This is a genomic window from Pantoea sp. AN62, from assembly GCF_050432985.1.
GTDB lineage: Bacteria > Pseudomonadota > Gammaproteobacteria > Enterobacterales > Enterobacteriaceae > Pantoea > Pantoea brenneri.
In genome coordinates this window covers 115,343-173,013 of record NZ_JBNPYB010000014.1, presented here as the reverse complement: position 1 = coordinate 173,013, position 57,671 = coordinate 115,343, and the positions used below count along the sequence as shown (strand labels likewise).

At 57.8% G+C, this 57,671-nt stretch carries 47 protein-coding genes and 1 riboswitch (1 of these 48 cut by a window edge); of the genes, 19 read left to right on the top strand and 28 right to left on the bottom strand.

Going from position 1 to position 57,671, the window contains the following annotated elements; genetic code table 11:
- Positions 1–1,633, top strand: partial view of a PTS fructose transporter subunit IIBC gene (gene fruA / locus FHW04_RS17465; protein ID WP_031377222.1) — the 3' portion only. 71 nt of this gene lie to the left of the window's left edge; 1,633 of the gene's 1,704 nt are visible here — the last part of the coding sequence; its start codon lies off the left edge, out of view; it ends in the stop codon at positions 1,631–1,633.
- A gap of 785 nt (positions 1,634–2,418) precedes the next feature.
- Here the strand turns inward: fruA and nfo are convergent.
- Both nfo and FHW04_RS17455 read right to left on the bottom strand, forming a co-directional pair.
- Positions 2,419–3,264 carry a deoxyribonuclease IV gene (gene nfo, locus FHW04_RS17460; protein ID WP_089561719.1) on the bottom strand — a complete coding sequence of 282 codons (846 nt, stop codon included), beginning with the start codon at positions 3,262–3,264 and terminating at the stop codon, positions 2,419–2,421.
- 54 nt (positions 3,265–3,318) lie between these two features.
- Complete coding sequence (locus FHW04_RS17455; protein ID WP_089561766.1) at positions 3,319–4,374, bottom strand: YeiH family protein; 1,056 nt, start codon at positions 4,372–4,374, stop codon at positions 3,319–3,321.
- 106 nt (positions 4,375–4,480) lie between these two features.
- On the opposite strand from FHW04_RS17455, the gene FHW04_RS17450 reads away from it, so the two are divergent.
- The 5 genes from FHW04_RS17450 to FHW04_RS17430 all read left to right on the top strand — a co-directional run bounded on the left by FHW04_RS17450 (position 4,481) and on the right by FHW04_RS17430 (position 9,535).
- On the top strand, positions 4,481–4,846 hold the full coding sequence (locus tag FHW04_RS17450) for a YkvA family protein (RefSeq protein WP_069728973.1): 366 nt from the start codon (positions 4,481–4,483) through the stop codon (positions 4,844–4,846).
- Positions 4,847–4,864: 18 nt separating this feature from the next.
- Entirely contained in the window at positions 4,865–5,731 is an 867-nt protein-coding gene (gene yieE, locus FHW04_RS17445; RefSeq protein ID WP_031377120.1) for a DNA-binding transcriptional regulator YeiE, read from the top strand.
- Between the two features lie 117 nt (positions 5,732–5,848).
- Entirely contained in the window at positions 5,849–7,315 is a 1,467-nt protein-coding gene (locus tag FHW04_RS17440; protein ID WP_031377121.1) for an amino acid permease, read from the top strand.
- Positions 7,316–7,670: 355 nt separating this feature from the next.
- The gene (locus FHW04_RS17435) at positions 7,671–8,747 is read left to right on the top strand and encodes a FecCD family ABC transporter permease (protein ID WP_031377122.1); all 1,077 of its coding nucleotides are present in this window, start codon (positions 7,671–7,673) and stop codon (positions 8,745–8,747) included.
- Entirely contained in the window at positions 8,747–9,535 is a 789-nt protein-coding gene (locus FHW04_RS17430; protein ID WP_089561720.1) for an ABC transporter ATP-binding protein, read from the top strand. The genes FHW04_RS17435 and FHW04_RS17430 overlap by 1 nt, the downstream gene beginning before the upstream one ends.
- A 73-nt stretch (positions 9,536–9,608) precedes the next feature.
- Here the strand turns inward: FHW04_RS17430 and fghA are convergent, their stop codons facing one another.
- The 3 genes from fghA to ptrR form a co-directional block, all read right to left on the bottom strand.
- Positions 9,609–10,454 carry an S-formylglutathione hydrolase gene (fghA, locus tag FHW04_RS17425; protein ID WP_031377124.1) on the bottom strand — a complete coding sequence of 282 codons (846 nt, stop codon included), beginning with the start codon at positions 10,452–10,454 and terminating at the stop codon, positions 9,609–9,611.
- 12 nt (positions 10,455–10,466) lie between these two features.
- Positions 10,467–11,591, bottom strand: a complete 1,125-nt coding sequence (locus FHW04_RS17420; RefSeq protein ID WP_089561721.1) for an S-(hydroxymethyl)glutathione dehydrogenase/class III alcohol dehydrogenase — start codon at positions 11,589–11,591, stop codon at positions 10,467–10,469.
- A 349-nt stretch (positions 11,592–11,940) separates the two neighbouring features.
- Entirely contained in the window at positions 11,941–12,852 is a 912-nt protein-coding gene (ptrR, locus tag FHW04_RS17415; protein ID WP_089561722.1) for a putrescine utilization regulator PtrR, read from the bottom strand.
- A gap of 117 nt (positions 12,853–12,969) precedes the next feature.
- Here ptrR and FHW04_RS17410 point away from each other — a divergent pair, with 117 nt between their 5' ends.
- The 7 genes from FHW04_RS17410 to mglC all read left to right on the top strand — a co-directional run bounded on the left by FHW04_RS17410 (position 12,970) and on the right by mglC (position 21,222).
- Positions 12,970–14,097: a YbfB/YjiJ family MFS transporter gene (locus tag FHW04_RS17410; protein WP_069728971.1), complete on the top strand. Its 1,128-nt coding sequence runs from the start codon at positions 12,970–12,972 to the stop codon at positions 14,095–14,097.
- Between the two features lie 125 nt (positions 14,098–14,222).
- On the top strand, positions 14,223–14,888 hold the full coding sequence (gene folE / locus FHW04_RS17405; protein ID WP_031377128.1) for a GTP cyclohydrolase I FolE: 666 nt from the start codon (positions 14,223–14,225) through the stop codon (positions 14,886–14,888).
- Between the two features lie 50 nt (positions 14,889–14,938).
- Positions 14,939–16,099: a DUF418 domain-containing protein YeiB gene (yeiB, locus tag FHW04_RS17400; RefSeq protein WP_031377129.1), complete on the top strand. Its 1,161-nt coding sequence runs from the start codon at positions 14,939–14,941 to the stop codon at positions 16,097–16,099.
- A 147-nt stretch (positions 16,100–16,246) separates the two neighbouring features.
- On the top strand, positions 16,247–17,287 hold the full coding sequence (gene galS, locus FHW04_RS17395) for an HTH-type transcriptional regulator GalS (protein ID WP_046288200.1): 1,041 nt from the start codon (positions 16,247–16,249) through the stop codon (positions 17,285–17,287).
- A gap of 320 nt (positions 17,288–17,607) precedes the next feature.
- Entirely contained in the window at positions 17,608–18,603 is a 996-nt protein-coding gene (gene mglB / locus FHW04_RS17390) for a galactose/glucose ABC transporter substrate-binding protein MglB (RefSeq protein ID WP_179420055.1), read from the top strand.
- Positions 18,604–18,671: 68 nt separating this feature from the next.
- Positions 18,672–20,192, top strand: a complete 1,521-nt coding sequence (gene mglA, locus FHW04_RS17385; protein WP_046288201.1) for a galactose/methyl galactoside ABC transporter ATP-binding protein MglA — start codon at positions 18,672–18,674, stop codon at positions 20,190–20,192.
- A 19-nt stretch (positions 20,193–20,211) separates the two neighbouring features.
- Positions 20,212–21,222 (top strand): galactose/methyl galactoside ABC transporter permease MglC, encoded by a 1,011-nt coding sequence (gene mglC / locus FHW04_RS17380; RefSeq protein WP_031377131.1) that lies wholly within the window; start codon positions 20,212–20,214, stop codon positions 21,220–21,222.
- Between the two features lie 298 nt (positions 21,223–21,520).
- Here the strand turns inward: mglC and sanA are convergent, their stop codons facing one another.
- From sanA to metG, 6 genes are all read right to left on the bottom strand, one after another.
- On the bottom strand, positions 21,521–22,240 hold the full coding sequence (gene sanA, locus FHW04_RS17375) for an outer membrane permeability protein SanA (RefSeq protein ID WP_031377132.1): 720 nt from the start codon (positions 22,238–22,240) through the stop codon (positions 21,521–21,523).
- A gap of 134 nt (positions 22,241–22,374) precedes the next feature.
- Entirely contained in the window at positions 22,375–24,072 is a 1,698-nt protein-coding gene (locus tag FHW04_RS17370; RefSeq protein WP_031377133.1) for an NAD-dependent malic enzyme, read from the bottom strand.
- 269 nt (positions 24,073–24,341) lie between these two features.
- Complete coding sequence (cdd, locus tag FHW04_RS17365) at positions 24,342–25,232, bottom strand: cytidine deaminase (protein WP_069728970.1); 891 nt, start codon at positions 25,230–25,232, stop codon at positions 24,342–24,344.
- A 120-nt stretch (positions 25,233–25,352) separates the two neighbouring features.
- Positions 25,353–26,045, bottom strand: coding sequence for a CidB/LrgB family autolysis modulator (locus FHW04_RS17360; protein ID WP_031377135.1), 693 nt, complete (start codon positions 26,043–26,045; stop codon positions 25,353–25,355).
- Positions 26,038–26,430 carry a CidA/LrgA family protein gene (locus FHW04_RS17355; RefSeq protein ID WP_031377136.1) on the bottom strand — a complete coding sequence of 131 codons (393 nt, stop codon included), beginning with the start codon at positions 26,428–26,430 and terminating at the stop codon, positions 26,038–26,040. The genes FHW04_RS17360 and FHW04_RS17355 overlap by 8 nt, the downstream gene beginning before the upstream one ends.
- A 228-nt stretch (positions 26,431–26,658) precedes the next feature.
- Positions 26,659–28,692 (bottom strand): methionine--tRNA ligase, encoded by a 2,034-nt coding sequence (gene metG, locus FHW04_RS17350; RefSeq protein ID WP_031377137.1) that lies wholly within the window; start codon positions 28,690–28,692, stop codon positions 26,659–26,661.
- Between the two features lie 177 nt (positions 28,693–28,869).
- On the opposite strand from metG, the gene apbC reads away from it, so the two are divergent.
- Positions 28,870–29,982 carry an iron-sulfur cluster carrier protein ApbC gene (apbC, locus tag FHW04_RS17345; RefSeq protein WP_089561723.1) on the top strand — a complete coding sequence of 371 codons (1,113 nt, stop codon included), beginning with the start codon at positions 28,870–28,872 and terminating at the stop codon, positions 29,980–29,982.
- On the opposite strand, the gene FHW04_RS17340 is transcribed toward apbC, so the two are convergent.
- Positions 29,979–30,434: a GNAT family N-acetyltransferase gene (locus tag FHW04_RS17340; RefSeq protein ID WP_031377138.1), complete on the bottom strand. Its 456-nt coding sequence runs from the start codon at positions 30,432–30,434 to the stop codon at positions 29,979–29,981. The two genes, apbC and FHW04_RS17340, sit on opposite strands and share 4 nt — an antisense overlap.
- A gap of 237 nt (positions 30,435–30,671) precedes the next feature.
- On the opposite strand from FHW04_RS17340, the gene ahpC reads away from it, so the two are divergent.
- Positions 30,672–31,235 carry an alkyl hydroperoxide reductase subunit C gene (ahpC, locus tag FHW04_RS17335; RefSeq protein ID WP_010617942.1) on the top strand — a complete coding sequence of 188 codons (564 nt, stop codon included), beginning with the start codon at positions 30,672–30,674 and terminating at the stop codon, positions 31,233–31,235.
- 71 nt (positions 31,236–31,306) lie between these two features.
- Complete coding sequence (gene ahpF / locus FHW04_RS17330; protein ID WP_031377139.1) at positions 31,307–32,875, top strand: alkyl hydroperoxide reductase subunit F; 1,569 nt, start codon at positions 31,307–31,309, stop codon at positions 32,873–32,875.
- Between the two features lie 52 nt (positions 32,876–32,927).
- Here ahpF and FHW04_RS17325 read toward each other — a convergent pair whose 3' ends face one another.
- Complete coding sequence (locus tag FHW04_RS17325; RefSeq protein ID WP_089561724.1) at positions 32,928–33,887, bottom strand: AEC family transporter; 960 nt, start codon at positions 33,885–33,887, stop codon at positions 32,928–32,930.
- 98 nt (positions 33,888–33,985) lie between these two features.
- Positions 33,986–34,183 carry a hypothetical protein gene (locus FHW04_RS17320; protein WP_089561725.1) on the bottom strand — a complete coding sequence of 66 codons (198 nt, stop codon included), beginning with the start codon at positions 34,181–34,183 and terminating at the stop codon, positions 33,986–33,988.
- A gap of 322 nt (positions 34,184–34,505) precedes the next feature.
- Positions 34,506–34,606: riboswitch (TPP riboswitch) on the top strand.
- 34 nt (positions 34,607–34,640) lie between these two features.
- On the opposite strand from FHW04_RS17320, the gene thiM reads away from it, so the two are divergent.
- Entirely contained in the window at positions 34,641–35,438 is a 798-nt protein-coding gene (gene thiM, locus FHW04_RS17315) for a hydroxyethylthiazole kinase (protein WP_089561768.1), read from the top strand.
- Positions 35,425–36,225 carry a bifunctional hydroxymethylpyrimidine kinase/phosphomethylpyrimidine kinase gene (gene thiD, locus FHW04_RS17310; RefSeq protein ID WP_089561726.1) on the top strand — a complete coding sequence of 267 codons (801 nt, stop codon included), beginning with the start codon at positions 35,425–35,427 and terminating at the stop codon, positions 36,223–36,225. Before thiM ends, thiD begins: the two co-directional genes overlap by 14 nt.
- Positions 36,226–36,276: 51 nt before the next feature.
- On the opposite strand, the gene FHW04_RS17305 is transcribed toward thiD, so the two are convergent.
- From FHW04_RS17305 to FHW04_RS17245, 13 genes are all read right to left on the bottom strand, one after another.
- A complete protein-coding gene (locus FHW04_RS17305) occupies positions 36,277–36,963 on the bottom strand; it encodes a GntR family transcriptional regulator (RefSeq protein WP_031377179.1) in 687 nt (228 codons plus the stop codon).
- Between the two features lie 100 nt (positions 36,964–37,063).
- On the bottom strand, positions 37,064–38,527 hold the full coding sequence (locus FHW04_RS17300; protein ID WP_089561727.1) for a mannitol dehydrogenase family protein: 1,464 nt from the start codon (positions 38,525–38,527) through the stop codon (positions 37,064–37,066).
- A gap of 67 nt (positions 38,528–38,594) precedes the next feature.
- Positions 38,595–39,878: an MFS transporter gene (locus FHW04_RS17295; RefSeq protein ID WP_031377177.1), complete on the bottom strand. Its 1,284-nt coding sequence runs from the start codon at positions 39,876–39,878 to the stop codon at positions 38,595–38,597.
- Between the two features lie 80 nt (positions 39,879–39,958).
- Entirely contained in the window at positions 39,959–40,969 is a 1,011-nt protein-coding gene (locus FHW04_RS17290) for a Zn-dependent oxidoreductase (protein WP_089561728.1), read from the bottom strand.
- A gap of 10 nt (positions 40,970–40,979) precedes the next feature.
- Complete coding sequence (gene manD, locus FHW04_RS17285; protein ID WP_031377175.1) at positions 40,980–42,194, bottom strand: D-mannonate dehydratase ManD; 1,215 nt, start codon at positions 42,192–42,194, stop codon at positions 40,980–40,982.
- A gap of 146 nt (positions 42,195–42,340) precedes the next feature.
- Positions 42,341–43,240, bottom strand: coding sequence for a lipid kinase YegS (gene yegS, locus FHW04_RS17280; protein WP_089561729.1), 900 nt, complete (start codon positions 43,238–43,240; stop codon positions 42,341–42,343).
- Between the two features lie 221 nt (positions 43,241–43,461).
- Positions 43,462–44,844 carry a tRNA 5-hydroxyuridine modification protein YegQ gene (yegQ, locus tag FHW04_RS17275; protein ID WP_179420056.1) on the bottom strand — a complete coding sequence of 461 codons (1,383 nt, stop codon included), beginning with the start codon at positions 44,842–44,844 and terminating at the stop codon, positions 43,462–43,464.
- A 126-nt stretch (positions 44,845–44,970) separates the two neighbouring features.
- Complete coding sequence (gene baeR / locus FHW04_RS17270) at positions 44,971–45,678, bottom strand: two-component system response regulator BaeR (RefSeq protein ID WP_031377173.1); 708 nt, start codon at positions 45,676–45,678, stop codon at positions 44,971–44,973.
- A 6-nt stretch (positions 45,679–45,684) separates the two neighbouring features.
- Positions 45,685–47,073, bottom strand: a complete 1,389-nt coding sequence (baeS, locus tag FHW04_RS17265) for a two-component system sensor histidine kinase BaeS (RefSeq protein ID WP_069728967.1) — start codon at positions 47,071–47,073, stop codon at positions 45,685–45,687.
- On the bottom strand, positions 47,070–48,476 hold the full coding sequence (locus FHW04_RS17260; RefSeq protein ID WP_031377172.1) for an MFS transporter: 1,407 nt from the start codon (positions 48,474–48,476) through the stop codon (positions 47,070–47,072). Before FHW04_RS17260 ends, baeS begins: the two co-directional genes overlap by 4 nt.
- 67 nt (positions 48,477–48,543) lie before the next feature.
- Positions 48,544–51,618 carry a multidrug efflux RND transporter permease subunit MdtC gene (gene mdtC, locus FHW04_RS17255; protein ID WP_094106146.1) on the bottom strand — a complete coding sequence of 1,025 codons (3,075 nt, stop codon included), beginning with the start codon at positions 51,616–51,618 and terminating at the stop codon, positions 48,544–48,546.
- Positions 51,615–54,737: an MdtB/MuxB family multidrug efflux RND transporter permease subunit gene (locus FHW04_RS17250; protein ID WP_089561731.1), complete on the bottom strand. Its 3,123-nt coding sequence runs from the start codon at positions 54,735–54,737 to the stop codon at positions 51,615–51,617. The genes mdtC and FHW04_RS17250 overlap by 4 nt, the downstream gene beginning before the upstream one ends.
- Entirely contained in the window at positions 54,737–55,972 is a 1,236-nt protein-coding gene (locus tag FHW04_RS17245; RefSeq protein WP_069728965.1) for an MdtA/MuxA family multidrug efflux RND transporter periplasmic adaptor subunit, read from the bottom strand. Before FHW04_RS17245 ends, FHW04_RS17250 begins: the two co-directional genes overlap by 1 nt.
- 240 nt (positions 55,973–56,212) lie before the next feature.
- Between FHW04_RS17245 and FHW04_RS17240 the strand changes: the two genes are divergently transcribed.
- Positions 56,213–57,172 carry an aldo/keto reductase gene (locus tag FHW04_RS17240; protein WP_089561732.1) on the top strand — a complete coding sequence of 320 codons (960 nt, stop codon included), beginning with the start codon at positions 56,213–56,215 and terminating at the stop codon, positions 57,170–57,172.
- A 235-nt stretch (positions 57,173–57,407) separates the two neighbouring features.
- Here FHW04_RS17240 and FHW04_RS17235 read toward each other — a convergent pair whose 3' ends face one another.
- Entirely contained in the window at positions 57,408–57,590 is a 183-nt protein-coding gene (locus FHW04_RS17235; RefSeq protein ID WP_371601028.1) for a tyrosine-type recombinase/integrase, read from the bottom strand.
- Between the last annotated feature and the right edge of the window lie 81 nt (positions 57,591–57,671).

Here is a 57,671-nt window from a genome sequence, read left to right as displayed (position 1 = left end):
TGCCGCCGCTGCGGCGGCTGGCCTGACGCTGACTGATCATCCCGCCGAGGCCGAGCAGGTCATCGTGCTGGGGAAAAACGTACCGGACGACGCGGCGCTGAATGGCAAACCGCTGTGGCAGGGCGATGTTCAGCTGGCGATCCGTGAGCCAGAAACCTTCCTCAACCGCGCCAAAGCCGAGGCTAAACCGTGGCAGGCCGCCGTGCCGGTTGCGGCACCAGCAGGTGCGCCTGCGGCAGCTCAGGCTGGCGCGCAGAAACGTGTGGTTGCGGTTACCGCCTGTCCGACCGGCGTGGCGCATACCTTTATGGCCGCAGAGGCGATTCAGGCTGAAGCGACCCGTCGCGGCTGGTGGGTAAAAGTTGAAACCCGCGGTTCTGTCGGTGCCGGTAACGCCATCACCCCTGAAGAAGTGGCAGCTGCCGATCTGGTGATCGTGGCGGCTGATATCGAAGTCGACCTGGCGAAATTCGCCGGTAAGCCGATGTACCGCACCTCAACCGGCCTGGCGCTGAAGAAAACCGCTCAGGAGCTGGATAAAGCGGTTGCCGAAGCGAAACCGTATAAAGCAGCGGGTGGACAGAGCAGCGACAACCAGAATGAGAAGAAAGAGGGCGCAGGCGCTTATCGTCACCTGCTGACCGGTGTTTCTTACATGCTGCCGATGGTGGTAGCGGGCGGTCTGAGTATCGCGCTCTCCTTTGCCTTTGGTATCACCGCATTTAAAGAGCAGGGCACGCTGGCTGCCGCGCTGATGCAAATCGGGGGTGGCAGCGCCTTTGCGCTGATGGTGCCGGTACTGGCGGGCTTTATCGCCTTCTCGATTGCTGACCGTCCGGGTCTGACCCCAGGCCTGATTGGCGGCATGATCGCCACCAGCATTAACGCCGGTTTCCTCGGCGGGATCATCGCTGGTTTCATCGCCGGTTATGCTGCGAAGCTGATCAGCGGCAAAGTGAAACTGCCGCAGAGTATGGAAGCGCTGAAGCCGATACTGATCATTCCGCTGTTTGCCAGTTTGATCACCGGCCTGCTGATGATTTATGTAGTGGGTAAACCGGTTGCCGGCATCATGAACGGTCTGACGCACTGGCTGGCGAACATGGGTACCGCTAATGCGGTGCTGCTGGGCGCGATTCTGGGCGGCATGATGTGTACCGATATGGGCGGCCCGGTCAATAAGGTGGCTTACGCATTCGGTGTCGGTTTGCTGAGTTCACAGACTTATGCGCCGATGGCGGCGATTATGGCGGCCGGTATGGTGCCGCCGCTGGCGATGGGTCTGGCGACGCTGGTTGCCCGTCGTAAATTCAACAAAGGTCAGCAGGAAGGGGGCAAAGCGGCGCTGGTACTGGGCCTGTGCTTCATCTCTGAAGGTGCGATTCCGTTCGCGGCCCGTGACCCGATGCGCGTTCTGCCTTGCTGCATCATCGGCGGCGCGACCACCGGCGCTATCTCAATGGCGGTGGGGGCCAAACTGATGGCACCACACGGTGGACTGTTTGTCCTGCTGATCCCGGGTGCGATTACGCCGGTGGTCGGTTATCTGGTGGCGATTGTGGTCGGTACGGCGATTGCCGGTCTGAGCTATGCGGTACTGAAACGTCCGGAAGAGCAGCTGGCGAAAGCCTGATTTGCTGACGTTAAATAAACAGGGAGCCATCTGGCTCCCTGTTTGCTTTTTCAGACGGTGAATAATGTTAAAGCGATGGATGAATACGCCTGGAGTAAAGCGTTGCGCCGCCGGGATAAAACGCCGGGAGCGTTTTTTGAACAACGTAAAGCGTTGGCCCGGATACTGGCCTGGTTCAGGCAGTATAGCGTCGCATAGCAATAAGCAAAAAAGGGGCGCCTGCGCGACTGATGTTCGGCAATTAAGGTTAAATTTGCAAAGGCTGTCGCGGTCAAACGTGGCAGCTTTTTTTCTACGCGAGCATGCCGGAGTGCGGGCCTGAGCACCTCTGCTACTGCCGGGCAGTCCTCGCGCCGCTGCGCGGTACCTTCGGCTTTGACGTCGTGCCGACGAACCGTTCGGGGATCGGCCTTCCCTGGCCGGCCCCGAACTCTCCACGCTTCCCGGCGTGGAGTTCTGGCCCGGCGTCACGCCTCAGCGCTGCGGATAGCCCTTTCAGCAGCAGGGCGCTCAGGCCTCTACTCTCGTGCCCTTTTAAGCAGGCTGGGTTCGGGCAGGGGCAGACAATCCGCAGCGCTGAACAGAATGAGTCGGCCAGGAGAGCCCGCAGGACGCGGGCGAAAGGCGGGGCGGCACAGGATGTGCCATCCCCGGCGGTCCGTCAGGCAGAGGAATGAAGTGAATGGACCGCGCAGAGGCGCGAGGACCGCCAGCCCCTGCCTGCACCAGACTGCGTTATCACCGGTCCCTTAACCGATCGGCATTAAGCCAGCAGGCTCCCTTTTTTATCCCTGCTGTTCTGACTTCAGCCAGGCAATCTCATCTTTCCAGATATCCGGGTTGATGGTTTCGAGAATCAACGGAATCCCGTCAAAACGCGCATCCTTCATCATCCAGCTAAATACGGTTTTGCCGATGTTGCCTTCACCAAGGCTGTGATGGCGGTCGACACGGCTGCCAAAAGTGCTTTTCGCATCGTTGAGGTGCATGCCGCGCAGATAGCGAAAGCCGACAATGCGCTCCAATTCAGCAAAGGTGGCGACGCAGTCCGCTTCGGTACGCAGATCATAGCCGCCGGCAAAGGCGTGGCAGGTATCCAGACAGACGCCGACGCGGCTCTTATCCTCAACCTGGTCGATAATTTCCGCCAGATGCTCAAAGCGGAAACCGAGGTTGCTACCCTGACCAGCGGTATTTTCAATCACCGCTGTGACGTTACGGCTCTGGTCGAGGGCGATATTGATCGATTCGGCGATGCGTTTCAGGCAGGCCTGCTCATCGATCTGATGCAGGTGGCTGCCCGGATGGAAGTTCAGCAGCGTCAGGCCGAGCTGATCGGCGCGTTGCAGCTCATCAATAAAGGCGGCACGGGATTTTTCCAGCGCCTCGGCCACCGGGTGGCCGAGGTTGATCAGAAAACTGTCGTGCGGCAGGATCTGCTGCGAGCTGAAGTGATATTTCTCGCAGGCGGCGCGAAAGGCATCAATCACCTCAGTGGAAAGCGGGGCGGCTTTCCACTGCCGTTGATTTTTAGTAAACAAGGCGAAGGCGGTGGCGTCTATTTCATGGGCGCGAATGACTGCCTGATCCACACCACCTGCCGCACTGACGTGTGCGCCGATATATTTCATGCCGTTCTCCTGAAGGGGCTATGCACTGACGAGCAGGCATGATACCCGATGCGGTTAGCCCATGAAATGTTGCACCAGCAGATTGATGGCACCGCCACCGACGATCAGCCAGACAGCGACCATGGCACCCAGCAGCAGCGGTTTCACGCCCGCTTCACGTAACGCGCTGAAACGGGTAGTTAATCCCAGCGCAGCCATCGCCATCGCCAGCAGCAAGCCAGCCAGTTGATTCAGCATCGCTACCAGGCCAGCGGGGAGCAGGTGCACCGAGTTAAACAGCGCGACGGCAATGAACAGCAGCGCGAACCACGGGAAGGTCACCGGACGCGATGCGGTCGCCGCCGGGCTCTGGCGGCGCAGCACGCCACTGAGACACAGCAGGAACGGGGCCAGCATCATCACCCGCAGCATTTTGGCAATCACCGCGCTGTTCTCGGCATCCGGACCGATACTGTGTCCGGCCGCGACCACCTGAGCCACTTCATGAATGGTCGAGCCGGTAAATACGCCGAACTGCGCCTGATCAACACCAGGCAGCAGGCTATGCACCAGCGGCCACAGCAGCGGATAGCTAAAAATCGCCAGGGTACCAAACAGCACTACCGTCGCGATGGCGACCGCGACTTTTGACGGTGCCGCTTTGACCACCGGTTCGGTCGCCAGTACCGCCGCCGCGCCACAGATGCTGCTACCGGCACCAATCAGCCAGACGGTATCGCGATCCAGCTTCAGCAGGCGCATCCCCAGCAGGCAGGTAATAAAGAAGGTGCTGCTCAGGGTCAGCGCATCAATCAGGATACCGCTGACGCCGACGTCAGCAATCTGTTGCAGCGTAATGCGGAAGCCGAACAGAATTACCCCCAGCCGCAGCAGTTTCTGCTTGGCCAGCACCACCCCGGTGTCACAGCGTGCGGCCAGCGGCGCGTAGACGCTGTTGCCGATGATGATGCCCAGCACAATTGCCAGCGTCAGCGATCCCAGCCCCCACGAGGCAATCGCCGGCTGGCCAGCCAGCCAGCTGGCCGCAGCGGCAATCAGCGCGGTCAGTAGCAAACCAGGCAGCCAGCGCGGAATCGGATTGTGGGTTTTAGTCATGCTCAGATCAGCCATAGTGGTCCCTCCCTCTGATTGAGACCCGATCATGGCGCTGACTGGCTTAAAAGTGAAATTGATAATATATTTATAATTGACCAGAATAAACGATAAGGCGGCAATCATGCTATTTTCGCGTCTGCGCCGATGGGCGACGCTGATCAAACGGGACGTGGTGGTGCTGTGGTTTGCCTTTCGCGATCCGCGTACCCCGTGGTGGAACAAACTGGCGATGCTGGGACTGGTTGCCTATGGCATCAGCCCGATCGATCTTATTCCGGATGTGATCCCGTTTGTCGGATTACTGGATGATGCGGTGATTATTCCCTCCGGGGTAATGATTCTGCTGCGCCTGCTGCCGCGTGAGGTGCGTATCAGCAGCAGCCAGCGGGCGCAAACCCAGCGTTCGCGCGGCAAAAAGATTGCTGGCGGGATTGCGCTGATTGCGCTGATCTGGCTGGCGGTGGTGATCTATCTCATCAGGCAATAAATGACTTAAGGAGTGCCGATGCACATTACGTTGCGGCAGATAGAAGTGTTCACGGAAGTGTTAAAAAGCGGATCGACCACCCAGGCATCGCAACTGCTGGCGCTATCGCAGTCGGCGGTCAGCGCCGCGCTGGCCGATCTGGAAAACCAGCTCGGGGTACAGCTGTTTGATCGGGTAGGCAAGCGGCTGGTGCTGAATGAGCATGGGCGATTGCTCTATCCGCGCGCGGTGGGTCTGCTGGAGCAGGCGGGTGAAATTGAGCAGCTGTTCAAAGAGGACAACGGGGCGATTCGCATCTTTGCCAGCAGCACCATCGGCAACTATCTGCTGCCCGGCATGATGGCGGCCTACCGGCGTGATTTTCCCGGTTTGCCGCTGGAGCTGAGCGTTGGCAACAGTCAGGATGTGATCAATGCGGTATCCGATTTCCGGGTTGATGTCGGGCTGATTGAAGGGCCCTGCCACATGACCGAACTGGTGAGCGAACCGTGGCTGGAGGATGAGCTGGTGGTGTTTGCCGCACCGGATGCGGCGATTCTGCAACAGCCGGTGACGCTGGAAACGCTGGCGGCAGCGCCGTGGATCCTGCGTGAACGCGGCTCCGGCACCCGTGAAATTGTGGATTATCTGCTGCTGTCGCATCTGCCGACCTTTCAGCTGGGCATGGAGCTGGGCAACTCCGAGGCGATCAAACATGCGGTGCGCCACGGAATGGGCATCAGCTGCCTGTCACGACGGGTGATTAGCGATCTGCTGGACGCCGGCACGCTGGTCGAACTGGCGCTGCCGCTGCCGCGTCTGACCCGCACTCTGTACCGCATTCACCACCGGCAAAAACATATCTCGAAGGCACTGACACGTTTTTTATCCTATTGTCGCGAGTGATTACTAATAATTCTGGCGCGATCATGAACGTAACTTATAACAGCGCGGCATTCGCTATACAGCGCAGGCTTAGCTGCTACAATCGCGCCTCATTTTTACCCAGCGTAGCGTTTACACATGCATAATGACTCAAATACAACACAACAACCTGCGTTACGACGTGCGTTAAAAGCGCGTCATCTGACGATGATCGCCATTGGCGGTTCAATCGGTACCGGCCTGTTTGTCGCGTCCGGCGCGACCATTGCTCAGGCAGGTCCTGGCGGCGCGCTGCTCTCCTATATCCTGATCGGACTGATGGTCTATTTTCTGATGACCAGCCTCGGTGAACTGGCGGCATTTATGCCGGTATCAGGTTCGTTCGCCACCTACGGCGCAAAGTACGTTGAAGAGGGCTTTGGTTTCGCGCTCGGCTGGAACTACTGGTACAACTGGGCGGTGACCATTGCGGTTGACCTGGTCGCCTCGCAACTGGTGATGAACTACTGGTTCCCCGACACGCCTGGCTGGATCTGGAGTGCGCTGTTCCTCTGCCTGATGTTCCTGATGAACTACATCTCGGTGAAGGGCTTTGGCGAGGCGGAATACTGGTTCTCGCTGATCAAAGTAGCGACCGTGATCATCTTTATCGTGGTGGGCGTGCTGATGATCACCGGCATCATGCGCGGTGCAGAGCACGCAGGCTGGCAGAACTGGCAGGTCGGTGACGCACCGTTTGCCGGCGGCTTTGCGGCGATGATTGGCGTGGCGATGATTGTCGGATTCTCCTTCCAGGGCACCGAGCTGATCGGTATCGCGGCGGGCGAATCTGAAGATCCGGCCAAAAACATCCCGCGGGCGGTGCGGCAGATTTTCTGGCGTATCCTGCTGTTCTATGTGTTCGCCATTCTGATTATCAGCCTGATCCTGCCGTATACCGATCCGCAGCTGCTGCACAATGATATCAACGATATCAGCGTCAGCCCGTTCACTCTGGTGTTCCGTAATGCCGGTCTGCTGTCGGCGGCGGCGGTGATGAATGCGGTGATCCTGACGGCGGTGCTGTCAGCCGGTAACTCCGGCATGTATGCCTCCACCCGCATGCTCTACAACCTGGCGAGCGAAGGCAAAGCGCCGCGGATTTTTGCCCGGCTGTCAAAAGGCGGCGTGCCGCGCAATGCACTGTGGGCCACCACCGTGGTGGCGGGGCTGTGCTTCCTGACCTCAAAATTTGGCAACCAGGAAGTGTATCTCTGGCTGCTGAACACCTCGGGCATGACCGGCTTTATCGCCTGGCTCGGTATTGCCATCAGCCATTACCGCTTCCGTCGCGGCTATGTGGCGCAAGGGCATGACGTGAACGCGCTGCCTTACCGTTCCGGCTTCTTCCCGCTGGGTCCGATCTTCGCCTTTGTGCTCTGCCTGATCATTACCCTCGGTCAGAACTACCAGGCGTTCCTCAATGACCGCATCGACTGGTACGGCGTGGCGGCGACCTACATCGGTATTCCGCTGTTCCTGATTATCTGGTTCGGTTACAAGCTGACGCGCGGCAGCCGTTTTGTGAAGTACAGCGAAATGGAATTCCCGATCCATAAAGATTAATGCTGCGCTGAAGCGTGGTGCCTTCCGTCGTTTTGGATGACCGCAGTAAAACGTAAAGCGACGGGAGCATACGCCTGTAGCAAAGCAGCGCGGGCCAGGGACAAAAACGCAACGCGTTGGCCCGGCTACCGGCGCACCTCAGGGATGAGGTGCGTAATCGCGCGCGCTGAGCCTGCCACGGATGGCGCTTTTGCGTCTTTGCGAAAGGCGTATTTTCCCTGAGTCAGTATCCTGCCTGTTAGCGCGCTTTTTTCTGCTTTTTTCACGCCTCGCTTATTCTCACGAATTGATAATTATTATCACCTGCACTATTGTGGCTGCGTTTTCTGACCGGATAGTCACAACAGGGTTAAACATGACGACAGAATCTTCGCTGCTGACAGGCACTGAATCGCCTGAACACAGCGTGCAAAACTATCATCAGGTACTGCGGCGTCGCATGATGTGGATTGGCGTGCTGCTGCTGGCGATTCTCGCCTCTCTGATCCTCGACTTCACCCTCGGTCCGGCGGGCCTGTCACTGCAAACGCTGTGGAACACCCTGCTTAGCCCGGAGAGCGTCGATGCCGGAACCCGGGTTATCGTCTGGGACATTCGTCTGCCGTATGCGCTGATGGCGATCGTGGTCGGCCTGTCACTCGGCCTGGCAGGGGCAGAAATGCAGACCATCCTGAATAACCCGCTTGCCAGCCCGTTTACCCTTGGCGTCTCGTCTGCGGCAGCCTTTGGCGCCGCGCTGGCAATCATTCTCGGCATCGGCATTCCCGGCGTCCCGGATCAGTGGCTGATTTCCGCCAACGCCTTCGTGTTTGCGCTGTTTGCCGCCCTGATGCTGGATGCGGTGACCCGCTGGACGCAGGTGTCGTCAGCCGGTGTGGTGCTGTTCGGTATCGCGCTGGTATTCACCTTTAATGCGCTGGTCTCGATGATGCAGTTTATCGCCAGCGAAGATACGCTGCAGGGTCTGGTGTTCTGGACCATGGGCAGCCTGGCGCGTGCCTCGTGGGAGAAACTGGGCGTGCTGACCGTGGCGCTGGCCATCCTGCTGCCGTTTTCGCTGCTGAGCAGCTGGAAGCTGACGGCGCTGCGCTTAGGCGAAGACCGCGCGGTGAGCTTTGGCATTGACGTGCGCCGCCTGCGGCTGGCGACCTTATTGCGCATCAGTATTCTCTCTGCGCTGGCGGTGGCCTTTGTCGGCCCGATCGGCTTTATTGGCCTGGTGGCACCGCATATCGCCCGTATGATGTTCGGTGAGGATCACCGCTTTTATCTGCCGGCCAGTGCGCTGGTGGGGGCGCTGGTGCTGTCGCTGGCGTCAGTCGCCTCGAAGAACCTGATCCCCGGCGTGATCATTCCGGTCGGCATTGTCACTTCGCTGATTGGCGTGCCGTTCTTCCTGAGTATTATTTTGCGTCATCGGGGGACAGTCTGATGCAACAGGGTCTGACCTTACGCGGTTTTAGCGCCGGTTATCCTAAACACAAGGTGATTGAAAACCTGAATATCGCGCCGCTGCCGCGCGGTGAGATTACCGTGCTGCTCGGGCCAAACGGCTGCGGCAAATCGACCCTGCTGCGGGCGCTGGCCGGCCTGAATAAAGGCCGTGGCGAAATGTGGCTCAACGGCGAAAACCTGATGACCCAGCCGTTTGCACAGCGGGCAAAGCATGTGGTCTATCTGCCGCAGTCGCTGCCGGCCGGGGTGCATCTGCACGTGCTGGAGTCGATTATTGTGGCGCAACGCGCCTCCGGTGGCCTGCACAGCGCTAACAGCGAAGCGGAAGTGATGCATCTGCTGCAACAGCTGGGGATTGCCCATCTGGCGATGCGCTACCTCGATCAGCTGTCGGGCGGGCAGAAGCAGCTGGTCGGGCTGGCGCAGTCACTGATCCGTCGCCCCTCGCTACTGCTGCTGGATGAACCGCTTAGCGCGCTCGATCTGAATTACCAGTTCCACGTGATGGATCTGGTGCGGCGCGAAACCGCACTGCGCAACATGGTCACGGTGGTGGTGGTGCACGACATCAATATCGCGCTGCGTCACGCTCAGCATGCGTTAATGCTGAAACAGGGCAGCCTGGTCGCCGAAGGTCAGCCGGATCGGGTGATTACAGCGGCCACGCTGGCTCAGGTGTATGGCGTTGAAGGACGGATTGAGCACTGTAGTCGCGGAATGCCGCAGGTGATGATCGACGGACTGGTGCACGACGCGCTGGTGTAATCAGGTGCGAGAGGGCGGTCAGCAGCAAGGGAGAAGCACCTCATCCTCCCGGCGCGGGAAGATGAGGTGAAGATTAGCGAGCCAGCAGATGCTGCGCGTGGAAGCGCAGGTGATCTTCAACAAAACTGGCGATAAAGAAGTAGCTGTGATCGTAACCCGGCTGAATACGCAGGGTCAGCGGGAAGCCCGTCTCCTGCGCCACCGACTCCAGCCGCTCCGGCTGCAGCTGATCGGCTAAGAACTGATCGCTGTCGCCCTGATCGATCAGCATCGGCAGCCGATGCGAGACCTGCGCCATCAGCTGACAGCTGTCATATTCACGCCAGGCGGCGCGATCGTCGCCCAGATAAGCCTGAAACGCTTTCTGTCCCCACGGCACATCCATCGGATTCACAATCGGCGCAAAGGCGGATGCCGAGGCAAAGCGGCCGCCCAGACGCAGCGCCAGCATCAGCGCGCCATGTCCACCCATCGAATGACCCATAATCGACTGACGCTCGCTGACCTTGAAGTTATCAGCGATCAGCGTCGGCAGCTCACTGCTCAGATAATCGAACATGCGAAAATGGCTGGCCCACGGTTGCTGTGTGGCGTTGAGATAAAAGCCCGCGCCCTGACCGAGATCGTAGCCCTCATCATTCGCCACCCGATCGCCGCGCGGGCTGGTATCCGGCATGATCAGCACCAGGCCCAGTTCGGCGGCAACCCGCTGCGCCCCGGCTTTGGTGGTGAAGTTCTCATCATTGCAGGTCAGCCCTGCCAGAAACCAGACCACCGGCGGTGGCGCATCGCCGTGCGGGGTCGGCAGATAGATGCTGAACGTCATCGGGCAGTTCAGCACCGCCGACTGATGACGCCAGCGCTGCTGCCAGCCGCCAAAAATGCGATGTTCTTCCAGAAGCTCCAGAGTGGATGCCATAACGCCTCCTGATTACTTGTTAAAGTGCACTACCGAGCGGATCGATTTTCCTTCGTGCATCAAATCAAAGGCGTCGTTAATCTGTTCCAGCGGCATGGTGTGGGTGATGAAATCATTCAGCGCAAACTTGCCGTCGAGATAATCCTGCACGATGCCGGGCAGCTGTGAACGGCCTTTAACGCCGCCAAACGCCGAACCGCGCCAGACGCGACCGGTCACCAGCTGGAAAGGACGGGTCGAGATCTCTTCGCCCGCGCCGGCCACGCCGATAATCACGGATTCGCCCCAGCCCTTGTGGCAACACTCCAGCGCGGAGCGCATCACGTTGACGTTACCGATACATTCAAACGAATAATCGACGCCGCCATCGGTCAGCTCGACGATCACTTCCTGAATCGGCTTATCGTAATCTTTCGGGTAAATCAGATCGGTGGCACCCAGCTTGCGCGCCAGATCGAACTTACTGGTGTTGATGTCGATGGCAATGATGCGACCGGCTTTCGCCATTTTGGCACCGATGACCGCAGACAGGCCAATGCCGCCGAGACCGAAGATCGCCACGGTATCGCCTTCCTTCACTTTGGCGGTATTCATCACCGCGCCCATGCCGGTGGTAACGCCACAGCCCAGCAGGCAGACTTCTTCCAGCGGCGCTTCTTTGCTGATTTTCGCCAGTGAAATTTCCGGGATCACCGTGTATTCAGAGAACGTGGAGGTGCCCATATAGTGGAAAATCGGCTTACCGTCTTTATAGAAGCGGGTGGTGCCGTCGGGCATCAGACCTTTGCCCTGGGTAGTACGAATCGCCTGGCAGAGGTTGGTTTTGCCAGACAGGCAATATTTACATTTGCCACACTCCGGCGTGTAGAGCGGAATCACATGGTCGCCGACTTCGACGCTGGTGACGCCTTCGCCGACGGCTTCAACAATGCCACCACCTTCATGGCCGAGGATCGCCGGGAAAACGCCCTCAGGATCGGTGCCGGACAGGGTATAGGCATCGGTATGGCAAACGCCGGTCGCCACGATACGTACCAGCACTTCACCTTTCTGCGGCGGCATTAAATCCACTTCTTCAATTTTCAGCGGTTCGCCAGCAGCCCAGGCAACAGCGGCACGGGTTTTGATCATATTCATGCAATCCCTCTTCCAGTCAGATTGTGACGCGCAGGGGCGTCCGGTTGGTGGTGATGATTCAGAGCCTGGCCCGCCAGGCTATTTTATTTGCCAGTCTGAACACGGGCAGTGCTCACAATCCTCACGTACTCCGTGTACGCTCCGGTTGTTCCGCGCTGTCCGTATTCAGACTGCCTGCAACAATTACGCCTGGCTCACCAGGCTATTTTATTTGCCAGCCTGAACCCGGGCAGTGCTCACAATCCTCACGTACTCCGTGTACGCTCCGGTTGTTCCGCGCTGTCCGTATTCAGACTGACTGCAACAATTACGCCTGGCTTACCAGGATCTTAAACATAGCGCGGAACGCTTATTTCGCCGCCGCTAAGGGGTGAATCAGCTCGTCGTTGAGCGGACGATCGTCAAATTGTTCAATGATCAGGTACTTCAGGGCTTCAACGTTCGGGGTGAACGCGTCGCGTCGCCACATCAGCCAGGTTGCCGTATCGCGGTAGCCCGGCGGCAGCGTGTGCGCCTGCACCCGTGAGCGGTCCGGCATCTGCTTCAGCACCGAGGCCGGGATCATCGCTACCCCCGCGCCGCCCGCCACGCAGGCCAGCATGGCGTGATAGGACTGAATCTCCATCACATTATCGGGCGCGGTCTGGCTGTCGCGATACCAGGTCTCCAGCTTCACCCGATAGGAGCAGCTGTTGCGAAAGGCAAACAGCGTGTCACCCTGCACGTCGCGTGCGCTGTTAATCGGCGCGTGATCGAGACCGGTAATCAGCACCATCTCCTCGCGAAAGGCGATACAACCGTTGAGATCGTCATGCGAAACCGGACCGTCAACCAGCGCTGCCGCTAAGGTGCCTTCACGCACCCGATCGATAATCTCGCCAGAAGTGCCGGTGATCAGCGACAGCGCCACTTTCGGAAACCGCTGGTGATAGGCTGCCAGCAGGCCGGGCAGCCGCGTGGCGGCAGTGCTCTCCATGGAGCCGAGCGCGAAGTTACCGGCCGGTTCGCCGGTGCGGGACATGCTCATCGCTTCGTCGCTCAGCGCCAGGATACGTTGCGCATAATTGAGGAAATTATGACCCATTGGCGACAGGCGAATGCGTTGCTTCTCACGAATAAACAGATCAACGCCTAACTCTTCTTCCAGTTGACGCAGCCGCGTGGTCAGATTAGAGGGCACGCGATGCAGCTGTTCTGCCGCGCGCGCCAGCGAACCGCTTTCGGCGACGGAACAGAACATACGTAGCTGAACTAAATCCATATCTTCTCTTCCCGTAAACAACTTGGTTAATATTATTCACTTTCCGTGAGTTTAAACATCCTGCATGCTGTAAGCAAGTCAGAAAAGATCCCAGGCCATCACGACAGGAGTTCAGCAATGGCGGTACGCGTCGCGCTTAGCGCATTTTTAACCTTATTTGTGGCGATGGGCATCGGGCGATTCGCCTTTACGCCACAGGTACCGCTGATGATTCAGGAGCACCAGCTGACGCTGACCAGTGCCAGCCTGGTGGCGGCGTTAAACTACCTCGGTTACCTGTGTGGTTCCTTCGATGCGATGCGCGCACACCGCCGGGTAGAACTGCGGTTACTGGCTGGCGTCTGGGGAGCGGTGATCCTGACGCTGCTCTCGGCCTGCGTCAGCGGTCCCTGGCTGCATGGGGCGATTCGCTTCCTGATTGGCTGGGCCAGCGGCTGGGCGATGGTGCTGGTGGCCGCCTGGAGCAATGAGCAGCTGCACCGGCATGGCCGGGCCGGCTTATCGGCGGCGGTGTTTGCCGGTCCCGGCTGCGGTATTTTTGTCAGCGGGCTACTGGCAGTGGTACTACACAGCTTCCAGGTATCAGCGTCGCTGGCATGGGCCGCTTACGGCGTGCTGGCGCTGCTGCTGATTGCGCTGATTAGCCGTAATCTGCCGCGTCGGGGCGAATTGCATCGTCCGGATCAGGCACCTGAACCGCTGGTGCTGAACCGCAATCTGAAACGGCTGGTGCTGAGCTACAGCCTGGCGGGCTTCGGTTACATTTTGCCTGCCACCTTTCTGTCGCAGATGGCGGCGGCACGCTTTCCTGATGGGGCATTCGCGCAGTTCGTCTGGCCGATATTCGGCGGAGCGGCGATGGTCGGGATTGTGATTGGTATTATGACGCGGCGCTGGGGCAGCAGCCATGCACGGCTGGCGCTGGTGCTGTGGGCGCAGGCGCTGGGCGTACTGGCGGCAGCGCTGTTGCCGGGCTTCAGTGGCTTGTTGATCGGCGCGCTGCTGGTCGGTGGTGGCTTTCTCAGCGTGGTGCAGCTGTCGCTGCTCTATGCACGTGAACTGGCGCCGCAGCATTTGCGTTACATGGCCGGTTTACTGACCACCGGTTATGCGGTCGGGCAGCTGGTCGGCCCGCTGCTGTCGTTTCTGTCCACTGCGCTGCTGCACCGGCTGGAACCGGCGTTGTGGGTAGCCGGAGCCAGTCTGGTATGGGCCGGCCTGCTGGTCTGGCGACGTGCAGCCTGATGCGGGTTGATCACCAATCTGATTGATTGCTGGATTCCCCGCAAAGAAAGTTTCACAATACGCGCTCAGTAACAGGGCCCGCTGGCATTAACCGGCGGGCGCAACACCAGCCGGAGAAGAGTACGATGAGCACCTTAAGTCAGGAAGCTGCCCTGGTCCATGAAGCGCTGTTAGCGCGTGGCCTGGAAACGCCGTTACGTGCACCGACGCGCGACCTCGATGACGAAACGCGTAAAAGCCTGATTGCAGGCCACATGACCGAAATTATGCAGCTGCTGAATCTCGATCTGCAGGATGACAGCCTGATCGAAACCCCGCACCGCATTGCCAAAATGTACGTTGATGAGGTGTTCTCCGGTCTCGACTACGCCAACTTCCCAAAAATCACCGTCATTGAAAACAAAATGAAGGTTGATGAGATGGTGACCGTGCGTGATATCACCCTGACCAGCACCTGTGAGCATCACTTCGTGATCATCGACGGCAAAGCGACCGTCGCTTACATCCCGAAAGATACGGTGATTGGTCTGTCGAAGATTAACCGCATCGTGCAGTTCTTTGCCCAGCGCCCGCAGGTGCAGGAGCGTCTGACGCAGCAGGTACTGGTCGCGCTGCAAACGCTGCTGGGTACCAACAACGTCGCGGTATCGATTGACGCGGTGCACTACTGCGTAAAAGCGCGCGGCGTCAAAGATGCCACCAGCGCCACCACGACCACCTCGCTGGGTGGTCTGTTCAAGTCCAGTCAAAACACCCGCCAGGAATTTCTGCGCGCGGTACGCCATAGTTGAGTCAACGGCGGGCGCACTCAGCGGCCCGCATCGTCAATTCAGGGTGCCGCATGCAACGCTATCTTGCGCTGGATTTCATACGTGGATGTGCCATTCTCGGCATCCTGCTGCTTAATATTGTCGGTTTCGGTCTGCCGTCAGCCGCCTACCTGAATCCTGCCTGGCAGGGCAGCGTCACGCTGTCCGACGCCTGGACATGGGCGGTTTCTGACGCGCTGGCTCAACTCAAATTCCTGACCCTATTTGCGCTGCTGTTTGGTGCGGGCCTGCAAATGCAGCTGCCGCGCGGCAGTCGCTGGCTGACGGCACGCCTGACGCTGCTGGTATTTATCGGTTTCCTGCACGGCGTGTTGCTGTGGGAAGGCGATATCCTGCTGGATTACGGCATCATCGGCCTGGTGGTGTGGCGGGTGTTGCGGGATGTGCCTTCGACCCGCAGCCTGATGAACACCGGTATTCTGCTCTATCTGGTGGGCTGTGGCGTATTGCTGGTATTCGGATCGATTTCCGATCATCAGGCGACCCGATCCTGGCTGCCGGGCGCGGCCGATCTGCAATATGAACAATACTGGAAACTGACCGGCGGCTGGGAAGCGGTGAGTAACCGGCTCGACCATCTCTCGTCAGGTCTGATGGCGCTGGCAGCGCAGTACGGCTGGCAGCTGGCCGGCCTGATGATGATTGGCGGCGCACTGCTACGCAGCGGCTGGCTGACGGGCGAATTTTCAGCGCAGCATTACCGTCAGGCGGCAGCGCTGCTGCTGACAATGGGGCTGTCGATTGCGGTGGCCGGGGTCGCGGCGCAATGGCTGTTACATTGGGAGTTTCGCTGGACCGGCTTTTATCTGCAAACCCCGCGCGATTTGGCCAGCCCGCTGATCAGCCTGGGCTATGCCGCGCTTTGTCTCGGTTACTGGTCGCGGATTAGTCGCTGGCGTATTAGCTATGCGATTCAGTGCGTTGGCCGCATGGCGTTAACCAATTACCTGCTACAGACCCTGATCTGTACCACGCTGTTCTATCGCTTTGGGCTGTTCATGCACTTCACTCGCCTGCAGCTGGTGATGATGGTACCCGCGGTATGGCTGATTAACATTCTGTTTTCACTCATCTGGTTACATTACTTTGCCCAGGGTCCGCTGGAGTGGCTATGGCGGCGCCTGACGCTGCTGGCCGCCGGTAAACCAGCGGTTACTGACAACGCCAGATAATGACCGCCATCACAAAGGTTGCAGAATTGTATGTAACCGTTTTCATTGATGTGACGCAATTCACGCTGCCTGCCTCCCGCCCCTGACAAAATAGCGCCGGTGTTCAACCCGGCGTGATGCCTTATTCTTCCTCTGTGGAACTGCTGCATGATAACGATTCGTGATGTTGCCCGTCAGGCTGGCGTGTCGGTGGCGACCGTCTCGCGCGTACTCAATAACAGTAGCGCCGTCACCTCTGATACCCGTGACGCCGTGTTACAGGCCGTTGATGCACTGGGATATCGTCCAAACGCCAATGCCCAGGCGCTGGCCACCCAGGTCAGCGATACCATCGGCGTGGTGGTGATGGATGTCTCCGATCCCTTCTTCGGCGCGCTGGTCAAAGCGGTCGATACCGTGGCGCAGCGCGTGCACAAGCATGTGTTAATCAGCAACTCCTGGCATCAGGAAGAAAAAGAGCGCCACGCGATTGAGGTATTGATCCGCCAGCGTTGCAGTGCGCTGGTGGTGCACGCGAAAACGCTTTCAGACCAGGAGCTGGCTGAGTTTATGCAACATGTACCGGGCATGGTGGTAATCAACCGTATAGTACCGGGCTTTGAACATCGCAGCGTCAGCCTCGACAACGTTACCGGCGCGCTGATGGCTTCAAGAACCCTGTTACAACAGGGACATAGCCGGATCGGCTACCTCTGTTCCAGCCACCCGATTGAAGATGTCGCCCAGCGCCGCGAAGGCTGGCTGCAGGCGATGGCGGAGCAGGGCATGCGGCCTCAGGAGAGCTGGATCGCCAGCGCCGAGCCAGATATGCAGGGCGGTGAAGCCGCCATGGTTGAACTGCTGGGACGCAACCTCAATCTGAGCGCGGTGTTTGCCTATAACGACGGCATGGCAGCGGGCGCACTCACTGCGTTGAAAGACAACGGCATTCAGGTTCCACAGCATTTTTCTGTCATTGGCTTTGATGACATCCCGATTTCACGTTACACCGATCCACAACTGACCACCGTTCGCTATCCCATTGTTTCTATGGCAAAACTGGCGACAGAGCTGGCGTTGCAGGGCGCGGCAGGGCTGCTGGATGACACCGCAACGCACATCTTTATGCCGACGCTGGTGCGCCGTCATTCAGTGGCGCAACGGCAAAATGTGGAGTCCGTCACTAATTCAGGCGATTCAGCCATGTAACCGTTTTCAATCTGTGATTACATTCACAGTTAATTAACATTGCCCTCACTATGATGGCAACGTCTTACCGGACTGAAACATTATGTAACGCCCGCTTAACCGCATCAGGCACCGTCTCAGTCGCTGGATGAAATGGTTCACAACATATTTATATTCACGGAAGCGTTTGCGTACAGGGAAGTCAGATTTTGGACGGCGGTCCAGCGGCTTAGCGTAACGTTGTGTCTATTCCGCGTCGCCGATCAGTTTTACCGATTGTTCTCCCGCCTCTGAAGCGCGGCAGAGCTAAAAAGACCCTGCATAAAAAAACCGGAGATACCATGAATAAGAAGGTTTTCACGCTCACAGCACTGGTTGCCAGCATGATGTTTGGTGCAACCGCTCACGCAGCTGACACCCGTATCGGCGTGACCATTTATAAATATGATGACAACTTCATGTCGATGGTACGCAAAGACATCGAGAAAGAAGCGAAAACCATCGGTGGCGTTCAGCTGCTGATGAATGACTCGCAGAATGACCAGTCTAAACAGAACGACCAGATCGACGTGCTGATGGCGAAAGGCGTGAAAGCGCTGGCGATTAACCTGGTTGACCCGGCTGCAGCAGCGGTAGTGGTAGACAAAGCGCGCGCAAATGATGTGCCGGTCGTGTTCTTCAACAAAGAGCCGAACGCCAAAGTACTGGCCGGTTATGACAAAGCCTATTATGTCGGTACCGATTCTAAAGAGTCCGGCATCATCCAGGGTCAGCTGATTGAGAAGCACTGGAAAGCGACCCCGGCCTGGGATCTGAACAAAGATGGTCAGATTCAGTTCCTGCTACTGAAAGGCGAGCCGGGCCACCCGGACGCTGAAGCGCGTACCAAATATGTTATCGATACCCTGAACAAAGATGGCCTGAAAACTCAGCAGTTAGCGATGGACACAGCGATGTGGGATACCGCGCAGGCGAAAGACAAGATGGATGCCTGGCTGTCAGGCCCGAACGCCAAAAAAATCGAAGTGGTCATTGCCAACAACGATGCGATGGCGATGGGTGCGGTTGAAGCGCTGAAAGCGCACAACATGAGCTCCATCCCGGTGTTCGGCGTCGATGCACTGCCAGAAGCGCTGGCGCTGGTGAAATCGGGCGCACTGGCCGGTACCGTGCTGAACGATGCGGAAAACCAGGCGAAAGCGACGCTGGATATGGCGAAAAACCTGGCTGACGGCAAAGCCGCCACCGAAGGTACTAACTTCAAGATGGTCGACAAAATCGTCCGCGTACCTTACGTACCGGTTGATAAAGAAAACCTCTCACAGTTCCAGAAATAATATCGATTACGGGCGCGGCGAGTGTCGCGCCTTTTTTACGTCACCACCGTTTTTTAGCCAGGTAAATTATGGCCAGTGATAATACGACCGCGCAGCGAGAATATCTGCTGGAAATGACCAATGTCAGTAAATCATTTCCCGGCGTTAAAGCGTTAGATAATGTGAATTTAAAAGTGCGGCCTCACTCTGTTCATGCATTAATGGGCGAGAACGGCGCCGGTAAATCCACTTTATTAAAATGTCTGTTTGGTATTTATAAGAAAGATACCGGCAGTATTTTGTTTCAGGGTAAAGAGATCGATTATAAAAGCTCCAAAGAGGCGCTGGAAAATGGCGTGTCGATGGTGCATCAGGAATTAAACCTGGTATTGCAGCGTACCGTGATGGACAACATGTGGCTGGGGCGTTATCCCCGTAAAGGCTTCTTTGTCGATCAGGATAAAATGTATAACGACACCAAGGCGATCTTTGACGAGCTGGATATCGATATCGATCCCCGCGACAAAGTGGCGCATCTTTCCGTGTCGCAAATGCAGATGATTGAAATTGCCAAAGCGTTCTCTTATGACGCGAAAATTGTGATTATGGATGAGCCAACCTCCTCGTTAACCGAGAAAGAGGTTAATCATCTGTTCACTATTATTCGTAAACTGAAAGATCGCGGCTGCGGTATTGTGTATATTTCGCACAAGATGGAAGAGATTTTCCAGCTGTGTGACGAAATTACCATTCTGCGTGACGGACAGTGGATCACTACTCAGCCGCTGGACGGGCTGGATATGGACAAGATCATCTCGATGATGGTCGGCCGTTCACTGAACCAGCGTTTTCCGGACCGCACCAACGTGCCGGGTGAAACCATTCTTGAGGTGCGTAACCTGACGTCATTGCGTCAGCCATCGATTCGCGACATCTCGTTTGATCTGCGTAAAGGGGAGATTCTCGGCATTGCCGGGCTGGTGGGTGCCAAACGTACCGATATCGTCGAAACGCTGTTTGGCATTCGCGAAAAATCGGGCGGCACCATTAAACTGCACGGTAAACCGATTAATAATCACAGCGCCAACGAAGCCATTAACCACGGTTTTGCGCTGGTAACGGAAGAACGTCGTTCGACCGGGATTTATGCTTTTCTGGATATTGGTTTTAACTCGCTTATTTCCAATATTAAAAAATATAAAAACAGTATGGGGCTGCTGGATAATAAACGCATGAAGAGTGATACCCAATGGGTTATCGATTCAATGCGGGTAAAAACGCCAGGCCATCATACGCAGATTGGTTCGCTTTCGGGTGGTAACCAGCAAAAAGTGATTATTGGTCGCTGGTTATTGACCCAGCCTGAAATCCTGATGCTTGATGAACCGACACGCGGGATTGACGTCGGGGCAAAATTCGAAATTTACCAGCTGATTGCTGAGCTGGCGAAAAGAGAAAAGGGCATCATTATTATCTCTTCCGAAATGCCGGAGCTGTTAGGCATTACCGACCGTATTCTGGTGATGAGTAATGGTCTGGTAGCCGGCATTGTTGATACCAAAACCACCACGCAGAACGAAATATTGCGTTTAGCGTCATTACACCTTTAATGAAGCAAGGGCTGTTAACATGAAAGCGACTACAAAAAAGAATGCGCTAACCTGGTTAAAAGAGGGCGGCATTTATGTCGTTCTGCTGGTATTGCTGGCTATTATTATTTTCCAGGACCCCTCATTTTTAAGTTTAATGAACCTGAGTAACATTCTGACCCAATCTTCGGTGCGCATTATTATTGCACTGGGTGTGGCGGGGCTGATTGTTACCCAGGGTACTGACCTGTCGGCCGGTCGTCAGGTCGGTCTGGCAGCGGTGGTCGCGGCCACGCTGCTGCAGGCGATGGACAACGCTAACAAGGTGTTCCCGACGCTGGATACGGTGCCAATTCCACTGGTGATCCTCACCGTCTGCATCATCGGCGGCGTGATTGGTCTGGTGAACGGCGTGATCATTGCTTACCTCAAGGTGACGCCATTTATCACCACTCTGGGCACCATGATCATCGTCTACGGCATCAACTCGCTCTATTACGATTTCGTTGGCGCATCACCGATTGCCGGTTTTGATACCGGTTTCTCGAAATTCGCTCAGGGCTTTTTACGCTTCGGTGACTTCAAGCTCTCTTTCATCACCTTCTACGCGGTGATTGCGATTGTGTTTGTCTGGGTGCTGTGGAACAAAACCCGCTTCGGTAAAAACATTTTTGCTATCGGTGGTAACCCGGAAGCGGCGAAAGTGTCCGGCGTTAACGTGCCACTGAACCTGATCATGATCTATGCGCTGTCTGGTGTGTTCTACGCCTTCGGCGGGATGCTGGAAGCGGGTCGTATCGGCTCGGCAACCAACAACCTCGGCTTTATGTATGAGCTGGATGCGATTGCTGCCTGTGTGGTCGGCGGCGTCTCCTTCGCCGGCGGTGTCGGTAGCGTGGCGGGCGTGGTGACCGGTGTACTGATCTTCACCGTAATCAACTACGGCCTGACCTATATCGGCGTCAACCCTTACTGGCAGTACATCATCAAAGGCGGCATCATCATCTTCGCCGTGGCGCTCGACTCGCTGAAATATTCGCGCAAAAAATAATGTGCAGGCGATAACGTCACAAAAAAGAGCGACCTTCGGGTCGCTTTTTTTTATGGGAAAAAGTGCTGGCGTTGTTGCGTCTTAGCGGCAGGCGTATGCTGCCTGAAGCCTGCTCAGCGGTGAGACCGGGGCTGCTCAGGGAACAAGGGCAAATCTGAAATTGGATCAGGTCTGTCAGCCGTCTGAAGCGACTTTCTGAGCGTCTGAAACTGCTCCCTGAGCCAGGCACGTGACTACCAGACCACAGCATTGGAGTAACAAGTGTCAGCACAGCATAAACAAGCCCGCAGTGCGTGAGCTATTTACGCAGCTTCTGCTCCAGCTCCAGCAGCTGTTCCGGCGTGACCGCCGGATAACTTTGTGCATCCTCCGGCACTTCACGCACCGCCGGAATCGGCACCAGCGGCCCAAGGAAGCGTGGCTCTCGCTTCAGCAGGAACAGGTCAGCCAGCGCGCCCAGCCGCGCACCGACCTCACGGAAACGCACGCTGAGCATGTTTTTCGGCGAAGGCACGGCATAGCACTGCGCCTGAATGCCGAGCTGCAGGGCAATAAACAGCGCCCGCTCACAGTGGAAGCGTTGGGTGATGATAATGAAGTCGTTGGTATCGAACACCTTGCGGGTGCGAACAATCGAATCCAGCGTCCGGAAACCGGCATAGTCCAGCACAATATCCGCCGGATCGACGCCTGCCTTGATTAAATCGCGACGCATGGTCATCGGTTCGTTGTAGCTTTGCAGCGCATTGTCACCGCTCAGCAGCAGGTAGTTCACTTTGCCGCTGTTATAGGCGTTGAGCGCGCCCTGCATCCGATAGAGGTAATACTGATTGATCACCCCGGTACGATAATATTTAGCGGTGCCCAGCACCACACCCACCTGGCGGTGCGGCAGCGAAGAGACATTCTCGTAGATAAAGGGCGCAGTTTTCCAACTGATCCAGCGATCAAGGCCAAGCGCCGTCGCCACCATCAGCAGGATGATGAAAAGCAGTCCAATGAAAACGCGTTTCAGCATGCGCCTGGAGACTCGATGTCAGAAATTTGAGATGGCACAAGGCTACTTGAGCCGCCGCAGCGAAGCAAGTTAGTGCCGGTTGGCTGGTCTCTTTTTGAGCATTGCCGGACCAGAATCGGTCCGGCAGCGCACAATTAGATCGAGGTACGACGATAATGACGGTATTGCGGCAGCCAGAAGTTGTTGGCAATCGCCTGCGACAGCACATCTTCGGAGGTGACGACGGCGACACCCGCCAGCTGCGCCGCTTTGCCGACTTCCATGGCGATGATTTTCGACACGCCCTGGATATCTTTGATTTCCGGCAGTACCGGACCTTCACCATCATTCACCAGCGGCGAGCAGTCGGCCAGCGCCCGGCTGGCGGTCATCAGCATGGTGTCGGTGACGCGGCTGGCGCCTGACGCGATAACACCCAGACCAATTCCCGGGAAGATGTAGGAGTTGTTGCACTGGGCGATCGGGTAGGTTTTACCGTTCCAGCTGACCGGCGAGAACGGACTGCCGGTAGCCACCAGCGCTGCACCGTCGGTCCAGGCAATGATATCGGCTGGCGTGGCTTCAACGCGTGACGTCGGGTTCGACAGCGGCATCACTATCGGGCGTTTGCAGTGTTTGTGCATCTCGCGGATGATCTCTTCGGTGAACAGCCCTGGCTGACCCGATACCCCAATCAGAATATCCGGATGGGCGTTGCGCACCACGTCGAGCAGCGAAATCGCGTCACTGGTGACATCCCAGTGCTGAAGGTTTTCGCTCTTCTGCACCAGTCTGCTCTGGAAGTCGAGCAGGTTAGGCAGCTTGTCGGTCAGCAGACCAAAGCGATCCACCATCATCACCCGGCTGCGCGCTTCTTCATCGCTCAGGCCTTCCGATTTCATCTGGGCAATAATCTGTTCGGCGATGCCACAGCCGGCGGAACCGGCACCGAGGAATACCACCTTCTGTTCGCACAGGCGGCTACCGGCTGCGCGGCTGGCGGCGATCAGCGTACCCACGGTAACCGCGGCGGTACCCTGAATGTCGTCGTTAAAGCAGCAGACTTCATCGCGGTAGCGGTTTAGCAACGGCATGGCGTTCTTCTGGGCGAAGTCTTCGAACTGCAACAGCACTTTCGGCCAGCGACGTTTAACCGCCTGAATAAAGTCATTAACGAAAGCGTCGTACTCTTCGCCGGTAATACGCGGATGACGCCAGCCCATGTAGAGCGGATCGTTCAGCAGCTGCTGATTATTGGTACCGACATCCAGCACCACCGGCAGGGTATAAGCCGGACTGATACCGCCACAGGCGGTGTAGAGCGACAGCTTACCGATCGGGATGCCCATGCCGCCGATGCCCTGGTCACCCAGACCCAGGATGCGCTCGCCATCGGTGACGACAATGACCTTCACGTTCTGTTTGGTGGCGTTCTGCAGCATATCTTCGATGCGGTCGCGGTTCGGGTAAGAGATAAACACCCCGCGTGCCCGGCGATAGATTTCAGAGAAGTGTTCACAGGCGGCGCCGACGGTTGGGGTGTAAATGATCGGCATCATCTCTTCGAGATGGTTGTCCAGCAGGCGATAAAACAGCGTTTCGTTGGTGTCCTGGATGTTACGCAGGTAGACGTGCTTATCGTTATTGTTTTTGAAGTCCTGGAACTGACGCCAGGCACGCTGCGCCTGTTCTTCAATCGACTCTACCGCTTCCGGCAGCAGACCATTGAGATTAAATTCGTTACGTTCTTCGATGCTAAAGGCACTGCCTTTGTTGAGGAGGGGAAATTCCAGCAAAATCGGGCCAGCGTAAGGGATGTAGAGCGGACGTTTACTTTCGTAGTCGAGTTCCATGCAGTGATGCTCCGGTTGCAGTGTTGTCTGGCGTCACGCCGGAAAGGTAGCGCCAGTTTACTTACCCGTTATAGCTCAGGCTGCAGGAGCAGTGCAGCGGCAGGTCTCCGCTGCGAATCATTCACGTACTTGCTGCCATCCTGCAACCCGAATTATTCAGAGTAATTTGTCATGACGTGAATTCTGGCGCCAGATCCTATGAAATTTCCCGCAGAAGTACAGCATTTGTTCATAAAAGGTCACAAAACTGTGGCCTTTCTGACAGTGGGTTATGCTTTGTGCAATCTCACCGACAGCAGCTCACTGCAACCAAAAGTCTGTAAGGTTGCCTGCGTGGCGGCAAACTGGCTCAGCGTGGCATTTTCTACTTCTGCCAGCACCGCTCTTTTTATCTGACCACTGTGCCCGCCCTGCATATTCAGCAGCACCAGCGCGGCCTGAAGCGGCGGAAAGCTGGGGTTAAACGCGGCATTCTCAGCATAGCGACCGGTCACAATGGTGCCGGACTCGGTTTCCAGCGCTACGCCGCTGTGTGACTGGCTGTACGGCGCGTGGCTGGCATTGGCGGCGGCCACGGCGGCCTGCACCAGCGCATCTCCCTCAGCGCTGTAACCGTGGTCGACCGCATCCATCAGCAGGGTTGTGATGTCGAGATCGCGCGGGCCAAAGGAGTCTGGCAGATAATCGGCCAGGGTACTGATGGCGCGCTGCGGCAGCGAAATACGAATCCCGGTACCGCTGTTGAGTTCATTCATAAACTGACGGCAATGGCCGCACGGGGTGTAGTTAACCGTGATGGTTTCCAGCCGGCGTTCGCCGCGCAGCCAGGCGTGGGTAATCGCGCTCTGCTCAGCGTGCACCGTCTGTTGCAGTGGGGTGCCGACAAATTCCATGTTGGCGCCGAAGTACCAGTTACCACTGGTGCCGCGGGCGATCGCCCCGACATTAAAGTGCGACACCGTGGCCACCGCACAGGCTGCTGCCAGCGGCAGCAGCGCCAGCGCCAGCGCATCGGCGTCCATCTGAGTCTGTTGCTGCAGCGATGCGATCTGGTCGGCGCGCAGCACTGCCTGAAAGTCAGGCGCGTCCAGCAGCGGAGCCAGCGCGGTTTGCAGAGTTGACGGCAACGCCTCGAAGGCGGAGAGGAAACGTGAATGCATGAGAGCCTCATTAAATTCAGCAGGACGATATGCCAGTCACCGGTTTATATGTGATCCCCGTCGCTCTGACAATGCAACCTGCGTTGCATGTTTCAACTTTGCGAGATCTATCGCAAAGTTTTAGCCAAACCAGTGCAGCAGTAGCGGAAAAATAAACGGTGCCAGCAAAGAAGTAATGATGCCGCAAATCACCAGCGCCAGTGAACTGAACGCCCCTTCCTGATAATCGACTTCAGCCGCCCGGGCGGTTCCGAGGGCATGGGAGGCGTTACCGATGGCCAGACCGCGCGCCGCTTTCGATTTGACGCCCAGCAGGTTCAGCAGCATATGCCCAAACACCGCCCCCAGCACGCCGGCGATCAGTACACAGATGGCGCTGATCGCCGGGATGCCGTGCAGCGATCCGGAGACCGCCATTGCGATGGGCGTGGTGACTGATTTGGGAATAATGGTGGCGGCAATTTCTGGCGTGGCGCCCAGCCACAGGGCGATAGCGGTGCCCGATATCATGGCGGTCAGGCTCCCGATAAAGCAGACCCCAATGATCGACTTCCAGCGGGCGCGAATCTGATGCATCTGCTCGTACAGCGGCAGCGCCAGGGCGACCACCGCCGGTTGCAGCAGCTGGTTAAGAATCTGACTGCCGGCAAAGTAGCGCGAGTAGGGCAACTGCAGCAGCAGCAGGATCGGGATGATAATCGCCATCGCCACCAGCAGTGGATTGAGCAGCGAGATTTTCAGGGTCAGCGCCAGCTTGCGCGCCAGAAAGAACGCCGCCAGGGTCAGCGGCAGAGACCACCAGATATCACTCATCGTTTGGCTCCCGGAGCGGACGACGGCTGTGCAACTGGTGGGCGCTGACGCCGACCACCGCCAGCACCACAAAGGTACTGACGACGCAGGAGATGACGATCGGACCAAACTGGGCGCTGAGAATATCGGTATGGCTCATGACGCCAACGCTAATTGGCACAAACAGCAGCGCCATATAGCGGATGATCAGATGGCAGCCCGGTTTCACCCAGTTGACCGGCAGGATTTGCGACGCCAGCAGGGCAAACAGAATCAGCATCCCGAGAATACTGCCAGGAATAGTGATCGGCAGCAGCGAGGCGATGCCGTTGCCACTGTATAAGCAGAGATAAATGATGATAAAGGCACGAAGGTAGCGCCCGCAGACAGACAGCACGGTGAGCATGACAGGCTCCTGTTTTCACTGTTGTTCATCATACGCATTAACCGCTTAGCGTGCTAGCGATCACATAAAAGCCCGACAGACCGATTCCCGGATCAGCAGGTTTAGCGGGACATCAGCAAAGCAGGGGGAAGCGGCGCGGGGGAAAACGTGACGGCTGAAATCGCAGAGATAAAGCAGAATCTCCCCTTACACCGGCAACCTGGCGTAAGGGGAGTGAAGCGTGAGGGATTATTTAACCGGCATGCCCGGTACCGCACCGCTGTCTACCGACAGTACAAACAGATCTTTACCGCCCGGTCCCGCCGACAGCACCATCCCTTCGGAGATGCCAAAACGCATTTTACGCGGTGCCAGGTTAGCAACGATGATGGTCATCTTGCCGACCAGCACGGACGGATCGGGATAGGCCGCACGAATGCCGGAGAAGATCTGACGCTTCTCGCCACCCAGGTCGAGTTGCAGACGCAACAGCTTGTCTGAGCCATCGACCAGCTCCGCCTGCTCAATCAGCGCTACCCGCATATCGACTTTGGCGAAATCGTCGATGGTAATGGTGTCACCAACCGGCGCATCCGCCAGCGGACCGCTAACCGCCGGGGCGCTGGCCGCTGCGGCATCCTCTTTCGACGCCTCAATCAGGCCTTCGACCTTCGCCATTTCAATCCGGCTGTAGAGCGCTTTAAACGGCGCAACCTGATGATCCAGCAGCGGCTGTGGAATCGCATCCCAGCTCAGTTCGCAGTTAAGGAAGCCTTCTGCGCGCGCGCTCAGCGACGGCAGCACCGGCTTCAGCCAGGTCATCAGCACGCGGAACAGGTTAATCCCCATTGAGCAGATTGCCTGCAGATCGGCGTCACGGCCTTCCTGCTTCGCGACTACCCATGGTGCCTGCTCATCAACGTAGCGGTTTGCCAGGTCGGCCAGCGCCATAATTTCACGGATTGCGCGGCTGTATTCGCGGCTCGCCCAGGCTTCACCGATCTTCTCTGACGCATCAACAAAGGTCTGATAGAGCGCCGGATCGGCCAGTTCAGCCGCCAGCTTGCCGTCAAAGCGTTTGGTGATAAAGCCGGCGTTACGTGATGCCAGGTTAACCACTTTATTGACGATGTCAGCGTTGACGCGCTGAACGAAATCTTCCAGGTTCAGGTCGATGTCGTCGATGCGCGAAGAGAGTTTTGCCGCGTAATAGTAACGCAGGCTGTCAGCGTCCAGATGCTGCAGCCAGGTGCTGGCTTTAATAAAGGTGCCGCGTGATTTCGACATCTTGGCACCATTGACCGTCACATAACCGTGGACAAACAGGTTGTTCGGTTTGCGGAAGTCGCTGCCTTCCAGCATCGCCGGCCAGAACAGGCTGTGGAAGTAGACGATATCTTTACCGATAAAGTGATACAGCTCGGTGGTGGAATCTTTACGCCAGAATTCGTCGAAGTCGATATCGCCACGCTTGTCGCACAGGTTCTTGAACGAGCCCATATAGCCAATAGGCGCATCCAGCCAGACGTAAAAATATTTGCCTGGCGCATCCGGGATTTCAAAACCGAAATAGGGCGCGTCACGTGAGATATCCCACTGCTGCAGGCCTGATTCGAACCACTCCTGCATCTTGTTAGCGACCTGATCCTGCAACGCACCGGAACGGGTCCAGGCCTGCAGCATGGCGCTGAACGATGGCAGATCAAAGAAGAAGTGTTCCGAGTCGCGCAGCACTGGCGTCGCACCGGAGACCACCGACTTCGGATCAATCAGTTCGGTCGGGCTGTACGTCGCGCCGCAGACTTCACAGTTATCACCGTACTGATCGGCAGACTTACATTTCGGGCAGGTGCCTTTAACAAAACGGTCCGGCAGGAACATCCCTTTTTCCGGATCGTAGAGCTGAGAAATAGTGCGGTTCTTAATAAAACCGTTCTCTTTCAGGCGACCGTAAATCAGCGCCGACAGCTGGCGGTTCTCATCACCGTGGGTCGAGTGATAGTTGTCATAGCTGACGTTGAAACCGGCAAAATCGGCTTCATGCTCTTGTTTCATTTCAGCAATCATCTGCTCTGGCGCAATGCCCAGCTGCTGTGCTTTCAGCATAATCGGCGTGCCGTGCGCGTCATCAGCGCAGATGAAGTAAACCTGATTGCCACGCATTCGCTGGTAACGCACCCAAATGTCTGCCTGGATATGCTCGAGCATATGGCCGAGATGGATTGATCCGTTCGCGTAAGGCAGCGCGCAGGTTACCAGAATTTTTTTAGCGACTTGAGTCATAGTTTGCGTAGCTTTCTGTTGATTGAAAAAACGGGCTTAGATGGTAACCGAAGGCTCCGCTGGCGTAAACACAAGGGATTCGCCACCGGCAGTCGCCGCGAAACAGTGGCCATCTGATATCATTGAAAATACATCGCTGAAGCACAGCGTAAGAACAGCATAAAAAAGGAGTGGGGGATGACAGTACAATCCCGGGAACCGCATACGCCTGAAGCCCTGCGCGCCATCGTGGTCGGCGTACTGAGAGGCTTTGAGCATCCGACGCTGCAACAGAATCTCACTGCGCTGAAAGCGTTGCATCACGTGGCACAGCTGGACGGTAAGCTGCATATCGAACTGATCATGCCGTTCGTCTGGGCCAGCGCCTTTGAAGAACTGAAAGCGCAGACCAGCGCTGAGCTGCTGCGCCTGACCGGCACGCGCGCGATTGACTGGCGTTTAAGCCATGATATCGCCACCCTGAAGCGGGTGAAAAACCAGCCTGGCGTTAACGGCGTGAAAAATATTATCGCCGTCAGCTCCGGTAAAGGCGGCGTGGGCAAATCCAGTACCGCCGTCAATATGGCGCTGGCGCTGGCCGCAGAGGGCGCGCGCGTCGGCATCCTCGACGCCGATATCTATGGCCCGTCGGTGCCCAACATGCTGGGCACCGAACATGAACGTCCTACCTCGCCCGATGGGACCCATATGGCACCGATTATGGCGCACGGGCTGGCCACTAACTCGATTGGCTATCTGGTGACTGACGATAACGCCATGGTGTGGCGCGGGCCGATGGCCAGCAAAGCGCTGATGCAACTGCTGAACGAGACGATGTGGCCGGAGCTGGATTATCTGGTGCTGGATATGCCGCCGGGCACCGGCGATATCCAGCTGACGCTGGCGCAGAATGTTCCGGTGACCGGCGCGCTGGTGGTCACCACGCCGCAGGATATTGCGCTGATCGACGCCCGCAAAGGCATCGTGATGTTTGAAAAAGTCAGCGTGCCGGTGCTGGGCGTAGTCGAGAACATGAGCCTGCACATCTGCAGCCAGTGCGGCTTCCACGAACCGATTTTCGGCACTGGCGGGGCGCAAAAGCTGGTGGCTGATTACCACACGCAGCTGCTGGCCCAGTTGCCGTTGCACATTAACCTGCGTGAAGATCTGGATGCGGGCCAGCCGACGGTAATCCGCCGGCCGGACAGTGAATTCACCGCGCTCTACCGCCAGCTTGCCGGACGGGTCGCCGCCCAGCTTTACTGGCAGGGCGAGGTCATTCCTGGCGACATCGCCTTCCGCGCACTTTAAGCCCGACCCGACCCGCTGGTGTATTCAGACGCCAGCGGGTAGTGCATCAGCACATAGCCTCCCTGTTCCCCTTCGCCCTGCGCAATCATCTTCCAGCCATGCTTCAGATAAAATGCCTGCGCCGCTTTGTTCATCGTCAGACATTTCAGCGCGCCGGTCGAGGTGAAGCGCGCCTGAACCGCTTCCAGCAAGGCACTGCCTGCACCGCGGCCCTGCCAGTCGGGGTCGACATACAGGCTATGCAGGAAATTATCATTCTCCAGCAGGCCGGCAAATCCGACGCGCTGCCCGTCACAGTCGGCTACCAGTACGGTTTCACCGAGGATAACGCCATCAAAATCTTCCAGCTGCCAGTCGCTGCCATCCAGCCAGCGCCAGTTATGCCGCCGCGCCGCCAGAAACAGTGTACGCAAAAAAGGCCGATCGGCTTCAGTAAACGGACGAATCTCCACAAGTCAGCTCCCTTTATCTCTGGTCTTACAAAGCTAGCAGCGATTGGCCGAAAAGATTTGAAAAGTATAAAGCGGGTTAATTGTCCCGACATTCCCTGTACACTGCCTCGCGGGCCAGAGAGCATCCCGCTTTCCGCGTTTGATAGCTTTCGTTTATTTGATTGATAACGACTGCATATTAGATGTTGGCCCGAAAATTCTGTAACGTACATCACATAATTCAACGGAGGCCATCAGATGTCTATTATCAATACCAAAATCAAGCCGTTCAAAAACGCAGCATTCAAAAACGGCGAGTTCATCGACGTAACCGAGAAAGACGTTGAAGGTAAATGGAGTGTGTTCTTCTTCTACCCGGCTGACTTCACTTTCGTTTGCCCGACCGAACTGGGCGACGTGGCCGATCACTACGAAGAGTTCCAGAAACTGGGCGTAGATATCTACTCCGTTTCAACTGACACCCACTTTACCCACAAAGCCTGGCACGGTTCTTCAGACACCATCGCCAAGATCCAGTACGCAATGATCGGCGACCCGACTGGCGCGCTGACCCGTAACTTCGAAATCATGCGTGAAGCGGAAGGCCTGGCTGACCGTGGTACTTTCATCGTTGACCCGGAAGGTATCATCCAGGCGATCGAAATCACTGCTGAAGGTATCGGCCGTGACGCCTCTGACCTGCTGCGTAAAGTGAAAGCGGCACAGTACGTTGCTTCTCACCCAGGCGAAGTGTGCCCGGCGAAATGGAAAGAAGGTGATGCAACACTGGCTCCATCTCTGGACCTGGTTGGCAAAATCTAATCCCGCTTCGGCCTTTCGATCTTTCTCTCATCGGGTGCCACGGCACCCGATTTTTTGACCAGGATATCACTATGCTCGACACAAATTTGAAGACGCAACTCAAGGCCTACCTTGAGAAATTAACCAAACCTGTTGAGTTGATTGCCACTCTGGACGAGGGTGCCAAATCAACCGAGATCCGTGAGCTGTTGGTCGACATCGCAGGCTTGTCTGATAAAGTCAGCTTCCGCGAAGAGAACGATCGTCAGGTCCGCAAGCCGTCGTTTTTAATCACTAACCCAGGCTCGAACAGCGGTCCGCGTTTTGCCGGTTCGCCACTGGGTCACGAATTTACCTCACTGGTGCTGGCGCTGTTGCAGACCGGTGGGCATCCGTCAAAAGAAGCGCAAAGCCTGCTGGATCAGGTTGCCGCGCTGGATGGCGATTTCCATTTCGAAACCTACTATTCGCTGTCATGCCATAACTGCCCTGACGTGGTACAGGCGCTGAACCTGATGGCGGTGCTGAATCCACGCATCAGCCACACCGCGATTGACGGTGGCCTGTTCCAGAATGAAATTCAGGAACGCAACGTGATGGGCGTGCCGGCGGTTTACCTCAACGGTAAAGAGTTTGGTCAGGGCCGCATGAGCCTGGCGGAAATCGTCAGCAAAGTTGACACTAACGCCGATAAACGTGCCGCAGAAGAGCTGAACAAGCGTGACGCATACGACGTGCTGATTATCGGTAGCGGCCCGGCGGGCGCAGCAGCAGCCATCTATTCTGCCCGTAAAGGCATTCGCACCGGTCTGATGGGCGAGCGTTTTGGCGGTCAGGTGCTGGACACCGTTGATATCGAAAACTATATTTCTGTGCCGAAAACCGAAGGGGCAAAACTGGCGGGCTCACTGCGCGCTCACGTCGATGATTACAATGTCGATGTGATTGAGAGCCAGAGCGCGATCAAGCTGATCCCGGCGGCTGCTGTGGGTGGCCTGCATGCGGTTGAAACTGCCTCCGGCGCGGTACTGAAGTCACGCAGCATCATCCTGGCAACTGGCGCACGCTGGCGTAACATGGGTGTGCCGGGCGAAGAAGAGTACCGCACCAAAGGCGTCACCTACTGCCCACACTGTGATGGCCCGCTGTTTAAAGGCAAGCGCACCGCAGTGATCGGCGGCGGTAACTCCGGCGTTGAAGCGGCGATTGACCTGGCCGGTATCGTTGAACATGTGACGCTGCTGGAGTTTGCCGGTGAAATGCGCGCTGATCAGGTGCTGCAGGATAAACTGCGCAGCCTGAAAAACGTGGATGTCATCCTGAATGCCCAGACCACCGAAGTGAAAGGTGACGGCAGCAAGGTAACCGGTCTGCAGTATATCGACCGTACCAGCCAGACTACACACGAACTGGCGCTGTCCGGCATTTTCGTTCAGATCGGTCTGCTGCCTAACACCCCATGGCTGGAAGGCGCGGTTGAGCGCAACAAAATGGGCGAAATCATCATTGATGCCAAGTGCGAAACCAGCCTGAAAGGCGTGTTCGCGGCGGGTGACTGCACCACGGTTCCGTACAAGCAGATCATCATCGCCAGCGGCGAGGGTGCGAAAGCCTCACTGAGCGCCTTTGATTACCTGATTCGTACTAAAGCGGCTGAATAAGTTTTGCGATAGCCACGCAACAGCCCCTCGACTGATGTTGAGGGGCTTTTTTTTAATATCCCGCCAGTGTCATCAGCATCATCCACAGCGGCGTCGTCACCGCAGCAAACAGCGTCGAAAACAGCATGCTGGCGGCAGCCGGGCCGGTAATCACATTAAACTTCTGCGACATCAGGTAGACGTTGACCCCGACCGCCATCGATCCCAGCAGCACCACCACTTTACTCTCCAGCGGCGGCAGGCCGGTCAGCCAGGCGATGGCCCACACCGTCATCGGTTGCAGCACCAGCTTGAGCAGGCAGAGGGTATAACTCTCTTTCAGTCCTTCCCGCACCCGGTAATGGGCGAGGCTCATGCCAAGGGTAACCAGCGACAGCGGGGCGGCGATCGATCCCAGCATCCGCAGCGGTTCAGCAGCCAGCAGCGGCAGCGGACGCTGCAAAAAACTCCAGCCGGTACCGCTGAGAATGCCAATAATCAGCGGGTTCTTCAGCACGCCGATCGCGGTGCGCCCCAGCCCCTGCAGCGAAAAGCTGCCCTGTTTCGCCCACTCAACCGAGACCGTCAGCAGGGTCCAGAGGATCAGGCTGTTAAACACCAGTACCAGCGCCACCGAGGGCAGGGACGCGGGCCCCAGCAGTACCGTCGCCACCGGAATGCCGAGCATCACGTTGTTGGAAAAGATGCCGCCCAGCGCGAAGACCGAGCCAGCAACGCCATCCAGCTTAAACAGCTTTTTGGCCACTATCCGGCCGACGATAAACACCAGCAGGCAGCTGCCAAAGAAGGCCAGCAGCAGCAGCGCATCAACCGGCGGGCTTTGATAAAAATGGCTCATCACGCCAAACAGCATGCAGGGCAGCGCGACGTTGAACACGAAGCGGTTCATCCCTTCGCTGATGCTGGCAGGCCATTTACCCAGTCGCGTCAGGCCGTAGCCCAGCAGGATCAGAATAAACAGCGGTGCGGACAGATAGATTTGATGGCTTAAGCTTTCAAACAACAGTGGCATAGAGAGAGTCTGGTCAGACGATGATTAATTACCAGACTAACAAATTGCTAACTAACTGTTAACTTTAACGGTGTCTGAACCGCTCGCCGTCAGGACAGTTATCCCAGCCAGCGGCGCGCATGTTGATCGCTGATATCCCGGTAATAGACACGATGAATTATTTTGCCGCAGCGCAGACAGCGGGCGGAAATATAGGTGGAAAGATAATGTCTGCCATTTGGCGCGATAGCACCGTGACGTTCGATAGTAATGTCCTGCCATCGATGGCGGTGAGGAATAAGCGCTGACAATCGCATCATACATCCTGAATAGTATGAAGTTCCGCTCCTGGAGTAGTTTAACTCCATGAAATGAGGTGTTTTTTTCGGCGATGCTGTAAGCAGGCTTATTATTATGGCTGGCTACCGTTTAAGGGTGGAAACCGATGCCGCGATCGGCAGCACCTGATCTCTGGCTTAAATGGCTACCTCGAAAGGGGTAGTTTTATGGCCCGCAGCATTAAGCCTGTTTTTGCTGCGGCGAGAATTGATCAGGATCATGTGAAGTGTCACCAGCGCGAGGATGGCTGACGCAGCTCTGGCTTGCTTTCGCGACGCCACCTCCTTATGCTGCAGGCTGTAACACGACTCGGGGTGCCGCTTTCCGTCAGGAAAGGGCTGAGAAAAACCCGCTGACCTGAACTGGATAATGCCAGCGTAGGGAAGTCTGATGCCTGACCGCATTCGCCTTCTTATTCGCCGGTTGGGAGCTATGATGACAGATCAATCTCAACGCCTTTCTGCTGCGCAATTCGCGCCCATTCTGCACCGTTTCCGCCGTCAGTCACCGCTGGTGCACTGCATGACTAACGACGTGGTACAAAACTTCACCGCCAATGTGCTGCTGTCGCTCAACGCTTCACCGGCGATGGTGATTGATGCGGAGGAAGCCGCGCAGTTCAGCGGCTTTGCCGATGCCTTACTGATTAACGTCGGGACGCTGACCGCTGAGCGCCAGCAGGCGATGCAGGCGGCGGTCACGGCCGCCAGGCAGGCGGGAACGCCCTGGACACTGGACCCGGTGGCGGTCGGAGCGCTGACGCTGCGCACCACCTTCTGCCAGCGGCTGCTGAGCCAGCAGCCAGCGGTGATCCGCGGTAACGCCTCAGAGATCCTGGCGCTGGCGCAACAGGCCAGCGGCGGACGCGGAGTGGATAGCCTGCATCAGGCGGATGCAGCGCTGGAGGCCGCCCGGCAGCTGGCCCGCGACTATCAGACGCTGGTGATTGTGACCGGCGAAGTAGACTACGCCACCGACGGTCAGCGCACCTTTGCCATTCGCGGCGGCAGCCCGTTAATGACGCGGGTGGTCGGTACCGGCTGTGCGCTGTCGGCGGTGGTGGCTGGCTTCAGCAGTCTGAGCGGCGATCGGCTGCTCAACGTCGCCAGTGCCTGTCAGGTGATGGCGCGGGCCGGTGAACAGGCGGCGGCAAGCTCAGCCGGCCCCGGCAGTTTTGCCACGGCGTTTCTTGATGCGCTCTGGACGCTGGAGGTGGACCATGAAACGCATTAATGCACTGACCATCGCCGGGACCGATCCCAGCGGCGGGGCAGGGATCCAGGCCGATCTGAAAACCTTTTCCGCGCTGGGCGCGTATGGCACCAGCGTGATCACCGCGCTGGTGGCGCAAAATACCCATGGCGTCCAGTCGGTCTACCGAATCGATGCTGACTTTGTGGCCGCCCAGCTTGATTCGGTGCTGGACGATGTGCGTATCGACAGCGCGAAAATTGGCATGTTGTCGGAAACCGCCATCGTCGGGCAGGTTGCGGCACGGCTGAGACGTAGCGCAATTCCTTTCGTGGTGCTGGATACGGTGATGGTGGCGAAAAGCGGCGATCCGCTGTTATCCGCCGATGCGATTGTCAGCGTCCGCGAACTGCTGTTACCACAGGTGTCGCTGATTACGCCGAATCTGCCGGAAGCAGCAGCGTTGCTGGGGTGCGCGGTGGCGGAGAGCGAAGCGCAGATGCGGGCGCAGGGCGAGGCGTTGCTGGCGGCGGGATGTCAGGCGGTATTGATCAAGGGCGGTCACCTGACGGCTGATAACAGCCCGGACTGGCTGATCACCCCTTCGGGCCAGCAGCGGTTCAGCACGCCGCGGGTTAATACCCGTCATACTCACGGCACCGGCTGCACGCTGTCAGCGGCGCTGGCGGCTTTGCGTCCGCGTCACGCCGACTGGGCTGATACGATCACCGAAGCGAAAGCCTGGCTGCAGCAGGCGTTGTTACAGGCGGATTCACTGGAGGTCGGTACGGGAATCGGGCCGGTGCACCATTTTCATCAGTGGTGGTAGCGGTGGATGTGCCATCCCGCGCTGAGGCGGCGGGACGGCACCGTTGCCGGGTCAGGGTGCTTCAAACCATGCGCTGTTGCGCTCGGCAATAGGGGTAATTGAGAAAATCATCTCCTGCAAATGACGGCGCATCGCGGCTTCGGCGGCGTCTGCGTCGTGATGTTTCAACGCTGCAAAAATCTCCTCATGCTGCTGAATCAGGCTTTCCGGCGGTGAAACCTCACTCAGGGTCAGAAAACGAACCCGGTCCATCGCCGCTTTAATGTTCTCGACGGTTTCCCACGCCAGCTTGCAATCAATACTTTCGGCAATCAGCCGGTGAAACTCATCATCCAGGCTGAGAAACGCCTGGCTGTCATGCCGCTCAGCCGCCATGCGTTGCAGCTGCAGGTTGTGTTCCAGCATCATCAGCGCCGGGTCGCCAATCTCCAGCGCCGCACGGCGCACCACGGAAACCTCCACCGCTTCACGGATGAAGCGGCCGTCCGCCACCCGTTTGGCGGAAATTTTACGCACAAAGGTGCCGCGTTGCGGCAATACCTGTACCAGTCCGGCTTCGGCCAGCTTGATGAACGCTTCGCGCACCGGCTGGCGTGAGACGTTAAAACGCGCAGAGACCTCTTTTTCCGACAGCAGCGAACCCGGCTGAATCACACAGGTCACGATATCTTTGCGCAAAAACCGGTAAATCTGCTGATTCACCGGTTCGCTGGTGGTAATGGTATAGGCGATCGACATGCAGCAATATCCATATTACGGCTGGCTGGTGCCAGCCCGAAGGGAAAGGGTCAGTCTAATCAGCACGCTGCGTCTGCGCCAGTGCTTTGTCATCATCGCATCAGGCGCGCGTCATGTACTGCTGCACCGTCGCACGCGCACCCTGGGTAGTCAGCTGCTGATAACAGGCGGTCAGCCGGGCGACCAGATCGGCGTTGTCTGCCAGATCGTGGCCGAAGATCTGGCGCAGGCCGAGTAGCGCACGCACGCGCGCTTCACCTTCTTCGCAGCTGGCCACGCATTCTGCCAGCGTCGTCTTCAGCGGATCGCGAACCTCAATCGGCTGACCCTGTTCGTCGGTCCCCCCGACATAGCGCATCCAGCCAGCCACGCCGAGCAGCAGCAGTTCACAGCGGCTGTTATTACTCAGATGCCAGCGCAGACTGTCCAGCAGGCGCTGCGGTAATTTTTGCGATCCGTCAGTGGCGATTTGCCAGGTACGATGTTTGATGGCGCGGTTTTCGTAGCGGGCGATCAGCGAATCGGCATAGGCTTCAAGGTCCACGCCCTGAGTGCGTAAGGTGGGTGCCTGCTCATCGACCATCAGTGAACGGGCAGCGGCGCGGAAGTGCGGATCGGCCATGCAATCGCTGATGTGCTGATAGCCGGCAAGGTAGCCAAGGTAGGCGAGAAACGAGTGGCTGCCATTCAGCATGCGCAGTTTCATCTCTTCATACGGCAATACGTCGCTGACCAGTTCTGCTCCCGCCTTTTCCCACGCCGGACGACCGCTGACAAAATTATCTTCGATGACCCACTGAAAGAACGGTTCCGCTTCAACCGCTACCGGGTCACGGGAGCCGAGCCGCCCGGCCAGCGCGTCAAACGCCGCCTCCGTCATCGCCGGCACAATCCGGTCAACCATGGTTGAGGGAAAGGTCACCTGCTGCTGAATATACTCCGCCAGCGCCGCATCCTGCCGTTGTGCCAGCTGCACAATCACGTTGCGGGTGACGTGGCCGTTCTCCGGCATGTTATCGCACGACATCACGCTGAAGGGCGGCAGGCCGAGCTGCCGACGGCGATTAATGGCGGCCAGAATCAGGCCTGGCAACGAACGCGGCGTCTGCGGATTGTCGAGGTCATGCACGATATCGGGATGATCCGGGTTCAGATTGCCGCTGGCTGGCTGATGGCAATAGCCTTTCTCGGTCACGGTCATCGAAACAATTGCCACCTCGGGCTGACACATGGCGTTGATCACCGCCTCAATGCCGTCGCCTTTGCCGTGCAGCGCCGCAGTAATCACGCCGATCACCCGGGTCTGCAGCGAATCATTCGCCATTTCGGTCAGGGTATAGAGCAACTGCTGTTCACGCAGCGCCTGAATCAGTTCGCCGCTGTTGAGGTTAACTTCGCAGTAACCCCAGTCACTGCCGTGTTCGGCGGCCAGCTTATCGCTGCACAGCGCCTGATGCGCGCGGTGAAAGGCACCAAAGCCGATATGTACCATACGGGTTTTAAGCTGGGCCCGGTCATAGGCAGGGCGCTGGATCTCAGCGGGCAGGCGATCGATCTGTAACATAGTCCGTCCTTATGGCAAACGGGGCGCGAGGCGCCCCGAAATCAGTGATCATGTTGCGTGATGAGGATTACACCGAAACTGGCTTATCCTGGGTCTTCGGGCTGCGGATCACAAACAGCACCAGGAAGGCACCCAGCGCAGCGACAGCGCCGGCCAGCACAAAGGCGCTGTCAAACTTACCGGTATGCTGGACGATAAAGCCGGTCACAATCGGTCCGATGATGCCGGAAAGGCTGCCGACCAGGTGGATAAAGCCGCTGATGCTGCCGACACGACTCTTGTGCACCACATCCTGAATAATCGCCCAGTAGATCGCGCCGGTAATGTAGAGGAAGAAGATCGATACCGACATCATCATCACCGCAGGAACCACCTCTTTTATCGTACCTGCCAGCGCCACACAAATTGCCGCCGCCAGCAGTGAGACCACCAGCACAATTTTACGTGACAACAACAGTTTGCCGGTGATGTTGAAGATTTTATCGGAGATCCAGCCGCCCAGCGCCAGGCCGACGAAACCCACAATCCACGGGATCATGGTGGTAATGCTCATCGACTTAATATCCAGACCATGGGCCTGCACCAGATAGGCCGGGAACCAGCTCAGGAAGAAGAACAGGATGTAGTTGTAGCAGAAGAAGGCAAAGGCGGTCACCAGGATGATTGGCTGACGCAGGTAGTAGCCAAACGGATGGGCAGTTTCTGACAGATCGGCTTCATCGTTAGGGTTAGCCGCTTTCAGGCGTTCAATTAAGAGACGTTCCTCTTCGCTGACCCGTTTGCTTTTCGCCGGGTTGTCCGCGGCAAAGAACAGCCAGAAGGTCATCCACACCAGACCGATGCAGCAGACGATGATGAAGGCCGGACGCCAGCCGTACGCCAGCGCCAGATAACCGATGATCGGACCGGCAACCGCGCCACCCAGTGGCGAACCGGCGCTGAGTAAGCCCATCGCGGTGGCTGCCTGTTTTTTGGGAAACCAGCCGTTGATCGCTTTATTCGCCGAGGCGCAGATCGGGCCTTCAGCCATGCCGAACAGCACGCGCAGGATCAGCAGCGACCAGAAACCGGTCGCCAGCGCAGTCATGCCGCAGAAGATAGACCAGGCACCTACCGCGACGGCCAGCACGATTTTCGGGCCAAACCGGTCAGTGGCGAGACCGCCGACGAAGTTAAACAGCGCGTAACCGAAGAAGAAGCTGCCAAAGATCATGCCGAACTGCTCAGCATTGATTGCCAGATCTTTTTCCACCAGCGGCACCGTCAGTGACAGGGCAACACGATCGAGGTAATTGATCATGTAAACCAGGAACAACAGCAAAACGAGGGTCCAGCGCAGATTCTTGAACATAAAAACTCCGTGATCTGTTTTCTCTTTGTAATAAGCCGGCGGGTACGCACCGGCTGAGGACACCTGGTGTTCAGTGGGCATTAACCCATTTGAAGGATCACTTTGCAGCAGGTGCGCGGATCTTTTTCGAACAGCGTCATGGCGCGTTCAATCTCCTGCAACGGGAAATAGTGGGTGACCAGCTTCTCTGGCTGGATTAACCCTTTTTCCATCCAGTCAATCACCTGCGGAAAGCGGTGGCTGTTGAGACGTGAGGTAAACAGCGACAACTCTTTACTGGTGAGACTTTGCTGGGTAATGCTGCAGGGTTCGCCGGAAAAGCCCAGCAGACCGATGCGCGCCGCCGGAGAGGCGAGGGCGGCCGCTTCTGCCAGAATGGTGGGATGGCAGGCCGCGTCGATAATCAGCGTCGGCTGAATGCCTTCCAGCTGCGCCGCCAGCGGGATCTCGCTGTTGTTAAACAGCCGATCGGCACCGTTCTGCTGCGCCAGCTCCAGCCGTTCCGGCAGACGATCCACCACCATCACCTCTCTGACGTTGTAAACGCCCTTCAGTACCTGGATGGCGGTCAGTCCCATCGGACCGGCCCCGTAAATCAGCGCCACATCCTGCGGTTGCGGCTGCAGGAAAGCGGTGATGTTAGCCGCGATGGTGAACGGCTCGACCAGGCTGGCCAGCCGGTCGGGGATCGCATCCGGCAGATGATAAGCGTTGCTGGCCGGCGCCAGCGCATATTCGCTAAAGCCGCCGTCGCGATGCACGCCAATCACCTGCAGTGAGGTACAGACGTTGGGGCGACCCACCGAGCAGGGGTAGCAGTGACCGCAGCTGACCACCGGATCGACCGCCACGCGCTCGCCCAGCCGGGCCGGATCGACGCCTTCACCCAGCGCATCAATCACGCCGAAAAACTCATGACCAATCACCCGCGGATATTTAGCGAACGGGTTGTGGCCGTGCCAGATATGCACATCAGAACCGCAGATGCTGGCATAGGCCACTTTGACCCGGACTTCACCGGCCGTCGGTTGCGGCAGAGGACGTTCAGCCAGCATCAGCTCGCCCGGTTGTTCAATCACCACACTTTTCATCAGGCTCTCCTTACCAGTTCCACAGCGTACCGTCTTCCAGACGGGCCACCGGCAGATAGGCGGGTTCATAGGGATATTTCGCAGCCAGCTTCTCGTTGAACTCAATGCCCAGACCCGGTTTATCGCCAGGATGCATGTAGCCCTGATCGAAGGTCCAGTTCGCCTCGAACAGCTCCATCATCTGCTCAGAGAAGCCCATGTACTCCTGCACACCGAAGTTCGGTACCCAGAGATCGAAGTGCAGCGCCGCCGCCATGCAGATTGGCGAGAGATCGGACGGACCGTGTGAACCGGTGCGCACCTGGTAAAGTGAGGCGAAATCTGCGATGCGGCGCATGCCGGTAATGCCGCCCGCATGGGTGATGGTGGTGCGGATATAGTCAATCAGCTGCTCTTCAATCAGCTGCTTACAGTCCCAGATGCTGTTAAACACTTCACCGACCGCAATTGGCGTCACGGTGTGCTGACGGATCAGGCGGAAGCACTCCTGGTTCTCAGCCGGCGTCGGATCTTCCATCCAGAACAGGCGATAATCTTCCACGCTCTTACCGAAACGCGCCGCTTCAATCGGCGTCAGGCGATGGTGCATGTCGTGCAGCAGATGTTCATCGAAGCCAAATTTGTCGCGGATCGCTGCGAACAGTTTTGGCGTGAAATCGAGGTATTTCTCGGTGGACCAGAGCTGCTCTTCCGGCCAGTTGCCTTTGGTCGCCGGCTCGTAGGCCAGACCTTTGCCTTTGGCCATGCCGTAGGTGGTTTTCATGCCTGGCACGCCGCACTGGGCGCGAATCGCCTTGAATCCCAGCTCTTTGTGCTTCGCGTAGTCGTCCATCACTTCATCAATCGAATGACCGGTGGTGTGGCAATAGACCATAACGCCGGTGCGCGATGCGCCGCCCAGCAGCTGGTAAACCGGCATGTTGGCGGCTTTGCCTTTGATATCCCACAGCGCCATATCCACCGCCGAAATGGCTGACATGGTGACCGGACCGCGACGCCAGTAAGCGCCTTTATAGAAGTACTGCCAGATATCTTCGATTTGATGCGCATCGCGGCCAATCAGCTGCGGGCAAACGTGATCTTTCAGGTAGGAGGCGACCGGTAATTCGCGGCCATTCAGCGTGGCATCACCAATCCCGGTCAGGCCCTGATCGGTGGTGATTTTGACGGTGACAAAGTTTCTGCCTGCGCAGGTAACAAATACTTCAGCGTTAACAATTTTCATCCTGGTAGCCTTCAGTCAGTATTCAATGATGAAAAAATACGCGCTTTAATACTACCATACAAGTTGGCCGGGCAGAGTTGTGAAGGCAATCACAAAGCATTTACATTTGCCCAAAAAAAGGGGCTTTCCGCCCCCTTGTCTGCGTATCAGGCCAGCAGAGGACACTGCGGCGGCAGGCGACAGCTCAGCGCGCCCGCCAGCACTTCAATCACGAACTCGCGCCCGGACAGCGGTTCGCCATCAAGGTTAAAGGTCATTTCATGCGGCGAACGGATGGTCAGCGACTCCAGCTGGGTCGTGACGATACCCGGATTGTCATCATCACCAGTCAGCGAATGCAGCAGGGTAGGCAGCAACTCCTGCGCGGTAACGATGCTGACATCCAGCCGGCCATCATTGATCAGCGCCGACGGACAGAGGCGCTGTCCGCCGCCCGCCTGACGGCCATTGCCGATACCGATCACCAGCGCATCGCCCTGCCACTGAAAGTCAGGTCCGCTGATTTCACAGGTATCGGGCTTCAGGGTATCCATCCGCATCAGACCGTGAATAAAGTAGGAAACGCCACCGAGGGCGGACTTGAGCTTTTCCGGCGTTTCAGTGGTGATACGGGTGCCAAAACCGCCGGTCGCCATATTAATGAAGTAGTGAGTCTGATTAACCCGTGCCAGATCGATGGTGCTGGCTTTGCCCTGGATCGCCAGCCGCAGCGCCGGTTCCATCTCTTCGGGAATGCCGACGCTGGTGGCGAAATCGTTGGCGGTGCCGAGCGGCAGAATGCCCAGTACCGGACGATGGTCTGCCTCAGACGCCGCCAGCGCGGTGGCGATTTCATTGATGGTGCCGTCACCGCCGCCCGCGACCACGGTCTCTGCCTGCAGCGCAATCGCCTCTTTGACGTAGCGGTCGCCGTCCCCTTTTTCAAAGGTCACGCGCACTGCGATATCAAAGCCTTCTTCACGCAGCGAGCCGATCGCGGCACGCAGATCGCCATTGCCTGCGCCTTTTCCATTCAGGATCAGCAGCGTAAGCGATTTTTTATCCATTATCTGTTCCTTGAAGATCACCAGAGTGAGAGGGGGGTTATAACACAGCTGACAGCTGAAAATTATTGGCGAAAGTGAGAAAAAAGAAAACCCGCACGGGGGAGCCGGGCGGGTGAATGAGGTGGTTCCAGTAATAACCTGCTGATTATTGTTACTCGTTAGCAGCAGGCGGGACTATAAGGCAGTGGCGCGCAGGGGTCTGTGATCCTGTTCTAACTTCGTCAAAATGTTTCAGATGGTAAACGATTTGCATGCGGATCGCGGGTGTCCTGACCGTGATCGAAGTTGCGCAGCAGCAGGCCGAAACGCAAATCAACCTCCTCCGGCACCCGCAGCCAGACGCGGTGGCCGTCGCCCGGCGCAACGTCAATTGCCTCGCCGCGGCCGTTTTGCAGCGCATCGAGCTGGCACAACAGATTCCCGGCGGGCGTCATGATCTCCAGCGTATCGTGCAGCATAAACTTGTTTTTCACCGCCACTTCCGCCCAGGCATCCCGTCGTTCGCCGGTGAATTCACCGACAAACTGCTGACGATCGGAGACCGAAAAGCCCTGCTGATAGTTCTGGTAGCTGTCGTGGGTATGGCGACGCAAAAAGCCTTCGGTATAGCCACGGTGCGCCAGCCCTTCCAGCGTCTCCAGCAGTGAGGGATCGAAAGGTTTACCGGCGGCGGCATCGTCAATCGCCCGGCGATAGACCTGAGCGGTGCGGGCGCAGTAATAGTAGGACTTGGTGCGGCCTTCAATCTTCAGCGAATGAACGCCCATCTGACTGAGACGCTCGACGTGTGCCACCGCGCGCAGGTCTTTGGAGTTCATGATATAGGTGCCGTGCTCATCCTCGAAGGCGCTCATCACTTCGCCCGGTTTCATCTTCTCTTCCAGCAGAAAGACTTTATCCGTCGGCTGACCTACGCCGAGGGTTGGCGTCACATCCTGCACCGGGATCGGCTGGTGAATACCGACGATGTTACCCACATCATCCTGCTGGCCTTCAGCCACCTTATACTCCCAGCGGCAGGCGTTGGGGCAGGTACCCTGATTGGGATCGCGCTTATTCATGTAGCCGGAGAGCAGGCAGCGACCGGAATAGGCCATGCAGAGCGCGCCGTGGACAAACACCTCCAGTTCCATCTCCGGCACCTGCTGACGGATTTCGGCAATCTCCTCCAGCGACAGTTCACGAGAGAGAATCACCCGGCTCAGCCCCATCTGCTGCCAGAATTTTACCGTCGCCCAGTTAACCGCATTGGCCTGCACCGACAGATGAATCGGCATCTGTGGAAAGGCCTCCCGCACCAGCATGATCAGGCCCGGATCGGACATGATCAGTGCATCGGGCTGCATCGCCACCACCGGGGTTAAATCACGAATAAAGGTTTTCAGCTTGGCGTTATGCGGGGCAATGTTGACCACCACATAAAACTTTTTGCCCAGCGCATGCGCTTCATCGATCCCTTTGGCGAGATTTTCATGGGTGAATTCGTTGTTGCGCACCCGCAGGCTGTAGCGCGGCTGGCCAGCGTAGACCGCATCGGCACCGTAGGCGAAGGCGTAACGCATGTTTTTCAGCGTGCCGGCAGGGGAAAGCAGTTCGGGTTTCATCGGGTTCTCACTGATGTCAGGTCAGTATGCCGCCTCAGGCGACAGCGGCAGGGCCGGTTGATGGCCCTGCTAAAGGTGCGGAATTGTAGGCAGGGAGAAAACGGAAGTAAATTGATCGGGATCAAACTAGATCAAATGACAGACGTCAGCTTCCCAGCGATAACCCATTCCGTAGACGGCGCGGATAAAGGGTTGTTCACTGTCGAGGCTCTCCAGCTTGCGGCGCAGGTTTTTAATGTGGCTGTCGATGGTCCGATCGGTCACTACCCGATAGTCGTCATACAGATGGTTGAGCAGCTGTTCGCGCGAAAAGACTTTGCCCGGCTCCAGCGACAGGGTTTTCAGCAGGCGAAATTCCGCCGGCGTCAGATCCAGCGGCCGGTCGCGCCAGCTGGCCACGAAACGGCCCTCATCAACCGTCAGCAGAGAGCTGTCCGGCACCGCTTCCGTGGCGCGTTTAACCCGTCGCAGAATAGTTTTCACCCGCGCCACCACTTCGCGCGGGCTGAACGGCTTGCAGATATAGTCATCTGCACCGATCTCCAGCCCGAGCAGCCGATCAATCTCTTCAGTACGGGCGGTAACCATGATGATCGGCAGTTCAGAATGACGGCGGATCTCGCGGCACAGCGTCAGCCCGTCGGTGCCGGGCAGCATTAAATCCAGCAGCATCAGATCGGGCGGCGACTGGCGAACGTAGTCCAGTACCGCATTGCCATCGGCAATATGGTGAGTGCGATAGTTAGAGGCGTGCAGATAATCGATCATTAACTGCGCCAGTTTGGGTTCGTCTTCGACCACCAGAATCAGCGGGTCGTGGTTTTCCTGGCTCATAAGCGCTTACACAGAGGGAACGTAGCGCAAGTGTAGCGCGATTTTCAGTCCACCTAAATCAGAGTGCTCTGCAGCGATGCGCCCGCCGTGTGCGTCAACGATGTTTTTACAGATCGCCAGCCCCAGTCCCGACCCGCCGCTGGCGCGGTTACGTGACCCTTCGGTGCGGAAGAAGCGTTCAAAAATCTGGCTCTGATGTTCACCGTCAACGCCAGGCGCGCTGTCTTCCAGATCGATGCGCCAGTAAGGGGCTTCATACCAGAGTTTAACCTCGACCCGGCCACCGCTGTCGGTATAACGCAGGCTGTTTTCCAGCAGGTTGGTGAACAGTTGCATCAGCCGGTCAGGGTCGCCAAAGAACGGCGCTTCATCCGGTAAGTTGAGTTTCAGGCTTAAGCCGTAGGCGCGATAGCGTTCAGCAAAGCTGCCGGCGGTCACCTCCAGCAACTGCACCAGATCGGTCGCCTGCTTGCGGTAGGCGAGGGCGCCCTCATCAGAGAGTGACAGCTGATGCAGATCGTCCACCAGCTTGGTCAGCACCACCACTTCGCTCTGCAGCGAGGCGATCGCTTCCGGCGTCAGTTTACGCACGCCATCCTGCATCGCCTCCAGCTCGCCGCGCAGAATAGCCAGCGGGGTGCGCAGCTCGTGCGAGATGTCCGCCATAAACGCGCGGCGCATGCTTTCATTCTTTTCCAGCGAACTGGCCAGACGGTTGAAGTCACCGGCCAGCTGGCCGAGTTCATCCTGACTGCCCACCTCAACCCGGGTCGCAAAATTACCGGCCGCCAGGTGATGGGTGCCGTCAACCAGCCGTTTGACCGGTGCCAGCAGGCCGCGCGCCATCAGCCAGGTGACCAGCGCGGCCAGCAACGTCGACAGCGCGACGATATACCAGCTGGTACGCCGCTGCTGTTGATCAAAGTTGATGTCGGTGCTGCGCGTCAGCCGCTCCGGCGGCGATCCGATCACCCAGCCAACTACTTTGCCGGTGCTGGTAGTGATATTACGCCGCGACCCCTCGGGCGGAACCGGTGAGCGCGGGCCGACCATCACTTTATATTGCTGATCGAGGATCCAGAACTGGGTGCGCCAGCCGTGCGGCGGTAGCTGATTATTGCTGTCGGGATTCTGCTCCAGCGATCGCAGAATATTGAATACCAGCCGATCGTTGTGGCGCAGGAAATCCCAGTTGCCGTGCTGCTGATACTGATCGGCCAGCGCGTCACTCAGCAGGCTTAACCGCTGCTCGTTGCCGCGTTTAATATAGTCAACAAAGCCGTGCTCGAAGCTCAGACGGACGCCCCAGTGCATGGTGATCAATACCAGCATGCAGGTCGAGAAGATCGCCATAAACAGTTTGGCGCCAATGCCAAGGCGCAGGTTAACCCTCATGACTTTCTCCGGCGTCGTAAGTCGACGTTTTTACTTACCTGCTGCGGAACACGCCAGAACACCAGCGCGGGCAGGATAATGATCAGCGACATGCACAGATAGGCATAAATAAACATCTGGTGTTCCGCACTGCTGTCGCTGGCGGCATCCTGGGCAAACGCACCCAGCAGTAAGCCCGCCAGCGTCACGCCGATACTCATCGACAGCTGCATAATCATCGACAGCAGGCTATTGCCGCTGGAGGCGAGTTCATCGGGCAACTCTTTCAGCGTCAGGGTATTCATTGAGGAGAAGCGAATGGCGTTGACCATCCCCTGCAGAAACAGCACCAGCGGCAGCAGCCAGACCCAGCCCATGATCGCCACCAGCGGGAACAGCAGCACCACCAGCGCCAGTGCAATGGTCGAAACCACCAGCACGTTGCGATAGCCAAACAGGTTAACGATGCGCACCACAATGCGCTTCATCCCCATGTTGCCGAGCACCATCGGGATCATCATCAGCCCGGCGTGAAACGGACTGTAGCCCATGCCGACCTGCAGGAAAATCGGCGTCATAAACGGCAGCATGCCGCTGCCGATGCGGCCGGTAAAGCTGCCGAGCAGGCCAATCGAATAGATGCGGTTATCAAACAGCTTCAGGCTGAACAGCGCATTGTCATTGCTGCGCGCATGCATCAGATAGAACAGCAGCGAGAACATGCCGATCAGGATCATCGCCCCGAGCAGCAACGGTGAACCGCCACTGCTGCGCTGACCATCCAGCGCCAGGGTTAAGGTCGCCATGCCAGCCGCCAGCAGGATAAAGCCGGTGAAGTCGAATCGTCGGGTCTGCATCGCGTAGTCAGGCATCAGCATCAGGGTCGCGACGGCACCGGCAATGCCGACCGGAATATTGATCAGGAAAATCCAGTGCCAGCTGGCGTACTCCACCAGCACGCCGCCCAGCGCCGGACCCAGCAGCGGCCCGATCTGCCCCGGCAGCGTGACAAAGGTCATCGCCGACATGTACTGCTCGCGCGGCACGATTTTCATCACCGTCAGGCGACCGACCGGCACCATCATCGCGCCGCCAATGCCCTGCACTACCCGCGACAGCACCAGCTGGTCGAGGGTGGTAGAGAGCGCGCACAGCAGCGATCCGAGGCTGAACAACACAATCGCGCTAAAGAAGATGTTACGCACGCCGAAGCGATCTGCCAGCCAGCCGCTGACCGGCAGCATGACCGCCACCGTCAGCACGTAATAGACAATCACCGAGTGCATATGCAGCGGACTGACGCCTAAATCGTGCGCCATCGCCGGTATAGCGGTGTTGACAATGGTGGTATCCAGCGTCTGCATAAAGAAGCCGATGGCGACTATCCATAATTGCCAGCGGACGTTTGCGCTCTGTGTACTCATCATTCAGTCCCGAAATCGCGTCGCTTCGTTCTTCACCTCGCGCGACGCTGCGGCGTCGCACACCCCGTTATTGCTGTTGCGCCAGCGCCAGCGGACGCTTTTTACGCCGTAGTTTATCCATCATCAGGTAGACCACCGGCGTGGTGTAGAGCGTCAGCAACTGGCTCATCACCAGACCGCCGGCGATGGTAATGCCGAGCGGCTGTCGCAGTTCCGCGCCGTCACCGCTGGTCAGCACCAGCGGCAGCGCGCCAAACAGCGCCGCCAGCGTGGTCATCAGAATCGGCCGGAAGCGCAGCAGGCAGGCCTGAAAAATCGCCTCGCGCGCGCTGAGCTGGCCGTTGCGTTGTGCCTCAAGGGCAAAATCTACCATCATGATAGCGTTCTTTTTCACGATGCCGATCAGCAGCAGAATTCCGATCAGCGCAATCAGGCTGAACGGCGTATCGAACAATTCCAGCGCCAGCAGTGCGCCAACCCCGGCCGACGGCAGCGTCGACAGAATGGTGAGCGGATGGACATAGCTCTCATACAGCATCCCCAGCACGATATAGACCGCGCCAATGGCCGCCAGCATCAGCCACAGCTGGCTGCTCTGCGACTGCTGGAATACCTGCGCTGTACCGGCAAAACTGCCGCGTACGCTGGAAGGCACCCCGAGCGAGGTCATGGTGCGCTCAATTGCCTCGGATGCCTGCGACAGCGACACGCCTTCCGGCAGGTTAAACGAGATGGTCGAGGCGGCAGAAAGCCCTTCATGATTGACCGACAGCGGGGCGTTGGCGGGCTGCCAGTGCGCAAACCACGACAGTGGAATTGCTTTGCCTTCGCTGTTGATAACAAACATCTGCGACAGGGCGCTGATATCCTGGGTATAGCGTGGATCGACCTCCATCACCACCTTGTACTGGTTAAGCGGTTGATAAATAGTAGAGATCTGGCGCTGACCAAAGGCGTTATTCAGCAAGGCATTCGCTTCAGCGACGTTAATACCGAGTCGCGCCATACTTTCACGATCGTAGGTCAGGGCCATTTCGCTGCCTTTATCCTGCTGATCGGAGTTGACGTCCGCCAGCTGCGGCAGGGCGGCGAACGCCTGACGGATTTTCGGCTCCCAGCTGCGCAGGTCGTCGAGATTGTCCGACAGCAGCGAGTACTGATAACCGGCATTCGATTCACGGCCGCCGACCCGCAGATCCTGCACCGCATTCAGGTAGAGGTTAGCACCCGGCTCTTTTGCCAGTTTAACCCGCAGCCGGGCGATGACCGCCTGCGCGTTCTCTTTGCGCTCTGACAGCGGTTTCAGCGAGATAAACATCGAGCCGCTGTTGGTGCGCATCCCACCGGTAAAGCCGACCACGCTCTCTACCGCCGGATCGGCACCGACGATCTCCATAAAATCCTGCAGCTTACTGCGCATCGCCTGGAACGAAATGCTCTGGTCGGCCGAGATAAAACCGGAGAGCCGGCCGGTGTCCTGCTCCGGCATAAAGGTTTTCGGGATGCTGATAAACAGCCAGACGGTGAGGGCGATGGTGGCGAAAAACAGCAGCAGCACCCAGCGGGCATGGTTCAGCACCACATTGAGCGAGCGGCCATAGCCCTGCTGAATCGCCAGCAGCAGCCGGCCCGATCCATGCCGACGGGGCTGGCTGCCGGGTGCCGACGGTTTCAGCAGATATGCACACATCATCGGCGTCAGGGTTACTGAGATAAACAGCGAGATCACAATCGCCACCGACAGGGTGATGGCAAACTCGGAGAAGAAGCGGCCAATCAGCCCGCCGATCATCAGCAGCGGCAGGAAGACCGCGATCAGTGACAGACTCATCGACAGTACGGTAAAGCCGACTTCACGTACCCCTTTCAGCGCTGCGGGCAACGGCTTCATGCCCGCCTCGACGTGGCGGGCGATGTTCTCCAGCACCACAATCGCATCATCGACCACAAAGCCGGTGGCGATGGTCAGCGCCATTAGCGACAGGTTGTTGAGACTAAAGCCGCACAGGTACATCGCGGCGAAGGTGCCAATCAGTGAAACCGGCACCGCCACCGCCGGGATCAGCGTGGCGCGACCCGAGCGCAGGAAAACAAACACCACCAGAATCACCAGCGCCACGGCGATCACCAGCGATTGCTCCACTTCATGCAGCGAGGCACGAATGGTGGGTGAGCGATCCTGAGCGATCTGCAGGTCGATGGCGGCCGGGATCACCTCATGCAGCAGCGGCATTTCGGCGCGGATACGGTCCACCGTATCGATGACGTTAGCTTCAGGCGTTTTGCGGATCAGCAGCAGCACCGCCGGTTTACCGCGTGACATCCCGGCATTACGCACGTCCTGAACCGAGTCTTCGACTGTCGCCACGTCCGACAGCCTGACCGCCGCGCCGTTGTTGTAATGCACTATCAGCGGCTGATACTCAGTGGCGGTCTGTAGCGCATCATTGGTACGCAACTGCCAGCGCTGCTGCGAATCATCCAGTGCGCCCTGCGGCCGTCGCTGATTGGCGTTGGAAATGGCGGTGCGCACCGCATCCAGCGACACGCCCTGATTAAACAGCGCCTGTGGATTCAGTGCCACGCGGACCGCAGGCAGCGAGCTGCCGCCTACGGTGACGTCGCCGACGCCCTCAATCTGTGACAGTTTCTGCGCCAGCTGCGTTGAGGCGTAGTCATACAGCTGACCCGGATTGTAGCTGTCCGAGGTCAGCGTCATGATCATAATCGGCGCATCTGAAGGGTTCACTTTGCGATACGTCGGGCGCGACGGCATCCCGGTAGGCAGCAGGCTTTGCGCCGCGTTAATCGCGGCCTGAACATCGCGCGCGGCTCCGTTGATGTCACGATCAAAATCAAACACCAGAATGATGCGGGTGCTGCCGAGTGAACTGGTTGAGGTCATTTCACTGACGCCGGCGATGCGGCCCAGCGAGCGCTCGAGTGGCGTGGCGACCGACGACGCCATAATCTCCGGCGCGGCACCCGGCAGCGAGGCCGAAATCACGATCACCGGAAAATCGACCTGCGGCAGCGGTGCCACCGGCAGCAGGCGAAAACCGAGGATGCCGGCCAGCGCAATTGCCAGCGTCAGCAGGGTTGTGGCGACCGGCCGATGAATAAACAGGGCAAAAAACTTCACTCTGCGGCCTCCGTGCGGCCGAGGCGACGGCGGGTGGCGTGCGCCAGCTGATCAAACAGCAGGTAGATCACCGGCGTGGTGAACAGCGTCAGCACCTGACTGACAATCAGACCGCCGACCATCGCAATCCCCAGCGGGTGACGCAGTTCCGCGCCGACCCCGGTGCTGAGCATCAACGGTAACGCGCCGAGCAGCGCCGCCAGCGTGGTCATCAGAATCGGCCGGAAACGCAACAGGCAGGCCTGATAGATAGCATCGTAAGGCTGCATCCCCTGTTCACGCTCAGCCGCCAGCGCGAAGTCGATCATCATGATGGCGTTCTTTTTCACGATACCGATCAGCAGAATGATGCCGATGATCGCCACAATATCCAGCTCGTTGCCGCTGAGCATCAGCGCCAGCAGCGCCCCGACGCCCGCGGTAGGCAGCGTCGACAAAATAGTGATTGGATGGATAAAGCTCTCATACAGCACCCCGAGCACGATATACATCGCTACAATCGCCGCCACAATCAGCCAGACGGTGCTGCTCAGCGCCGCTTCAAACGCCAGCGTGCTGCCCTGGAACTGGGTCATCATTTCGGCGGGCATACCGAGCTGCGCTTCTGCCTGCGATACCGCTTTGACCGCATCTTCCAGCGAATAGCCGTCAGCCACGTTGAACGAGAAGGTCGCCGACGGGAACTGATCGAGATGGTTGATACTGAGCGGCGTATGACGCTGTTCAATACGGGCAAAGGTGCTCAGCGGCACATTGCCGCCGTCGCTGCTGGCCAGACGAATGCTCTCCAGGCTTTGCAGGCCCGGCATGGCGCGGTTGTCCTGCTCCAGCACCACACGATACTGATTAGCCTGGGTATAAATGGTAGAGATCAGGCGCTGACCAAAGGCGTTATACAGCGCGTTATCCACGTCCGCCATACTGATACCCAGCCGGCTGGCGCTGGCACGATCGACATTGATATAGGCTTCCAGTCCCTGATCCTGCCAGTCGCTGCTGACATCCCGCAGTTGCGGTAGGGTATTCAGCTCGGCCAGCAGCGCCGGCACCCAGGTGGTGAGTGAAGCCAGCGAACCCGATTGCAGCGTAAACTGATAGGGCGTGCGGCTCGCCTGGGTATCAATGGTGAGATCCTGTACCGCCTGCAGCCACAGCTGCACGCCCGGAATCTGGCTCACCTGCTGTTGCAGCCGTTGCTGAATCACCGGGATCCGATCTTCACGCTGGTCGAGCGGCTTGAGGTTGATTTGCAGCCGGGCACTGTTCAGCGCGGCATTAGTGCCGTCCACCCCGACAAATGAGGTCATGCTCTGCACCGCTGGATCTTTCATGATGATTGAAGCCACATCGCGGGTACGCTCGGCCATGCTGGCGTATGAGACGGACTGCGGCGCCTGCAGCGTGCCCTGAATAATGCTGTTGTCCTGCTGCGGGAAAAAGCCTTTCGGGATCATCATCCACAGCAGGACGGTCAGCACCAGGGTACCGAGCGCGACCGATAAGGTCAGCCACCGATGATTAAGCACCCGGCGTAACCCGCGACCGTAGACGGCAATGATGCGCTCAAACATCGCTTCGCTGGCGCGTGAGAAACGGTTCTGCTTACGCAGCGACCCGGCGCTCAGCATCCGGGCGCACATCATCGGCGTCAGGGTCAGCGAGACCACTGCCGAGATCAGAATCGCCACCGCCAGCGTCACCGCAAACTCGCGGAACAGGCGGCCAATGACATCGCCCATAAACAGCAGCGGGATCAGCACTGCAATCAGTGAGAAGGTCAGCGAGATGATGGTAAAACCGATTTCGCCTGCGCCTTTCAGCGCCGCGGTTAACGGTTTTTCCCCTTTTTCGATGTAGCGGGAGATGTTCTCAATCACCACAATCGCGTCATCGACCACAAACCCGGTGGCGATGGTTAGCGCCATTAAGGTCAGGTTGTTGATCGAAAAGCCGAGAAAATACATCGCCGCAAAGGTGCCGATCAGCGACAGCGGCACCGCAACCGCCGGGATCAGCGTGGCGGGCACATTGCGCAGGAACAGGTAGATGATCATCACCACCAGCGCCATCGCCAGTATCAGCTCATACTGGGTATCGCTGACCGAGGCGCGGATATTGGTGGTGCGGTCGGTCAGCAGTTTGACCTCGACCGATTTTGGCAACGCCGCCGTCAGCGCGGGCAGCATGGCGCGGATATTGTCGGCGGTAGCAATGATGTTGGCACCCGGCTGACGCTGCACGTTGAGCACAATCGCGGCGTCGCGGTTGGCCCAGGCACCCAGCCAGCTGTTCTCTGCGCCTTGCTCAATGGTGGCGACGTCACCCAACCGCACTGGCGCACCGTTGTTGTAGCTGATGATCAGCTGACGGTAATCTTCCGCCGATTTCATCTGGTCGTTGGCCGACAGGGTAATCGAGCGCGTCGGCCCATCCAGGCTGCCTTTAGCCGAATTGACGTTGGCGTCGCTGATGGCGGTACGCACCGTCTCGCTGGTCAGGCCAAGCGCCGCCAGCGCCTGGGCATTCATTTTGACCCGCACCGCCGGACGCTGACCGCCGGACAAGGTCACCAGCCCGACGCCGCTGACCTGAGAAATTTTCTGCGCCACCCGGGTTTCCACCATGTCCTGAACCTGGGTCAGCGGCATGCTGCGGGTGGTAACGGCCAGCGTCATGATCGGCGGATCGGCCGGGTTCACTTTGCTGTAGACCGGCGGATTGGGCAGATCGTTGGGCAGCAGGTTGGTGGCGGAGTTAATCGCCGCCTGCACTTCCTGTTCCGCCACGTCGAGCGGCAGGCTGAGCTGGAACTGCAGCGTCACCACCGATGCGCCGCCCGAACTCTGCGACGCCATCTGCTTCAGGCCCGACATCTGGCCGAACTGACGCTCCAGCGGCGCGGTAATGGATGAGGTGACCACATCCGGACTGGCACCCGGATAGAGGGTAACCACCTGAATGGTCGGATAATCAACTTCGGGCAGCGCCGAAACCGGCAGGAAGCGATAGCCCAGCACGCCTGCCAGCAGAATGGCAATCATCAACAGCGTGGTGGCTACCGGACGCAGAATAAACTGGCGCGACGGTCCACCGCTGTGATCGGGAGGCATTACCTGCATTACTCACGCTCTCCCTTCGACGGCAGCGCCGCACGGCTACTGCGCGGTGCGGTACTTTGCGCCGCGACAATCTCAACTTTCGCGCCTTCGGTCAGGCGATCCAGACCATCGGTCACCACCCGTTCGCCCGCTTCCAGCCCGGCGCTGATCACCACTTTCTGGCTATCCTGCAGGCCGGCAATCACGCTTTTCTTGCTGACTTTATTATCGCTGTTGACCACCCAGACGAAGTGGCCTTCATTGCCCATCTGCAGCGCGGCGGCCGGAATAACAATCGCATCCTGCAGGGTATTGACCTTCAGCCGGACGTTAACGAACTGATTGGGGAACAGCGCACCGTCCTGATTATCGAAGCGCGCTTTGATCTTAATGGTGCCGGTGGTGACATCAATCTGGTTATCGAGGCTCAGCAGTTTACCGCTGGCAATCAGCGCCTGATTGCTGCGATCCCAGGCTTCGACCGGCAGCGGCTCACCGCTTTTCTGCGCCTTCAGAATCTGGCTGATGTTGTTTTCGGCGAGGGTGAACACCACGTCAATCGGCTGGGTCTGGGTGATCACCACAATGCCGGTGGTGTCGCCGCTGGTAACGTAGTTGCCGACGTCCACCTGCTTCAGACCGACCCGGCCGTCGATCGGCGCAGTAATCCGGCTGTAGGTCAGATTAAGCTGGGCGCTGGCGACGCTGCCCTGGTCCGCTTTCAGGGTGCCGAGGGTTTCGCTGACCAGCGAGCGCTGCGTATCCAGCTCCTGCTGTGACACCAGCGAACTTTTCGCCAGCTTTTCGAAACGCGCCAGGTCGCGGCGGGCGTTCGCCAGCGTGGCCTGATCTTTTGCCAGCTGACCCTCGGCCTGAGTTAACGCCACCTGATACGGACGCGGATCGACTTCTGCCAGCAAATCGCCGGCCTTAACCTGCTGGCCTTCGGTAAAGTGTATCGCCACCAGATCGCCGTTAACCCGGCTGCGCACCGTCGCGGTATTGGCGGCGGTGACGGTGCCTAATCCGCTCAGGTACTGCGGGACGCTCTGGCTGGTGGCGCTGGCGGCCTGAACCGGGGCGAGAGGACGACGGGCGCCGTCAGCGCCGCCTTTGCCGCGCGGCGTGCGTGCGCCACTCTGCTGGTCGGTCTGCGGCTCAGCAGCGTGCTGCCACCAGTAATATCCGCCGACGGCCGCGGCAATCACCACCAGCACAATCAGGCTCTTTTTCATAACAGGATGTCGGGTGCTCATTATTTTGCTTGCTCTCCAGCAGTGATGTAGTCCCAGGCGCAGGCATCAAACGGGTAGCCTGCAAACGTCAGATTGTAGTCGCCTCTGACGGGCAAAAGTTGAAGGAAATAAGGATATCTGTCAGGGCCGGGTAAGTATGCCTTTTCTGGCATTAATCACACCACAATCGTCATAAAGAAGCCGTTTCGCTTTGCTATGCTCAGTGACAGACCGTTTCGATACACCACTAAGGAGCAGATGATGAGTCAGAATGAAACCCGACAGTTAGGCGACAGCGGCATTTCGGTGCCGGTACTGACGTTTGGCGGCAACGTGTTTGGCTGGACCGTGGATCGGCCTGGCTCGTTTTCGCTGCTGGACGCGCTGGTGGAAAAAGGGCTGTGGTTTATTGATACCGCCGATGTTTATTCACGCTGGGCACCGGGAAATAAAGGCGGTGAATCAGAAACCATTATCGGCGAATGGCTGAAGAAAAGCGGCAAACGCGACAGTATCGTTCTGGCCACCAAGGTTGGGATGGAGCTTTCGCCGGAGAAAACCGGACTGAAACCGCAGTATATCCGCCAGGCGGTGGAAGACTCACTGCGTCGGCTGCAAACCGATTATATCGATCTCTATCAGGCGCACCGTGACGATCAGGACACGCCGCTGGCCGAGACGCTGAGCGCCTTTGATGGCCTGATTAAAGAGGGCAAAGTGCGGGCAATTGGTGCCTCCAACTACAGTGCGGCTCGCCTGCAGCAGGCACTGGAAATCAGCGAAGCGGAAGGGCTGGCGCGATATGAAACCCTGCAGCCAGAATACAATCTCTACGATCGCCAGCCCTACGAATCAGAGCTGGAGCCGGTGGTCAGCCACCACGGGTTAGGGGTGATTAACTACTACTCACTGGCCAGCGGTTTCCTGAGTGGTAAATACCGCCAGCCGGCCGATGCCAGCAAAAGTCAGCGCGGGCAGGGTGTGGTGGAAAAATACCTCAACCCGCGCGGCCTGAAGATCCTGGCAGCGCTGGATGCAATCGCTGAAGCGCATCAGGTTTCACCGACGCAGGTGGCGCTGGCGTGGCAGATTGCCCGTCCCAGCATCACCGCGCCGATTGTCAGTGCCACCTCGCTGGCCCAGCTCGACGATCTGGTCGGGGCAACCCGGCTGACGCTGACGCCGGAACAGATTGAACAGCTGGCCGACGCCAGCCGCTAACAGAACGGGGCCGCTGCGCCCCTTTAATATGCATTTTAAAACAGTGACTTATATTTTTTAATAATCATTTGCCCGTCCAACAACCTCAATCTAAACTCTTTTGAATCAACCGTGCATGGTCAAAGTGTGGATCAGTGCGTGATTATTTCAGTAAGAATAAAATGATTATCTTTACAATACGATAGCTAAACGGCACACCTTTTTAGAACTTCACTTAGGTGCGCTGGATAGAGATTTAGCCAAGGTTGGCTAGCGGGTTTAATGTGATGGCTTCCGCTAGGTGCTCCAGGGTAAAGTGGGTATAAATCATTGTCGGGTAGATATTGGAAGGCCCAAGAAGCTGCTGTAAAACCAGTATGTTTCCGCCGCTCGCCGTTAAATGTTGTGCGGAGGTATGTCGGAAAAGATGAGTTGCCATACCGGCCGGACTTTTCGGCGCTTCTCGTTTGAATAATTTGTGCGCGAGAAAGTAATAAATAACGGGAAATAGTAACCGGTT

What these genes read in the sequence shown, in the direction of transcription:
- nfo (WP_089561719.1), bottom strand. Translation starts at nt 3,264, where the DNA reads ATGAAATATATCGGCGCACACGTCAGTGCGGCAGGTGGTGTGGATCAG.
- FHW04_RS17455 (WP_089561766.1), bottom strand. Translation starts at nt 4,374, where the DNA reads ATGGCTGATCTGAGCATGACTAAAACCCACAATCCGATTCCGCGCTGG.
- FHW04_RS17450 (WP_069728973.1), top strand. Translation starts at nt 4,481, where the DNA reads ATGCTATTTTCGCGTCTGCGCCGATGGGCGACGCTGATCAAACGGGAC.
- yieE (WP_031377120.1), top strand. Translation starts at nt 4,865, where the DNA reads ATGCACATTACGTTGCGGCAGATAGAAGTGTTCACGGAAGTGTTAAAA.
- FHW04_RS17440 (WP_031377121.1), top strand. Translation starts at nt 5,849, where the DNA reads ATGCATAATGACTCAAATACAACACAACAACCTGCGTTACGACGTGCG.
- FHW04_RS17435 (WP_031377122.1), top strand. Translation starts at nt 7,671, where the DNA reads ATGACGACAGAATCTTCGCTGCTGACAGGCACTGAATCGCCTGAACAC.
- FHW04_RS17430 (WP_089561720.1), top strand. Translation starts at nt 8,747, where the DNA reads ATGCAACAGGGTCTGACCTTACGCGGTTTTAGCGCCGGTTATCCTAAA.
- fghA (WP_031377124.1), bottom strand. Translation starts at nt 10,454, where the DNA reads ATGGCATCCACTCTGGAGCTTCTGGAAGAACATCGCATTTTTGGCGGC.
- FHW04_RS17420 (WP_089561721.1), bottom strand. Translation starts at nt 11,591, where the DNA reads ATGAATATGATCAAAACCCGTGCCGCTGTTGCCTGGGCTGCTGGCGAA.
- ptrR (WP_089561722.1), bottom strand. Translation starts at nt 12,852, where the DNA reads ATGGATTTAGTTCAGCTACGTATGTTCTGTTCCGTCGCCGAAAGCGGT.
- FHW04_RS17410 (WP_069728971.1), top strand. Translation starts at nt 12,970, where the DNA reads ATGGCGGTACGCGTCGCGCTTAGCGCATTTTTAACCTTATTTGTGGCG.
- folE (WP_031377128.1), top strand. Translation starts at nt 14,223, where the DNA reads ATGAGCACCTTAAGTCAGGAAGCTGCCCTGGTCCATGAAGCGCTGTTA.
- yeiB (WP_031377129.1), top strand. Translation starts at nt 14,939, where the DNA reads ATGCAACGCTATCTTGCGCTGGATTTCATACGTGGATGTGCCATTCTC.
- galS (WP_046288200.1), top strand. Translation starts at nt 16,247, where the DNA reads ATGATAACGATTCGTGATGTTGCCCGTCAGGCTGGCGTGTCGGTGGCG.
- mglB (WP_179420055.1), top strand. Translation starts at nt 17,608, where the DNA reads ATGAATAAGAAGGTTTTCACGCTCACAGCACTGGTTGCCAGCATGATG.
- mglA (WP_046288201.1), top strand. Translation starts at nt 18,672, where the DNA reads ATGGCCAGTGATAATACGACCGCGCAGCGAGAATATCTGCTGGAAATG.
- mglC (WP_031377131.1), top strand. Translation starts at nt 20,212, where the DNA reads ATGAAAGCGACTACAAAAAAGAATGCGCTAACCTGGTTAAAAGAGGGC.
- sanA (WP_031377132.1), bottom strand. Translation starts at nt 22,240, where the DNA reads ATGCTGAAACGCGTTTTCATTGGACTGCTTTTCATCATCCTGCTGATG.
- FHW04_RS17370 (WP_031377133.1), bottom strand. Translation starts at nt 24,072, where the DNA reads ATGGAACTCGACTACGAAAGTAAACGTCCGCTCTACATCCCTTACGCT.
- cdd (WP_069728970.1), bottom strand. Translation starts at nt 25,232, where the DNA reads ATGCATTCACGTTTCCTCTCCGCCTTCGAGGCGTTGCCGTCAACTCTG.
- FHW04_RS17360 (WP_031377135.1), bottom strand. Translation starts at nt 26,045, where the DNA reads ATGAGTGATATCTGGTGGTCTCTGCCGCTGACCCTGGCGGCGTTCTTT.
- FHW04_RS17355 (WP_031377136.1), bottom strand. Translation starts at nt 26,430, where the DNA reads ATGCTCACCGTGCTGTCTGTCTGCGGGCGCTACCTTCGTGCCTTTATC.
- metG (WP_031377137.1), bottom strand. Translation starts at nt 28,692, where the DNA reads ATGACTCAAGTCGCTAAAAAAATTCTGGTAACCTGCGCGCTGCCTTAC.
- apbC (WP_089561723.1), top strand. Translation starts at nt 28,870, where the DNA reads ATGACAGTACAATCCCGGGAACCGCATACGCCTGAAGCCCTGCGCGCC.
- ahpC (WP_010617942.1), top strand. Translation starts at nt 30,672, where the DNA reads ATGTCTATTATCAATACCAAAATCAAGCCGTTCAAAAACGCAGCATTC.
- ahpF (WP_031377139.1), top strand. Translation starts at nt 31,307, where the DNA reads ATGCTCGACACAAATTTGAAGACGCAACTCAAGGCCTACCTTGAGAAA.
- FHW04_RS17325 (WP_089561724.1), bottom strand. Translation starts at nt 33,887, where the DNA reads ATGCCACTGTTGTTTGAAAGCTTAAGCCATCAAATCTATCTGTCCGCA.
- FHW04_RS17320 (WP_089561725.1), bottom strand. Translation starts at nt 34,183, where the DNA reads ATGCGATTGTCAGCGCTTATTCCTCACCGCCATCGATGGCAGGACATT.
- thiM (WP_089561768.1), top strand. Translation starts at nt 34,641, where the DNA reads ATGACAGATCAATCTCAACGCCTTTCTGCTGCGCAATTCGCGCCCATT.
- thiD (WP_089561726.1), top strand. Translation starts at nt 35,425, where the DNA reads ATGAAACGCATTAATGCACTGACCATCGCCGGGACCGATCCCAGCGGC.
- FHW04_RS17305 (WP_031377179.1), bottom strand. Translation starts at nt 36,963, where the DNA reads ATGTCGATCGCCTATACCATTACCACCAGCGAACCGGTGAATCAGCAG.
- FHW04_RS17300 (WP_089561727.1), bottom strand. Translation starts at nt 38,527, where the DNA reads ATGTTACAGATCGATCGCCTGCCCGCTGAGATCCAGCGCCCTGCCTAT.
- FHW04_RS17295 (WP_031377177.1), bottom strand. Translation starts at nt 39,878, where the DNA reads ATGTTCAAGAATCTGCGCTGGACCCTCGTTTTGCTGTTGTTCCTGGTT.
- FHW04_RS17290 (WP_089561728.1), bottom strand. Translation starts at nt 40,969, where the DNA reads ATGAAAAGTGTGGTGATTGAACAACCGGGCGAGCTGATGCTGGCTGAA.
- manD (WP_031377175.1), bottom strand. Translation starts at nt 42,194, where the DNA reads ATGAAAATTGTTAACGCTGAAGTATTTGTTACCTGCGCAGGCAGAAAC.
- yegS (WP_089561729.1), bottom strand. Translation starts at nt 43,240, where the DNA reads ATGGATAAAAAATCGCTTACGCTGCTGATCCTGAATGGAAAAGGCGCA.
- yegQ (WP_179420056.1), bottom strand. Translation starts at nt 44,844, where the DNA reads ATGAAACCCGAACTGCTTTCCCCTGCCGGCACGCTGAAAAACATGCGT.
- baeR (WP_031377173.1), bottom strand. Translation starts at nt 45,678, where the DNA reads ATGAGCCAGGAAAACCACGACCCGCTGATTCTGGTGGTCGAAGACGAA.
- baeS (WP_069728967.1), bottom strand. Translation starts at nt 47,073, where the DNA reads ATGAGGGTTAACCTGCGCCTTGGCATTGGCGCCAAACTGTTTATGGCG.
- FHW04_RS17260 (WP_031377172.1), bottom strand. Translation starts at nt 48,476, where the DNA reads ATGAGTACACAGAGCGCAAACGTCCGCTGGCAATTATGGATAGTCGCC.
- FHW04_RS17250 (WP_089561731.1), bottom strand. Translation starts at nt 54,737, where the DNA reads ATGCAGGTAATGCCTCCCGATCACAGCGGTGGACCGTCGCGCCAGTTT.
- FHW04_RS17245 (WP_069728965.1), bottom strand. Translation starts at nt 55,972, where the DNA reads ATGAGCACCCGACATCCTGTTATGAAAAAGAGCCTGATTGTGCTGGTG.
- FHW04_RS17240 (WP_089561732.1), top strand. Translation starts at nt 56,213, where the DNA reads ATGAGTCAGAATGAAACCCGACAGTTAGGCGACAGCGGCATTTCGGTG.
- FHW04_RS17235 (WP_371601028.1), bottom strand. Translation starts at nt 57,590, where the DNA reads ATGGCAACTCATCTTTTCCGACATACCTCCGCACAACATTTAACGGCG.